The organism is Kitasatospora sp. NPDC101235 (assembly GCF_044767505.1).
In the GTDB taxonomy this organism is placed as follows: Bacteria; Actinomycetota; Actinomycetes; order Streptomycetales; family Streptomycetaceae; genus Kitasatospora.
Map to the genome: position 1 here is coordinate 491,105 of NZ_JBIWNZ010000002.1, position 57,671 is coordinate 548,775.

Annotated in this window: 43 protein-coding genes (2 of these 43 running past the window's edge); 19 read left to right on the forward strand and 24 right to left on the reverse strand. The window is 72.7% G+C overall.

Translation table 11 applies throughout. The annotated features are described in order from the left end of the window. On the reverse strand, window positions 1–25 hold the 5' end (the start) of the coding sequence (locus tag ACIRRH_RS05605; protein ID WP_403062435.1) for an LLM class flavin-dependent oxidoreductase. The gene continues 1,124 nt to the left of window position 1, outside the view; the window shows 25 of its 1,149 coding nt (coding positions 1–25); it begins with the start codon at window positions 23–25; the stop codon falls past the left edge of the window. A gap of 389 nt (window positions 26–414) precedes the next feature. Between ACIRRH_RS05605 and ACIRRH_RS05610 the strand changes: the two genes are divergently transcribed. Beyond that, complete coding sequence (locus ACIRRH_RS05610) at window positions 415–738, forward strand: ATP/GTP-binding protein (RefSeq protein ID WP_363382725.1); 324 nt, start codon at window positions 415–417, stop codon at window positions 736–738. 20 nt (window positions 739–758) lie between these two features. Here ACIRRH_RS05610 and ACIRRH_RS05615 read toward each other — a convergent pair whose 3' ends face one another. Both ACIRRH_RS05615 and ACIRRH_RS05620 read right to left on the reverse strand, forming a co-directional pair. Then, complete coding sequence (locus ACIRRH_RS05615) at window positions 759–1,526, reverse strand: ABC transporter permease subunit (RefSeq protein WP_403062156.1); 768 nt, start codon at window positions 1,524–1,526, stop codon at window positions 759–761. 1 nt (window position 1,527) lies between these two features. Beyond that, on the reverse strand, window positions 1,528–2,535 hold the full coding sequence (locus tag ACIRRH_RS05620; RefSeq protein ID WP_403062159.1) for an ABC transporter ATP-binding protein: 1,008 nt from the start codon (window positions 2,533–2,535) through the stop codon (window positions 1,528–1,530). A gap of 93 nt (window positions 2,536–2,628) precedes the next feature. On the opposite strand from ACIRRH_RS05620, the gene ACIRRH_RS05625 reads away from it, so the two are divergent. Continuing rightward, window positions 2,629–3,426, forward strand: a complete 798-nt coding sequence (locus ACIRRH_RS05625; protein WP_403062162.1) for an alpha/beta fold hydrolase — start codon at window positions 2,629–2,631, stop codon at window positions 3,424–3,426. Beyond that, window positions 3,423–3,743 (forward strand): hypothetical protein, encoded by a 321-nt coding sequence (locus ACIRRH_RS05630; RefSeq protein WP_224283203.1) that lies wholly within the window; start codon window positions 3,423–3,425, stop codon window positions 3,741–3,743. Before ACIRRH_RS05625 ends, ACIRRH_RS05630 begins: the two co-directional genes overlap by 4 nt. 111 nt (window positions 3,744–3,854) lie before the next feature. On the opposite strand, the gene ACIRRH_RS05635 is transcribed toward ACIRRH_RS05630, so the two are convergent. The 3 genes from ACIRRH_RS05635 to mce form a co-directional block, all read right to left on the reverse strand. Beyond that, on the reverse strand, window positions 3,855–4,784 hold the full coding sequence (locus ACIRRH_RS05635) for a cellulose-binding protein (protein ID WP_224283202.1): 930 nt from the start codon (window positions 4,782–4,784) through the stop codon (window positions 3,855–3,857). Window positions 4,785–4,901: 117 nt separating this feature from the next. Continuing rightward, entirely contained in the window at window positions 4,902–9,893 is a 4,992-nt protein-coding gene (locus ACIRRH_RS05640) for a hypothetical protein (protein WP_403062166.1), read from the reverse strand. 509 nt (window positions 9,894–10,402) lie between these two features. Then, window positions 10,403–10,843, reverse strand: a complete 441-nt coding sequence (mce, locus tag ACIRRH_RS05645; RefSeq protein ID WP_224281218.1) for a methylmalonyl-CoA epimerase — start codon at window positions 10,841–10,843, stop codon at window positions 10,403–10,405. A 243-nt stretch (window positions 10,844–11,086) separates the two neighbouring features. Here mce and ACIRRH_RS05650 point away from each other — a divergent pair, with 243 nt between their 5' ends. Together ACIRRH_RS05650 and meaB are read left to right on the forward strand one after the other, a co-directional pair. Then, on the forward strand, window positions 11,087–12,280 hold the full coding sequence (locus ACIRRH_RS05650; RefSeq protein ID WP_403062169.1) for an acetyl-CoA C-acetyltransferase: 1,194 nt from the start codon (window positions 11,087–11,089) through the stop codon (window positions 12,278–12,280). 82 nt (window positions 12,281–12,362) lie between these two features. Next, on the forward strand, window positions 12,363–13,319 hold the full coding sequence (gene meaB / locus ACIRRH_RS05655) for a methylmalonyl Co-A mutase-associated GTPase MeaB (RefSeq protein ID WP_403062172.1): 957 nt from the start codon (window positions 12,363–12,365) through the stop codon (window positions 13,317–13,319). A gap of 91 nt (window positions 13,320–13,410) precedes the next feature. Here the strand turns inward: meaB and ACIRRH_RS05660 are convergent, their stop codons facing one another. The 5 genes from ACIRRH_RS05660 to ACIRRH_RS05680 all read right to left on the reverse strand — a co-directional run bounded on the left by ACIRRH_RS05660 (window position 13,411) and on the right by ACIRRH_RS05680 (window position 17,183). After that, entirely contained in the window at window positions 13,411–13,926 is a 516-nt protein-coding gene (locus ACIRRH_RS05660) for a MarR family winged helix-turn-helix transcriptional regulator (RefSeq protein ID WP_224281210.1), read from the reverse strand. A gap of 41 nt (window positions 13,927–13,967) precedes the next feature. Then, complete coding sequence (locus tag ACIRRH_RS05665; RefSeq protein ID WP_403062439.1) at window positions 13,968–14,780, reverse strand: AIM24 family protein; 813 nt, start codon at window positions 14,778–14,780, stop codon at window positions 13,968–13,970. Window positions 14,781–15,016: 236 nt separating this feature from the next. Beyond that, entirely contained in the window at window positions 15,017–15,667 is a 651-nt protein-coding gene (locus ACIRRH_RS05670; protein WP_403062175.1) for an AIM24 family protein, read from the reverse strand. Beyond that, on the reverse strand, window positions 15,667–16,305 hold the full coding sequence (locus tag ACIRRH_RS05675; RefSeq protein WP_403062178.1) for an AIM24 family protein: 639 nt from the start codon (window positions 16,303–16,305) through the stop codon (window positions 15,667–15,669). The genes ACIRRH_RS05670 and ACIRRH_RS05675 overlap by 1 nt, the downstream gene beginning before the upstream one ends. An 80-nt stretch (window positions 16,306–16,385) precedes the next feature. Further along, entirely contained in the window at window positions 16,386–17,183 is a 798-nt protein-coding gene (locus ACIRRH_RS05680; RefSeq protein ID WP_403062181.1) for a DUF2127 domain-containing protein, read from the reverse strand. Window positions 17,184–17,450: 267 nt separating this feature from the next. Between ACIRRH_RS05680 and ACIRRH_RS05685 the strand changes: the two genes are divergently transcribed. Then, on the forward strand, window positions 17,451–17,762 hold the full coding sequence (locus ACIRRH_RS05685) for a DUF3817 domain-containing protein (RefSeq protein ID WP_403062184.1): 312 nt from the start codon (window positions 17,451–17,453) through the stop codon (window positions 17,760–17,762). Between the two features lie 145 nt (window positions 17,763–17,907). Here ACIRRH_RS05685 and ACIRRH_RS05690 read toward each other — a convergent pair whose 3' ends face one another. Together ACIRRH_RS05690 and ACIRRH_RS05695 are read right to left on the reverse strand one after the other, a co-directional pair. Beyond that, window positions 17,908–19,533: a M4 family metallopeptidase gene (locus tag ACIRRH_RS05690; RefSeq protein WP_403062187.1), complete on the reverse strand. Its 1,626-nt coding sequence runs from the start codon at window positions 19,531–19,533 to the stop codon at window positions 17,908–17,910. A 397-nt stretch (window positions 19,534–19,930) separates the two neighbouring features. Beyond that, window positions 19,931–21,559, reverse strand: coding sequence for a M4 family metallopeptidase (locus ACIRRH_RS05695; protein WP_403062190.1), 1,629 nt, complete (start codon window positions 21,557–21,559; stop codon window positions 19,931–19,933). Window positions 21,560–22,056: 497 nt separating this feature from the next. On the opposite strand from ACIRRH_RS05695, the gene ACIRRH_RS05700 reads away from it, so the two are divergent. The 3 genes from ACIRRH_RS05700 (at window position 22,057) to ACIRRH_RS05710 (ending at window position 24,867) form a co-directional block, all read left to right on the forward strand. Continuing rightward, a complete protein-coding gene (locus ACIRRH_RS05700; protein ID WP_403062193.1) occupies window positions 22,057–22,593 on the forward strand; it encodes a MarR family winged helix-turn-helix transcriptional regulator in 537 nt (178 codons plus the stop codon). A gap of 76 nt (window positions 22,594–22,669) precedes the next feature. Next, window positions 22,670–23,011 carry a DUF3817 domain-containing protein gene (locus ACIRRH_RS05705; RefSeq protein ID WP_403062196.1) on the forward strand — a complete coding sequence of 114 codons (342 nt, stop codon included), beginning with the start codon at window positions 22,670–22,672 and terminating at the stop codon, window positions 23,009–23,011. A gap of 170 nt (window positions 23,012–23,181) precedes the next feature. Continuing rightward, window positions 23,182–24,867 carry a methylmalonyl-CoA mutase gene (locus ACIRRH_RS05710; RefSeq protein ID WP_403062199.1) on the forward strand — a complete coding sequence of 562 codons (1,686 nt, stop codon included), beginning with the start codon at window positions 23,182–23,184 and terminating at the stop codon, window positions 24,865–24,867. Between the two features lie 92 nt (window positions 24,868–24,959). On the opposite strand, the gene ACIRRH_RS05715 is transcribed toward ACIRRH_RS05710, so the two are convergent. Further along, a complete protein-coding gene (locus tag ACIRRH_RS05715; protein WP_403062442.1) occupies window positions 24,960–25,511 on the reverse strand; it encodes a TetR/AcrR family transcriptional regulator in 552 nt (183 codons plus the stop codon). 521 nt (window positions 25,512–26,032) lie between these two features. Between ACIRRH_RS05715 and ACIRRH_RS05720 the strand changes: the two genes are divergently transcribed. The 4 genes from ACIRRH_RS05720 to ACIRRH_RS05735 all read left to right on the forward strand — a co-directional run bounded on the left by ACIRRH_RS05720 (window position 26,033) and on the right by ACIRRH_RS05735 (window position 30,544). Continuing rightward, window positions 26,033–27,025 (forward strand): tetratricopeptide repeat protein, encoded by a 993-nt coding sequence (locus ACIRRH_RS05720; protein ID WP_403062202.1) that lies wholly within the window; start codon window positions 26,033–26,035, stop codon window positions 27,023–27,025. 701 nt (window positions 27,026–27,726) lie between these two features. Then, a complete protein-coding gene (locus tag ACIRRH_RS05725) occupies window positions 27,727–28,395 on the forward strand; it encodes a DUF6230 family protein (RefSeq protein ID WP_403062205.1) in 669 nt (222 codons plus the stop codon). A gap of 131 nt (window positions 28,396–28,526) precedes the next feature. Then, a complete protein-coding gene (locus tag ACIRRH_RS05730) occupies window positions 28,527–29,159 on the forward strand; it encodes a DUF6114 domain-containing protein (RefSeq protein ID WP_403062207.1) in 633 nt (210 codons plus the stop codon). Beyond that, window positions 29,156–30,544 carry a hypothetical protein gene (locus tag ACIRRH_RS05735; RefSeq protein ID WP_403062210.1) on the forward strand — a complete coding sequence of 463 codons (1,389 nt, stop codon included), beginning with the start codon at window positions 29,156–29,158 and terminating at the stop codon, window positions 30,542–30,544. The genes ACIRRH_RS05730 and ACIRRH_RS05735 overlap by 4 nt, the downstream gene beginning before the upstream one ends. A gap of 90 nt (window positions 30,545–30,634) precedes the next feature. Here ACIRRH_RS05735 and pyk read toward each other — a convergent pair whose 3' ends face one another. The 3 genes from pyk to pta form a co-directional block, all read right to left on the reverse strand. Further along, window positions 30,635–32,062 carry a pyruvate kinase gene (gene pyk, locus ACIRRH_RS05740; protein ID WP_403062213.1) on the reverse strand — a complete coding sequence of 476 codons (1,428 nt, stop codon included), beginning with the start codon at window positions 32,060–32,062 and terminating at the stop codon, window positions 30,635–30,637. Window positions 32,063–32,156: 94 nt separating this feature from the next. Beyond that, window positions 32,157–33,380 carry an acetate kinase gene (locus tag ACIRRH_RS05745; protein WP_403062216.1) on the reverse strand — a complete coding sequence of 408 codons (1,224 nt, stop codon included), beginning with the start codon at window positions 33,378–33,380 and terminating at the stop codon, window positions 32,157–32,159. After that, the gene (pta, locus tag ACIRRH_RS05750; RefSeq protein WP_403062219.1) at window positions 33,377–35,515 is read right to left on the reverse strand and encodes a phosphate acetyltransferase; all 2,139 of its coding nucleotides are present in this window, start codon (window positions 35,513–35,515) and stop codon (window positions 33,377–33,379) included. The genes ACIRRH_RS05745 and pta overlap by 4 nt, the downstream gene beginning before the upstream one ends. 179 nt (window positions 35,516–35,694) lie before the next feature. Between pta and ACIRRH_RS05755 the strand changes: the two genes are divergently transcribed. Continuing rightward, the gene (locus ACIRRH_RS05755; RefSeq protein WP_403062222.1) at window positions 35,695–35,976 is read left to right on the forward strand and encodes a type II toxin-antitoxin system Phd/YefM family antitoxin; all 282 of its coding nucleotides are present in this window, start codon (window positions 35,695–35,697) and stop codon (window positions 35,974–35,976) included. Continuing rightward, the gene (locus ACIRRH_RS05760; protein ID WP_403062225.1) at window positions 35,973–36,377 is read left to right on the forward strand and encodes a type II toxin-antitoxin system VapC family toxin; all 405 of its coding nucleotides are present in this window, start codon (window positions 35,973–35,975) and stop codon (window positions 36,375–36,377) included. The genes ACIRRH_RS05755 and ACIRRH_RS05760 overlap by 4 nt, the downstream gene beginning before the upstream one ends. Before the next feature lie 36 nt (window positions 36,378–36,413). Here the strand turns inward: ACIRRH_RS05760 and glgB are convergent, their stop codons facing one another. The 4 genes from glgB to ACIRRH_RS05780 all read right to left on the reverse strand — a co-directional run bounded on the left by glgB (window position 36,414) and on the right by ACIRRH_RS05780 (window position 44,306). Then, window positions 36,414–38,828 (reverse strand): 1,4-alpha-glucan branching enzyme, encoded by a 2,415-nt coding sequence (glgB, locus tag ACIRRH_RS05765; RefSeq protein ID WP_403062227.1) that lies wholly within the window; start codon window positions 38,826–38,828, stop codon window positions 36,414–36,416. 60 nt (window positions 38,829–38,888) lie between these two features. Next, the gene (locus tag ACIRRH_RS05770) at window positions 38,889–40,379 is read right to left on the reverse strand and encodes a phosphotransferase (RefSeq protein WP_403062230.1); all 1,491 of its coding nucleotides are present in this window, start codon (window positions 40,377–40,379) and stop codon (window positions 38,889–38,891) included. 250 nt (window positions 40,380–40,629) lie between these two features. Continuing rightward, on the reverse strand, window positions 40,630–42,354 hold the full coding sequence (treS, locus tag ACIRRH_RS05775; RefSeq protein ID WP_403062233.1) for a maltose alpha-D-glucosyltransferase: 1,725 nt from the start codon (window positions 42,352–42,354) through the stop codon (window positions 40,630–40,632). Next, on the reverse strand, window positions 42,351–44,306 hold the full coding sequence (locus ACIRRH_RS05780; RefSeq protein WP_403062445.1) for an alpha-1,4-glucan--maltose-1-phosphate maltosyltransferase: 1,956 nt from the start codon (window positions 44,304–44,306) through the stop codon (window positions 42,351–42,353). Before ACIRRH_RS05780 ends, treS begins: the two co-directional genes overlap by 4 nt. Window positions 44,307–45,398: 1,092 nt before the next feature. On the opposite strand from ACIRRH_RS05780, the gene glgP reads away from it, so the two are divergent. Further along, window positions 45,399–48,065, forward strand: a complete 2,667-nt coding sequence (gene glgP, locus ACIRRH_RS05785) for an alpha-glucan family phosphorylase (RefSeq protein ID WP_403062236.1) — start codon at window positions 45,399–45,401, stop codon at window positions 48,063–48,065. A 173-nt stretch (window positions 48,066–48,238) separates the two neighbouring features. Here glgP and ACIRRH_RS05790 read toward each other — a convergent pair whose 3' ends face one another. Both ACIRRH_RS05790 and ACIRRH_RS05795 read right to left on the reverse strand, forming a co-directional pair. Continuing rightward, complete coding sequence (locus tag ACIRRH_RS05790; protein ID WP_403062239.1) at window positions 48,239–50,095, reverse strand: ABC transporter ATP-binding protein; 1,857 nt, start codon at window positions 50,093–50,095, stop codon at window positions 48,239–48,241. Beyond that, a complete protein-coding gene (locus ACIRRH_RS05795) occupies window positions 50,092–51,933 on the reverse strand; it encodes an ABC transporter ATP-binding protein (protein ID WP_403062242.1) in 1,842 nt (613 codons plus the stop codon). The genes ACIRRH_RS05790 and ACIRRH_RS05795 overlap by 4 nt, the downstream gene beginning before the upstream one ends. A gap of 234 nt (window positions 51,934–52,167) precedes the next feature. Between ACIRRH_RS05795 and ACIRRH_RS05800 the strand changes: the two genes are divergently transcribed. Further along, the gene (locus ACIRRH_RS05800) at window positions 52,168–53,595 is read left to right on the forward strand and encodes a family 2B encapsulin nanocompartment shell protein (protein ID WP_403062245.1); all 1,428 of its coding nucleotides are present in this window, start codon (window positions 52,168–52,170) and stop codon (window positions 53,593–53,595) included. Here ACIRRH_RS05800 and glgX read toward each other — a convergent pair whose 3' ends face one another. After that, window positions 53,596–55,812, reverse strand: coding sequence for a glycogen debranching protein GlgX (glgX, locus tag ACIRRH_RS05805; protein ID WP_403062248.1), 2,217 nt, complete (start codon window positions 55,810–55,812; stop codon window positions 53,596–53,598). It lies immediately after the preceding gene. 200 nt (window positions 55,813–56,012) lie between these two features. Between glgX and ACIRRH_RS05810 the strand changes: the two genes are divergently transcribed. Both ACIRRH_RS05810 and ACIRRH_RS05815 read left to right on the forward strand, forming a co-directional pair. Next, window positions 56,013–57,278, forward strand: a complete 1,266-nt coding sequence (locus ACIRRH_RS05810; protein WP_403062251.1) for an Ig-like domain-containing protein — start codon at window positions 56,013–56,015, stop codon at window positions 57,276–57,278. 215 nt (window positions 57,279–57,493) lie between these two features. Further along, on the forward strand, window positions 57,494–57,671 hold the start of the coding sequence (locus tag ACIRRH_RS05815; RefSeq protein WP_403062254.1) for an Ig-like domain-containing protein. Its footprint extends 1,070 nt past the window's final position; only the first 178 of its 1,248 coding nucleotides appear in the window; it begins with the start codon at window positions 57,494–57,496; its stop codon lies off the right edge, out of view.

Below are 57,671 nucleotides of genomic sequence, written 5' to 3' on the forward strand. Positions count from 1 at the left end.
ACAGCAGGAACAGGCCGACCCGCACCGGACCGGTGGACGGCGGCAGCGTGCCCGCCCGCTGGGGCGCCGGCAGCGGCTCGCCCGCGACGGCCGTCACCGGGGGGACGGAGGTCAGCGTCGGGCCGGGGACGGGCGGCCGGATCCCGACGGGCCGACCGGTCTCGGCTCGGGCGCTGGTCTTGCTCATCGTTGGTCCTCCTCGGGTGCGCGCAGGGTCTGCGGGCCCCGCCTCTTCCCCCTGTGGGTATCCGATGTCATGTGCCAATGGCACGCTGAACCCTGAATTTCCCCGATGATCGGGTGGATCTGGGCAAAAACCCCGAAGTGCCGGACGGAGCCGTGATAGTGGCCGTGGGGGAGTCCGGCCGGCCGTAGGCTGGAACGACTCAGAGCCCAGCAGGAGAGGGAGTCCGCGTGTCTCCGCGCCGCAATCGGATCAAGATCGCCGCCCCCCGCGAGAGCGCCGAGGCGGCCGCCCCGCTCGGCGGTTCGCTGCGCCGCACCGAGAGCTACCGGGGCGAGGACTGGGTGGTCCAGACGGTCGCCGGGACCGCGGGGCGGTTCTACCGCTGCCCGGGCTGCGACCAGGAGATCCCGCCGGGGGTGGGCCACGTGGTGGCCTGGCCGATGCACGGCGCGGGGGTGGACGACCGGCGGCACTGGCACCGCGCCTGCTGGGGAGCGCGGGAGCGCCGGGCCTCCAACGTCCTGCGAGGCCGCGGCGCTCCGCGGTACTGACGCTCCCGCTGCGGGGCCGGCTACGCGTCGCGCTTCCTGAGCACCAGCGCACCGCCGACCAGCGCCGCCGCCGTCCAGGCGAGGCAGATGAAGAAGCCGGTCCACGGCCCGTACGGCTGGCCGTGCTGCTCGTACACCAGCAGCATCCGCGAGCCCGCGTAGTCGGGGAAGTAGTGGGCCAGGGTCCTGACCTTCGGCACCGCCGAGAGGATCGGCGAGAGCAGGAAGAAGAACGGCACCAGCACGCCGAGCGCGAGCGTCTGGTTGTGCAGCATCGTGGTGACGCCCGCCGAGAACAGGCAGAGCATCGTCAGGTACAGCGCGGCTCCGAACACGGCCCGCAGCACGTTCGGCTCGCCGATCGTGGTGGAGTGCGAGCCGAGCAGCGCCTGGCCGACGAAGAACGTGACGAAGGCCGTCACCAGCGAGACCGCGAGGGCCAGCGCGCCGAGCACCGCCGCCTTGCCGGTGAGCAGGGTGGCGCGCTGGGGGACGGCGGCGAGGGTGGCCCGGATCATGCCGCTGCTGTACTCGTTGCCGATCGCCAGTACGCCGAAGACGATGATCGCCAGCTCGCCGAGCATGATGCCGGAGAAGGACGTCCCGGTGGCGTCGAACGGGGCCTGCCCGTTGCGGCGGAACTCGCTGAAGTTGGTGTTGGTGAGCAGGGACAGCAGTGCGCCGATGCCGACCGTGACGACGAAGGTCAGCGCGAGCGTCCAGACCGTCGAGCGGACGCTGCGGATCTTCGTCCACTCGGAGCGCAGGACCGCCGGGAAGGACGCCATTTCAGTTCTCCTCCTGCAGTGCCGTGGTGGTGGTCTTCCGGGTGCCGTCCGCCTTCCAGCCGGCGCCCCACGCGGTGGGCGCGCCGGCCGCGTCCCGGCCCGGTCCGTCGCCCGCGTGGTACTCCACCGAGTCGGCCGTCATCCGCAGGAAGGCCTCCTCCAGCGAGGCCTGCTGCGGGCTGAGCTCGTGCAGCACCACGCCGTTCCCGGCGAACAGCTCGCCGAGCCGGGCGATGTCCCCGTCGACCACCTCGTAGGAGCCGTCCGGGCCCGGCTCGTGCCGCAGGCCGGCCTCGGCCAGCACGTCGAGCAGCCGCTCGGGTTCCGGGCTGCGCAGCCGTACGGCGGAGCGGGAGTTGCGCCGGATGAACTCCGGCATCGGCAGGTCGGCGAGCAGCCGCCCCCGGCCGATGACCACCAGGTGGTCGGCGGTGACGGCCATCTCGCTCATCAGGTGGGAGGAGACGAGGATCGTCCGGCCCTCGGCGGCGAGGCGCTTCATCAGGTTGCGGATCCAGAGGATGCCCTCCGGGTCCAGGCCGTTGACCGGCTCGTCGAACATGACGATCTCCGGATCGCCGAGCAGGGCGGAGGCGATGCCCAGGCGCTGGCCCATGCCGAGCGAGAAGCCGCGGGCCCGCTTGCGGGCCACCGGAGTGAGGCCGACCAGGGCGAGCACCTCGTCCACCCGGCGCTCGGGGATGCGGTTGCTTTGGGCGAGCCAGAGCAGGTGGTCGCGGGCGGTGCGGCCGGGGTGGACGGCCTTGGCCTCCAGCAGCGCGCCGATGTACTTGAGCGGTTCGCTGAGCTGCCCGTAGTGCTTGCCGTCGATGGTGACCCGGCCGGCGGTCGGGCGGTCGAGGTCGAGGATCATGCGCATGGTGGTGGACTTGCCGGCGCCGTTGGGGCCGAGGAAGCCGGTCACCACCCCCTGGGGGACCCGGAAGCTGAGACGGTCCACCGCAAGCGTCTTGCCGTAACGTTTCGTCAGTTCGTGCAGCTCGATCATTCGCGCTCCCACAGTTCCTTGTCAGGCTAGGACAAAGGGGGCATCGCGGCCCGCTGGGTGGGCCCGCCAGGCGCACCGGAATAGGTTGGAGACATGAGCGAGCTCCCCTCCGCAGTGTCGGTCCGCGAGAGCGGTACCGGAACCCCCCTCGTGCTGTTGCACGCCTTTCCGTTGAACGCCTCGATGTGGTCGTCCCAACTGGACGCGCTGCCCGGCCTGACCGGGGACGAAGCGCGCGTGCTCGCCCCCGACCAGCGGGGGTTCGGCGGCACCGGGCTGGGCGCCGACGAGCCCTCGCTGGACCTGCTCGCGGACGACCTCGCACTGCTGCTGGACGCGGCCGGGATCGAGCGCGCGGTGGTCGGCGGGCTCTCCATGGGCGGCTACGTGGCGCTGGCCTTCGCCCGCCGCCACCCCGGCCGGCTGTCCGGACTGCTGCTGGCCAACACCCGGGCCACCGCCGACACCGACGCGGCACGGGCCAACCGGGAGCGGGTCGCCGCCGCCGTCACCGCCCGGGACAGCGTGCAGTTGCTGCTGGACGAGCGGGTCGCGGCCGGGCAGCTCGGGCCGGACTCGCAGCACCTGGTGGGGCGGGTGCAGGCGATGGTCGCCGCCGCGCCGCCGGCCGCCGTCGCCTGGGCCCAGCGGGCCATGGCGGCCCGCCCGGGCGCCCTGGACGTGCTGGCCGACCTGCGGGTGCCGGTCGCGATCGTGGCGGGCGCCCAGGACGCCCTGGTGGCGCCGGAGGAGGCCGAGCTGATGGTGCGGGCCCGGCCCGACGCCGAGCTGACCGTCCTCCCCGGGGTGGGCCACCTGAGCGCCCTGGAGGCGCCCGAGGCCTTCGACGCCGCCGTGCGCACCCTGCTCGCCCGGGTGGCCGCCGGATGAGCCAGGAGAGCCAGGACGCGGCGGCCTGGGACTTCTCGGCGCTGGAGGTGACCGGCCGGATGCCCGTGACCAACCGGGGCGAGGGGCTGGTCGAGCTGACCCTGGAACCGCTCGGCGAGGACTACTGGATGCGCCCGGGCGAGACCTTCATCGTCACCTCGTACGGCGACTACGGGCCCGGGCACCCCTTCGAGGTGCAGTACTGGCCGGACTCGGTGTCGGTCTGGTGCACCTCCTGGTTCGGCACCGTCTCGGACGACGAGGGCAACCAGCTCAGCAGCGGGTACCAGCGGCCGGACGGCGCCTACCCCCGGTAAGGGGCCGTCCTCGACAGGCCCCGGAAGCGCCCGGGGCCATGACGGCGCGAAAGCCGACAGGCCCTCACCCGGGCGGGTGAGGGCCTGCGGTGCTGCTCGGTCCGGCGTGCGTCAGCGCGACTGCTGGGCGGGCACGCCCATGGTGTCGTCGTTCGGCAGCGAGGCGGCGGCCACGGCCGCGCCGGTCAGCGTCGCCAGCATCTCGCGGACGTTGGTCAGCTGGGCGTTGATGCTGTCGCGGCGGTTGGTGAGCGCCGCCAGCTCGCGCTCGGATTCGCTGCGGATGCGGTCCGCCTTGGCGTTGGCGTCGGCCACGATGTCCTCGGACTGGCGCTGGGCCGTCTCGACGGTCTGGCGGGCGCGGCGCTCGGCGTCGGTGCGCAGCTTCTCGGCCTCCAGGCGCAGCTGCTCGGCCCGGTGCTCGATCTCGGCCAGGCGCTTCTCGGCCTTGGCCTGACGGGCGGCCAGGTCGCGCTCGGACTGCTCGCGGCGCTTGGCCAGGTTGGTCTCGAACTCCAGCGCGGCCTGGGCGGCCTTGGTGCGGGTGTCCTCGAAGAGGGCGTCCGCCTCCTCGCGCTTGTTCTGGGCGTCCTTGTTGGCCTCGGCGCGCAGCTGGGCGGCGTCGCTCTTGGACTTGTCGACGATCCGCAGCCCCTCGTCCTCCGCCTTGGCCTTGCGGTCCTTGGCGTAGTTCTCGGCCTCGGTGCGGACCTGCTGGGCAGCGGCCTCGGCGAGCTCGCGGTGCTGCTCGGCGGCGCGGTGCGCCTCGTCGCGCAGGTCCTTGGCCTCCTCCTCGGCGAGTCGCAGGATCTTCTCGACCCGGGCGCCGAGACCGGCGTAGGAGGGCTCCTGCTCGACGACCGCAGCCTGGGCGGACTGGGTCTCCAGGTGGAGCTCCTCGATGCGCTTCTCCAGCGCGCTGATCCGGGTCAAGGCACTGTCACGGTCGGCCACCAGCTTGGTGATCCGCTCGTCGACCTGGGCGCGCTCGTACCCACGGCGCACCAGGTCGAAGCCGTGAGGGGAGTGACTGTCGCTCATGGGGTTCTGGGCTTCCTGTCGTCAAACCGCTGAGGTGGTTGAGGGAATCCTGACACGGTACCGGAGTGTCGACGGCTATACGTCGTTCTCTCACGGACAATGACCGCCAATGTCCGCTCAATCGGGTGGTGAGCTCTTGGAGCGATTGCCACCCGACCGGGGGGAGCCAACTCCGGCACCGGCCTTGGCACCCCCGTCCTTCTTGCTGCTGCTTCCCCCGTTGGCCTGGGCGACCGGTGACGGCGCCTCGAATGCCTCCAGGGCGGACAGCACGTCCTGGACCCTGGAGATCTCGGTGTTGATGTCCTTGCGGCGGCGCACCAGTTCGTCCAGCTCGCGCCGGCCCTCGTCAGTGGCCCGCTTCGCCTCGGCCTTCGCCTCGGCGAGCAGCCGCTCGGCCTCCGCCTTCGCCAGCTCGATCTGCTCGTCCGCGGCCTCGTCGGCGTCCCGCAGCCGCTTCTCCGCCTCGGCGGAGGCCTGGTCCAGCCGCTCCTCGGCCTCGGTCTCGGCCGACTGCAGCTTGGCCTCGGCCTTGACGATGAGCGCCTCGGCGCGGTTGGTGGAGTCGGCGAGCTTGGTCTCCGCCTCCTTCAGCAGGCCCTCGGCCTTGCGGACGGCGGAGATCCGGACCTTGCTGGCCTCCGCGGAGGCCTCCGAGGTCAGCTCGGCCGCCCGGTCCTCGGCCGCGGCGACCAGGGCCGTTGCGCGGTCCTCGGCCTCGGCGACGGTGGACACCGCCTGCTCCTCGGCCTCGGTCAGCTGCTCCTGGGCAGCCGTCACCAGCGCGTCCACCCGCTCGCCGGCCGACTTCATGGCCGCCGCGTTCTCCTTGCGGGCGCGCTCGTGCAGGGCCTCGACCTCGGCGTCGGTGCGCTCGCGCAGCTCCTCGGCGCGCTCGCGGATCGCGGTCGCGTCCCGGCGGGCCTCGGCGAGCAGGGCGTCCGCGTCGGAGCGGCCCTTCTCGACCTCGGCCTGACCGGCCGCCTCGCCGGCGGCGACCAGCCGGTCGGCCTCCTTGCGGGCGGCGGCGACCATCGCGTCCGCCTGCTCCTCGGCGGCGGCGGTGGTGGCCAGTGCGGTCGTCTGGGCGTCCTCCCCGAGCGCCTCGGCGTCCGCGAAGGCCTTCTCCAGGACGGACTTGGCCTGGTCCCGGGTGGCCTTGTCGAACTGCTCGGCGGCCTCCCGGGTCTGCGCGTCGTAGGCGTCGGCGCGGGAGTGGGTGTCGGAGTCGTACTCGTCGGCCAGGGTGCGGGTGGCGAGGGCGTACTCCTCGGCCTCGGCGCGCAGGCCGGCGGACAGCTCCTCGGCGTCGGCGACGGTGCGGGCGCCCTGGGCCTCGGCCTCGGCCACCGTACGGGCGGCCTGCGCCTCGGCGTCGGCGCGCAGCTGCTCGGCGGCCTCCTGGGCGGCGCGCAACTCGGCCTCGGCGTCCGCACGCAGCTGCTCGTCGTACGCCAGGGCCTCGGCGCGCAGCCGGCCAAGCTCGTTCTCGGCGGCCTCCCGCTCGGCGGCCAGCTCCAGCTCGGTCTGCTCGCGCAGGGCGGTGGTCTCGGCCTCGGTGCGGGCGCGCAGGTCGGCGGTCTCGCGGTCGACGAGCTCGCGCTGTTCGGCGGTCTCGCGCTCGACCAGGGCACGCAGCTCGGCGGCGTACGCGTCGGCGGACTCGCGCTGCTCGGTGGTCTCCCGCTCGGCGAGGGCGCGCAGCTCGGTGGCGTCCTGCTCGGCGGCCTCGCGGACCTCGGTGGCCTCCTGCTCGGCGGTGGCCTTGAGCGCGGCGATCTGCTCGGCGGCGGCCTCGTACATGCCGGCCACCGACTGGCGGACCTCGGCGGCCTCCTCCTCGGCGGTGGCGACCAGCTCGGCGCCCTCGGCCTTGGCGGTGGCGATCAGCTCGGCGCGGTCGGCCTTGGCCTGCTCCAGCTCGGCGGTGGCCTCGGTGCGGATGCCGTCGGCGGTGGCGCGGGCCTCGGACAGCTGGCGGCCGGCCTCGGCCCGGACGGTCCCGGCCTGCTCGTTGGCCAGGGCCAGCTCGGCGGCGGCCTTCTCACGGGTGGCCTTGGCGTCCTTGGCGGCCTCGGCGCGGCGCTGCTCGGCGGTGGCCTCGGCGCGCTCCAACACCTCGTCGGCGGCGGTGCGCTGTTCGGCGGCGTAGGCGTCGGCGGCCTCGCGGACTTCGGTGCTGTGCTGTTCGGCGGCGGTGCGCTGTTCGGCGGCGTAGGCGTCGGCGGCCTCGCGGACCTCGGCGCTGTGCTTGTCGGCCGCCTCGCGGACCTCGGCGCTGTGCTTGTCGGCCGCCTCGCGGACCTCGGCGGTTTCGGCGGCGGTGCGCTTGGTGAGCTCGGTGGCGTGCTGTTCGGCCTCGGTGCGGACGCGGTCGGCGTAGGCCTCGGCGGTCTCGCGCTGCTGGGTGGTCTCGCGCTGGGCCAGGGCGCGCAGCTCGGTGGCGTCCTGCTCGGCCTCCGCCCGGGTCTCCGTCGCGTAGGTGTCGGCGGCGGTGCGCTGTTCGGCGGCGTAGGCGTCGGCGGCCTCGCGGACCTCGGCGCTGTGCTTGTCGGCCGCCTCGCGGACCTCGGCGCTGTGCTTGTCGGCCGCCTCGCGGACCTCGGCGGTCTCGGCGGCGGTGCGCTTGGTGAGCTCGGTGGCGTGCTGTTCGGCCTCGGTGCGGACGCGGTCGGCGTAGGCCTCGGCGGTCTCGCGCTGCTGGGTGGTCTCGCGCTGGGCCAGGGCGCGCAGCTCGGCGGCGTCCTGCTCGGCCTCCGCCCGGGTCTGCGCGGCGGCCTGCTCGGCCTGCTCGCGGGCGGCCTCGGCGGCGTCCAGCTGCTCGGCGGTCTCCTCGCGTTCGCGCCGCAGCCCGGCGGCGGTCTCCTCGCGTTCGCGCCGCAGCCCGGCGGCGGCCTCCTCGCGTTCGCGCCGGCTCTCCTCGCGCAGCGCGTTCGCGGCCGCCTCGGACTCGGCCCGGGTCCGGGCGGCCTCGGTGTCGGCCTCGGTGCGCACCCGTTCGGCGTCGGCCACCGCGGCGTCCCGGACGGCGTTCGCCTCAGCCTGAGCCTCGGTGGTCAGGGCCTCCGCCTCGGCGATCGCCTCGGTGCGCACCCGCTGGTCGAACTCGGTTGCCTCGCGCCGGAGTTCAGCGGTCTCGCGCTCGGCTGCGGACCGGTTCTCGGCGGCCGCGGCCTTGGCGGCGGCGAGCGCGTCCTGGCTCTGCTGCTCGGCGGCCTCGGTGATCTTCCCGGCCTCGGCGCGGGCCCGCGTCAGGGTCTGCTCGGCCCGGCCCTGGGTCTCGGCGGCCTGCTTCTGGGCCTGCTCGCGCAGCCGCTCGATCTCCCCGGCGGCACCCGCACGCAGCTCGTCTGCGTCGGCCTTGGCCTTGGTGAGCAGTTCCTCGGCGTTCTTCGCCGACTCCTCGATCTGGACCACGGCCTGGCGGCGGGCCTCGCCGCGCACCCGGTCGGCCTCGGCGGCGGCCTGGGCGCGCAGCTCCTCGGCCTCGGCCCGCAGCCGGGCCGCCTCGTCCTGCATCCGCTCGATCTGCTCGCGGATCGCGGCGGCGTCGTCCAGGGCGGCGTTCTGGGCCTGCTCGACGGCGGCCTGGGCCTGCTCGCGCAGCCGCTGCGCCTCGGCGGCGGCCTCGGCGCGGATCCGCTCGGCCTCGGCGGCGGCCTCACCACGGGCGGTCTCGGCGTCCTTGTTGGCCTGGCCGAGCACCTCCTCGGCGGTCTTGGCGGCCTTCGCGAGGTGGACGGTGGCGTCCTTGGCGCCGGCCGCCCGGCCCTCCTCCTGGGCCTCGCCGCGCAGCCGCTGGGCGTCGGCCGCGGCCTGCGCGCGCAGCTCGGCGACGTCCCGCTCGGCCAGGGCGCGCAGTTCGGCGATCGCCGCTTCGGCCTCGGCCTTCAGTTCGGCGGCCACCGATTCGGCGGTGGCCCGCAGCCGCTCGCCCTCCTCGGCCGCGGCGGCCTTGGCGGCGTCGGCCTGGGCCTGCTTGGTGGCGGCTTCGGCGCGGACGGCCTCGGCCTCGGCGCGGATCGCCGAGGCCTCCTTGGTGGCCTGGGCGACCATCCGGGCCACCTCGGCCCGGGCGGTCTGCGAGCGCTGCTCGTTGGCGGCCTCGCCGTCGGCGACCTTGCGCTCGGCGGCGGCCTCGGCGTCGGCCTGGAGCTGCTCGGCGGCCTGTTCGGCCTGGGCACGCAGTGCTGCGGCCTCGTGACGGGTGCGCTCCGCCTCGGCGATCGCCTCGGCGCGCAGCCGGTCTATCTCGGCCTTGGCCGCGGCGAGCTGCTGCTCGGCCCGGGCCTGCTCGGCGGCGGCCTGCGCCTTGAGCCGGCCGATCTCGGCCTGGGCGGCGGCCAGCTGGCCTTCGGCGGCGGCGTGCGCGGCGGCCAGCTGCTGCTGGGCCTCGCCGCGGGCGGCGTCCACATCGGCGGCGGCCTGGGCGCCGGCCTGCTGGGCCTGCTCGGAGGCGGCGCGCAGCAGGCGCTCGGCGTCGCTCTGGGCCCGCTGCAGGGCGGCCTCGGCGGCGGCCTGGGCCTCGCCGCGGGCGGCGTCCACGTCGGCGGCGGTTTGGGCGCGGGCCTGGTCGGAGAGGGCGACGGCCTCCGCGCGGGCGGCGGCGACCATCCGCTCGGACTCGGCGCGGGCGTCCTGGAGCAGGCGCTGGGCCTCCTGCTCGGAGCCGGCCCGGGTCTGCTCGGCCCAGCCGTTGACGTGCTGCTCGGCGGAGCGGCGCAGTTCGGCGAGCTCGTCCTCCAGCTGGCGGCGGCGGGCGGCGAGCTCGGCCTCCAGCCGGGCGGTGCGCTCGGCGGCCTCGGCCATGATCCGCTGGGTGGCGGCCTGGGAGTCGCGCAGCTGGCGCTCGGCGTCGGCGCGCAGCTGCTGGGCCTGCATCTCGGCGGTGCGGAGCATCTGCTCGGCCTGGCCGGAGACGGCGTCGAAGGCGCGCGGCTGGGCGAGCATGCGACGGGACTCGTGCAGCTTCGCCCGGAGCACCTCCACCTGGTAGGCGAGGTCCTCGGCATGCTCGACTGCCTTGTCCCGCTCCTTCCGAGTCCGACCCATCTCGGCCTCGAACTGGGAGAGGTGATCGTCAGCCTCGTAGCGGTCGTTGCCCCGCACTCCGCGGTCCCATCCATCTCCTGGTCGCGTCCTCGACCCGGCCGGTTCCGGGCTCCCGATTCCCGGGGGCCGGTCCGACTGGTCCTTGCATCCGCAGCCGGTGGACGGCTCCCCGCCATGCCGGGGCCGCCCGTTGCGGTCGTCGGAGTCCGGGGCGTGGGAGCGCGGGAATGCCGCGTTCCCCCGTCCGGGTGGACTCCTGGGCGAACTCTTGCCTTGTGGAGAATGGTGACAGATCCGTCTTGCGACTGTTCAGCCGTGCCCGCGTAATGGACTCCCCTTGCGACGGGCCGACCGCCGGAGGGCGGTCGGGCCTGTCTTCGGCCGTGCCCGTCGCCTCCGTCCCCCGGAGCCTTCGCGCACCTGGGCATTGTAGTGGGAGCACACTGTGGGGGAATGGCCGCAGGGGGGTTTTCCGGCTCTTCCCGCCAGGTTACTGATGGGTCATGACCGACGGACCGTCGGCTGCCGCCGGGGCGCCGACCGCCCCGGGGCGGGCCGGGAGGGGATCAGTGCTCGTCCTGGCCCTGCTGCGCGGAGGTGACCAGTTCGGTCAGCACGCCGCCGCAGTCCTTGGGGTGCAGGAAGGTGATCCGCGACCCCATCGAGCCGATCCGGGGCTCGTCGTAGAGGACCCGGACGCCCTTGCCGCGGATGGCCTCGGCGTCGCCGTCCACGTCCGCGGTGCCGAAGGCGATGTGGTGCACGCCCTCGCCGTTCTTCTCCAGCCACTTGGCCACGGTGGAGTCGGGCCGGGTGGGCTCCAGCAGCTGGAGGTAGGAGGCGCCGCCGTCGTCGGTGCCGTTGATCCGCAGCATGGCCTCGCGGACGCCCTGCTCCTCGTTGACCTCGGAGTGGAAGACCTCGAAGCCGTAGGTGGCGCGGTAGAACTCGACCGTCTTGTCGAGGTCTCGGCAGGCGATGCCGATGTGGTCGATTCGGGTCAGCACGGCGACCTCCGGGTAGTCGGGGGGAAGGTGCACCAAGTGCAGCGCATGGCCGGCGACGGGCGCCAGTACCGGGGGTGCGAGCCTGCTCACACGGCGGGCGGTTCACCCGGAGCGGGTCGGCACGGTGTTGACTGGATCGTGCCAGTGCGCTCGATCACACCGTCGCTCCGGTGACGGGCGGGTAACAGGTCAGTACATTGAGCGCATCCTCACCTGGCCACGACGTGCGAAGGGGCCCGTCCCATGACCAACACCACCTCTGTGATCGTTGCCGGTGCGCGGACCCCGATGGGCCGCCTGCTGGGCTCCCTCAAGGGCTTCTCCGGTGCCGACCTCGGCGGCGTCGCGATCAAGGCGGCCCTGGAGCGGGCCGGGATCACCGGCGAGCAGGTCCAGTACGTGATCATGGGCCAGGTGCTCCAGGCCGGCGCCGGCCAGATCCCCGCCCGCCAGGCCGCCGTCAAGGCCGGCATCCCGATGAACGTCCCCGCACTGACCATCAACAAGGTCTGCCTCTCCGGCCTCGACGCCATCGCGCTGGCCGACCAGCTGATCCGCGCCGGCGAGTTCGACATCGTGGTGGCCGGCGGCCAGGAGTCGATGACCAACGCCCCGCACCTGCTGCCGAAGTCCCGCGAGGGCTTCAAGTACGGCGCGATCGCGATGCTCGACGCGATGGCGCACGACGGCCTCACCGACGCCTACGAGAACATCCCGATGGGCGAGTCCACCGAGAAGCACAACACCCGCCTGGGCATCCCGCGCGAGGTGCAGGACGAGATCGCCGCCGCCTCCCACCAGCGGGCCGCCAAGGCGCAGGCCGACGGGGTCTTCGACGCCGAGATCGTCCCGGTCGCCATCCCGCAGCGCAAGGGCGAGCCGGTGCTGTTCAGCCAGGACGAGGGCATCCGCGCGGACACCACCGTCGAGGGCCTGGCCAAGCTGCGCCCCGCCTTCGCCAAGGACGGCACGATCACCGCCGGCACCTCCTCGCAGATCTCCGACGGCGCCGCCGCCGTGGTCGTGATGAGCAAGGCCAAGGCCGAGGAGCTGGGCCTGAGCTGGATCGCCGAGATCGGCGCGCACGGCAACGTGGCCGGCCCGGACAACTCGCTCCAGTCGCAGCCGTCCAACGCGATCAAGCACGCGCTGGTCAAGGAGGGCCTGGAGGTCGCCGACCTCGACCTGATCGAGATCAACGAGGCGTTCGCGGCCGTCGCCCACCAGTCCATGAAGGACCTGGGCGTCTCCTCCGACATCGTCAACGTCAACGGCGGCGCCATCGCGCTCGGCCACCCGATCGGGATGTCCGGCGCCCGCGTGGTGCTGACCCTGGCGCTGGAGCTGCAGCGCCGTGGCGGCGGGGTCGGCGCGGCCGCGCTGTGCGGCGGCGGCGGCCAGGGCGACGCGCTGATCGTGCGTGTCCCGAAGGCCTGACCGGCCGATCTGGTCTCCAGGGCTGCGGACCGCCACGAGCGGTCCGCAGCCTCGGCATCTGCGCCTGCGCTAGGAGCTCCTGATGATCGATGTCGCCACGCTGGTCGAGCAGGCCCGGGAGGGCCGGCCGCGGGCGGTCGCCCGGCTGATCACGCTGGTCGAGAACGCCGCGCCGCAGCTGCGGGAGGCGATGGCCGCGCTCGCGCCGTACACCGGGCGGGCGTACACGGTGGGCCTGACCGGTTCGCCCGGGGTCGGCAAGTCCACCTCCACCTCGGCGCTGGTCTCCGCCTACCGGCGGCTCGGCAAGCGGGTCGGGGTGCTGGCCGTCGACCCGTCCTCGCCGTTCTCCGGCGGCGCGCTGCTGGGTGACCGGGTGCGGATGCAGGACCACGCCACCGACCCGGAGGTGTTCATCCGCTCGATGGCCACCCGCGGCCACCTCGGCGGGCTCTCCTGGGCGGCGCCGCAGGCGCTGCGGGTGATGGACGCGGCCGGCTGCGAGGTGATCCTGGTGGAGACCGTCGGGGTGGGTCAGTCCGAGGTCGAGGTCGCCGCCCAGGCCGACACCACCGTGGTGCTGCTGGCCCCCGGGATGGGCGACGGCATCCAGGCGGCCAAGGCCGGGATCCTGGAGATCGGCGACGTCTTCGTGGTCAACAAGGCCGACCGGGACGGCGCCGACGCCACCGCGCGGGAGCTCAACCACATGCTGGGCCTCGGCGAGGCCCGGGAGCCGGGGGACTGGCGCCCGCCGATCGTCAAGACCGTCGCGGCCCGCGGCGAGGGCGTGGACGAGGTGGTCGAGGCGCTGGAGAAGCACCGCGCCTGGCTGGAGGAGCACGGCGAGCTCGCCGTGCGGCGCCGCCGCCGGGCCGCGGAGGAGGTCGAGGCGATCGCGCTGGCCGAGCTGCGCGCCCGGATCGGCGACCTGCACGGGGACCGGCGCCTGGCCGTACTGGCCGAACGGGTGGCCGAGGGTGCCCTGGACCCGTACGGCGCGGCCGACGAACTGGTCGCCGGCCTGACGCAGAGCTGAGTTCGCGAACGGGCGGTCGCTGTGACCCCACCCTCGCCCTCTGTCGTCCCTCGGCCTTCCGGGTGGGAGGCCGAGGGACGGAGCGGCGCCCCTACGGCTTGCCGCGCAGGCCGCGGAGGTGTTCGGCGACGGGGGAGAGCGCCTGGTACATGTCGTCGAGCTGTTCCGGGGTGAAGCGGTCGATGAAGTGGGCCCGGACGCTGCGCACGTGGTCCGGGGCGACCCGCTGCATGGTCTCCCAGCCGTGCTCGGTGAGGTGGGCGTAGAGGCCGCGGCGGTCGCCAGGGCACTCCTGGCGGAGCACCAGGCCGGCGTTCTCCATCCGGGTGATCTGGTGGGAGAGGCGGCTCTTCGACTGGAGGGTGGCGGTCGCGAGGTCGGTCATCCGCATCCGGCGGTCCGGGGCCTCGGAGAGCACGACCAGGATCTCGTAGTCGTTGATCGCCAGGTTGTGCGGCTGGAGTTCGCGGCTGAGCTGGTACTCCAGCAGCTTGGCGACCTCCAGATGGGCGCGCCACATCCGCTGCTCCCTGGCGGTCAGCCAGGGAGTCTCCTCTTCGGGCTGCGACGGAGGGGTGTCAGCGGCGTCGATCGTGTGCGTATCCATGGCATCCAGCATAGCCGAATTTAGTTCAATCTTGTACCAGTTTACAGACCGAAACGTCGACCGAGGTCGCCCAGGTTACCGAGGCCCGGCAGGTTCGGGTTCCCGCCGCCGTGCCCGCCCGGCTGGGTCGGCACCCCGCCGACCGGCACCCCCGCCTCCGCCCCGACCTGTCCGACCGACCGCTCCGCCATCAGCTTTTCACTCGATTGCAGCAGCACCTGGCCGGCGCCGATGAACTCGAACTGGTGCTCCTCGCCGGAGGCGCCGCCGAAGCCGGTCAGCCGGCGCAGGCCGCCGATCAGCCCGTGCATGTAGTCGTGGTCGTAGTGGTGGCACGGCGCAGGGCAGTCCGCCCAGCCGACCAGCGCCTGCGGGTCCACCCGGATCGGCGGCTCGACGAAGTGCACCGGCCCGTTGGAGGCGGCGACGAAGCGGCCGGTGCCGATCAGGGTCAGGAAGCCCGGGATGATCGACTGCTTGAGCCGCAGCGTCGGGTCGAACGCCAGCAGGTTGCCGGAGCGGACGGTCAGGTTGCCCTCGTCCAGGTCGTACGAGTTGAGGTCGAACGCCCGGTCGGCCAGCAGCAGCTTGCCGCGGCCCTCGGCGACCACCCAGTCCGCCGCGTGCATCGGCGAGTTGAAGTGCTGCCCGAGCATCCGGTCGATCGCCCCGGCGCCGACGCCCTTGAAGGTGATGTCGCCGTAGTAGGCGACCATCTTGCCCTTCTGGAGGAAGTACGAGCCGTTCAGGTCGACCGAGAAGGCGTACGGGTTGACGTTGTCGCCGGCCGGCAGGCTGTGGACGTCCCACACCGCGGGCCCGGTGTCGCCGTGGCCGGTCGGAAGCGGGGCCACCGGGCCGCCGAACTGCTCCTGGGCGTAGGGCTGTTGCTGGCCGTACGGCTGCTGCGGGGGCGGCGGAGGCTGGTGGGCCGGCGGGGGCGGCGGGTAGCCGCCCTGCTGCGGGTGGCCGCCGGGAGGCGGGTAGCCGTGCGGCGGGCCGTAGTTCGGCGGGGGCGGCGGGACGGCGAAGCCGGGCTGGGTCGGCTGGTTGTGCGGCGAGCCGTACGGGGGCTGCGGCGGGTAGGACATCAGAGCTTCTCCTCGCTCGCCTGGACGTACACCGCGCCCTGCCCGGACAGTTCCAGCTGGAACGCCTCGCCCGAGCCGCGGCCGATCATGTCGCGCCAACCCAGCGCCGTGGACAGCTTGTTGCGGACGTCACCGCGGTGCGCCACGTACGCCTGCGGGTCGACGTGCACCGACTGGCCGGGGACGATCGGCAGCTCGAAGACGCCGCCGTGGGCCATCACCGCGACCGAGCCCTGGCCCTCCAGCTTGGTGGTGAACAGGCCCTGCCCGGTGACCTGGCCGCGGACCATGCCCATCACCCCGCCCTGCGAGCCCATGAACATGGTGGACTGCCGCAGCGTGCCCTCGAAGGCGAGCAACCGGTCCGCCTCGACGTACAGGGTGTCGCCGAACAGGTCGATCACGTGGACGTGGTGGCCGCCGTGGCCGAACATCACCCGGCCCTGGCCCTCGACGGTCATCAGCGGGGTGTCCTCGTTGGCCACCCGGCGGCCGATCATCGACATCACGCCGCCCTGCCCGCCGGTGATGTTCGGTGTGAAGCGCACCTCGCCGCTGTACGCGAGCATCGCGCCGCGCTGGCTGAACAGCCGCTGCCCGGGCACCACCTGGGCCTCGACCATCTTGCCGTTGATCTTCGTGAAGCCCATCAGACGTCACCCCCGATGGTGACCTTCTCGGAGGGCTGGACGTACACCAGGCCGTCGCCGGTGAACTCGATCTGGACGGCCTCGCCGCCGCCCTCGCCGATCACCGTGGTCCAGCCCGCGCCCGACTTCAGGCTGCGCTGAAGGGTGCCGGTGTGCGCCACGTACGCGCCCGGGTCCACCCGCAGCGGCATGCTCTTGTCCACCCGGAGGATGACGGCCGGACCGTTGGAGGTGACGGCCGCCCAGCCGTGGCCCTCCACCTTGGTGGTGAACAGGCCGTTGCCGGAGGACATGCCGTTCAGCCCGGTGAAGCTGGTGCCGGTGTGCAGGGCGGACTCGGTGCAGAGCAGGTTGTCCGACTCGACGTACAGCGTCTCGCCGTTCAGCCGGACCAGACTGATCTCGGTGGCCTTGTCGGCGAAGTAGCAGGTGCCCTGCCCCTTCACCTCCATGACCGTCATCTTCTCGCCGGTCAGCCGGCGGGTGACCATGCCGCGCAGGCCGTCCCCGCCGCCGGTCAACTTCTTGAAGGCCATTTGCCCGGTGTAGGCGACCATCGAACCGTGTCGCGCCTTGACGGCGTCCCCGCCCAACTCGACGGCGAGCACGCGCGATCCCTGGAGTCTGAACTGTGCCACGGCCGCAATCTAGCGGCTGCGGCCGCGGCCCGGCGAGGGTGCGCGGGCCAACTGGTACCAGCCTGCGACAAACGCGCCGGTCAGGCCCGGGCGTGCGCCCCCTGTTCGGGGTGCGGAACGGTGCCGGCCGCCTGTTCGACCTCCAGCAGCGAGGCCGAGTGGCGCTCCGCCTCGAAGGCCACCACACCGCCGCGCAGCCCGAACAGGCGCTTGGAGAGCATGATCCAGAGCACCGCCGCGATGTTCAGCACCAGGGTGCAGATCTTCACCGCGCTGACGTGGTGGCTCAGCTCGTAGCCCTCCAGCGGCAGGAAGGCCGCGGTGGCGACCACGGTCAGGTACTCGGCCCAGCGCTTGTTCAGCCACAGCCCGACCGCTTCGACGATCTCGATCACCGCGTAGGCGACCAGCGCGCCCGCGACGATCAGCAGGGTGCTCTTCTTGAAGTCGAAGGTCTTGCGGATCGTCTCGACGATCGGGGCGTGTTCGAGGTCCCAGTGGAAGTGGTCGGTGACCGGCTTGAAGACCGTGAGGTTCTCGTCGAAGATCCGGTGCACCGCGTCCTGGCTGTTGGAGAACTTCCACACGGCCCAGGCGAACACGATGATCAGCAGCCCGCGCAGCACCCGCTCGATGGCCAGGAAGCGCAGGATGAACAGGTCCCGCAGCGCCTTGCCGCGCGGCACCAGCGGCGCCTCCTCGGCCGGGCCGGAGCCGTGCGGGGCGCCCAGGGCGAAGTCACCGCAGCGCAGGCAGCGCCAGGCGTCGCCGAGGGCGGTCGAGGCGTGCAGCCGGGAGGACAGTTCGGGCTCCGTCGGCGCGTAGGTGATGTGCCCGCGCTTGGCACAGGTCCTGCGGTCCCAGTCGCGCTTGAACATGTGGTGAGTACCCCCCGTGTGCGATGCGTCGGCGCCCGGCTCGGTGGGCGCGCGGGCAGCAGGATAGGGGTTCCCGGTGACGGCCGGTCGCGTTCGGCGGCGTTCCGGCACACAGCTGTGACAGGGCGGGCGGGGCTGTGAGATCGGGCACGGTGGCCACCCCCGGCCAAGGGCCCGGACGTGGGCTCGGTGATAATGGGCCGGAAGGCTTGTGAGTCGCTTCACAAGTGCGTCCGCGCCGCCGACCCCCGTATTGAGGTATCCATCGTGAACAGCAGCGCCGTCCACCGCCTGCGCCTGGTCTCCGGCCCCGAAGGGGTCTCCTTCATCCTGCTGCTGATCTGCTCGGTGCTGAAGCGGACCACCTCGTTCGACGCCGTCCCGGTGATGGGCATGGTCCACGGCATCCTGTTCATCCTGTACGTGGTCTTCTGGATCCAGGCCTGGCAGGCGCAGAAGTGGGACGCCAAGCGCGGCATCCTGCTGTTCGTGCTCGCGGTGGTGCCCACCGGCGGCTTCTTCGCCGAGCGGATGCTCGCCCGCGAGGAGCGGGGCGAGCTGAAGCCCGCCACCGCCTGAGCCCCGGCTTCATCGTGGACGGTCGACAGGCTGCCACGGCCTCCTCTCCCAAAGGGCCGCGGCAGCCTGTCGCCGTTTCTTACCGGGGGTGGCTCGGGCCGGTCCCGCCGGCGGCTCGCGCCGGGGACGGCCGGTGGGCGTTGCGCTAGTTGACGTTCACCGCGCTCCAGGCCGCCGCGACCGTCTTGTACTCGGTGCTGGTCGCGCCGTACAGGTCGGTGGCCGCCTTCAGGGTCGCGGTGCGGGCGGCCTTGTAGTTGGTGGTGGAGGTCATGTAGACGGTCAGCGCGCGGTACCAGATCGCGGCCGCCTTGGTCCGGCCGATGCCGGTCACCGTCGAGCCGTTGGAGGTCGGGCTGTTGTAGCTGACCCCGTTGATGACCTTCGACCCGCTGCCCTCGGCGAGCAGGAAGAAGAAGTGGTTGGCCACGCCCGAGGAGTAGTGGACGTCCTTGTTGCCGACGGTGGAGGACCAGTAGTCGGCCGAGGCGCCGTCCTTGGAGGGCTTGTCCATGTAGCGCAGCGGGGTGCCGTTGCCGTTGATGTTGAGCTTCTCGCCGATCAGGTAGTCCGGCGGGTCGGCCGGCAGGTTGGCGGACCACTCGACCATGGTGCCGAAGATGTCCGAGGTGGCCTCGTTGAGGCCGCCGGACTCGCCGGAGTAGATCAGGCCGGCGGTGGCGGAGGTGACGCCGTGGCTCATCTCGTGGCCGGAGACGTCGATGGCGGTCAGCGGGTGGGTGTTGCCGGAGCCGTCGCCGTACGTCATGCAGAAGCAGGAGTCGTCCCAGAACGCGTTGACGTAGTTGGTGCTGTAGTGCACCCGGCTCGCGGCGCCGACGCCGTTGTTCTTGATGCCGTTGCGGCCGAAGGTGTTCTTGTAGTAGTCCCAGGTGGCCGCCGCGCCGAACTGGGCGTCCACGGCGGCGGACTCGCGGTTGGAGGGCGAGCCGTTGCCCCAGGAGTTGGTGGTGTTGCTGAACAGCGTGCCGCTGCCCGAGGTGCCGCCCTTGAGGTCGGTGGTGGACTGGTTGCCCCGGGAGGCGTCCTTCAGCTGGTAGGAGCTGCCGCTCTGGGTGGTGGTCAGCGTGACGGTGCCGACGTTGACGCCCTTGCCGGTGCCGGTCGCGGTCTGCACCTTCTCGTCGGTGGCGAGCACCTGGCCGGTGGCGGCGTCGGTGATCACCTCCTGGCGGCTCGGGGTGCCGTCCGTGCGCTGGCCCTCGACCACCGTGCGGTGGGCCAGCCGCGGGGTGCCGTCGGCGGCCCAGACGACCAGCTCGGGCGCGCCGGCGCCGTCGACCCGGCCGAGCGCCGCCTCGTCCTTGTCGGCGGCGATGCCCACGGTCGTTCGGACCGCGGCGGTGGCCGCCTCGGCGGCCTGGGGCGCGGCGAGACCCGGGGTCAGGCTGGGAACCGACAGCCGGCCGGCGAAGGCCTGGTCGACGGACTTCACCGAGCCGTCGGCCTTCTGGTGGACGACCAGGTCGCCGCCGATCACCGGAAGGCCCGCGTAGGTCCGGTCGTACCGAAGGTGGCGGGTGCCGTCCTTGTCCGCCACCACGTCCTTGGGCACCAGCTTCTCCTGGCCGCCGAGGGCGAGGGCCTGGGCGACCGGGGCGCTCTGCCCGGAGGCCAGCGCGAGCAGCGCGGACTGCTGCTGCGCCGGCGAGGGGGCGGCGGCCTGGGCGGGGACGGCGGCGATCTGGATGACGCCGGCCAGCAGGGCGGTGGCGGAGAGTACGGCTCCGACAGTCAGCTTTCGCTTCACGTACGGGGGTTCCTTCCACGAGACCCGCGGGTGCGTGCGGGTGCGCCGCGTACCGGGGCGCCGGGGTTGGCGCCGTTGGGGCGGTAGGGCGCGGACGTGCCGGTCCCGCGCGGTACCTGACGTTCCGCCGGAAGTGGGTGGGGCGGCGGAGGTCGGACGGGACGTGGTCAGAAGCATGACAATCGTTGGCAGGGATGGACAGGGCGCCTCCGGGGATTGGCCAGGAACCGCCAGTCCCGGTACGGATGGTTCGGGTGCCGCCCGCTGCCCGGTTTCGGCGGTTCGTCCCCCTGGCGGGACTCCGCCAGCCGGACGGACTTGACAGCCGTCCCGAACGGCCGGACGCCCGGGACCTCCCGCCGGAGGTCCCGGGCGTCCGATGCGCCTGTGGGGTGCGTCAGTTGACGTTGACGGCGGCCCAGGTCGCGGCGACGGCGCTGTACTCGGCGCTGGTCGCGCCGTACAGGTCGGCGGCGGCCTTCAGGGTGCCGGTGCGGGCCGCGGCGTAGTTGGTGGTGGAGGTGAAGTAGGTGGTCAGCGCGCGGTACCAGACCGCGGCCGCCTTGTCCCGGCCGATGCCGGCCAGGGTCGAGTTGTCGTAGGTCGGGCTGTTGTAGCTGACGCCGTTGACGGTCTTGGCGCCGCTGCCCTCGGCCAGCAGGTAGAAGAAGTGGTTGGCCACGCCGGAGGAGTAGTGGACGTCCAGGTTGCCGACCGAGGACGACCAGTAGTCGGCCGAGCGCCCGTCCTTGGACGGCTGGTCCATGTAGCGCAGCGGGGTGCCGTTGCCGTTGATGTTGATCTGCTCGCCGATCAGGTAGTCCGGCTTGTCGGCGGGCAGGTTGGCGTACCACTCGACCATGGTGCCGAAGATGTCCGAGGTGGCCTCGTTCAGGCCGCCGGACTCACCGGAGTAGTTGAGGCCGGCGGTGGCGGAGGTGACGCCGTGGGTCATCTCGTGGCCGGCCACGTCCAGCGCGGTCAGCGGGTGGGTGTTGCTGGCGCCGTCGCCGTACGTCATGCAGAAGCAGCTGTCGCTCCAGAAGGCGTTGACGTAGTTGGAGCCGTAGTGGACCCGGCTGGTGGCGCCGACGCCGTCGTTCTTGATGCCGTTGCGGCCGAAGGTGTTCTTGTAGAAGTCCCAGGTGGCCGCCGCGCCGTACTGGGCGTCCACGGCGGCGGACTCGGCGTTGGTGGCGAGGCCGTTGCCGAAGCTGTTGGTGGTGTTGGCGACCAGCGTGCCGGAGCCGGAGGTCTTGTTCTTCAGGGTGTAGGTCGACTGCCCGCCGCGGGTCGCGTCCTTCAGCTGGTAGGAGCTGCCGCTCTGGGTGGTGGTCAGCGGGACGGTGCCCACGAAGACGCCCTTGCCGCTGCCGGTGGCGGTCTGCACCTGCTCGTGGCTGGAGAGCACCTGGCCGCTCGCCGCGTCGGTGACCAGCAGCTGGCTGCTCGGGGTGCCGTCGGCGCGCACGCCCTCGACGGTGGTGCGGTACGCCAGGCGCGGGTTGCCGTCGGCGGCCCACACGACCAGTTCGGCCTTGCCGGTCTGGTGCACGGCGGTCAGCGGGGACTCGTCCTCGTCGGCGGCGATGCCCACGGTGGACTGCACGGCGCCGGTCGCCTGGGCGGCGGCCTTGTCGGCGGGGATCTGCGGGGTGAGGCTCGGCAGGGCGATGGTCGCGCGGGTGGCCTTGTCCACGGAGGTGGTCGAGCCGTCGGCCTTCTGGTGCACCACCAGGTCGCCGCCCAGGACCGGGAGGCCGGCGAAGGTGCGCTCGTAGCGCAGGTGGCGGGTGCCGTCGGCGTCCACCACGGCGTCCTTGGCCACCAGCTGCTCCTGGCCGCTCAGGGCCAGGCTGTGGGCCACCTTGCCGGCCTGGCCGTTGGCCAGGGCGATCAGGTCGGCGCGCTGTGCGGCCCGGGAGTGCGGGGCGGGGTCCGCCATGGCCACGGTGCTCACCTGGACGACACCGGTGAGCAGGGCGGTGGCGGAGAGTACGGCGACTGCGGCGAGCTTTCGCTTCACGAACGAGTCCTTCCGGGAAACCGCGGTGGGCGCGGTCGCGCCGCGTTCCGGGGGCCGGGGGCCGGCACCTGAGGGGCGGAACGGGCGCTGACGTGCAGGCCCCGTGCAGCCGGAGCGGCTTCGCCACCGGTGGGTGGGGGTGGTGGCTACCGAACGGGGTTGGCCGAAAGCATGACAATCGAGCAAATCAAATGACAGGTCTTGCTCATGAATTGGCCAAGTCCCGCCAGGGCGAAGGATTGTGAACGGACGGACAAAAGGGATGAATCGACCGCGCTCGCAGGGGGTTCCCGTCCGAACCGAGGCCTGGTGGCGCGGCGCCGGGCCGATCCGGGGTCAACCCCGGTGCGCCAGAAGTCCGTTGCCGCGCGTTCATGCCGGTGCAATGTCCTGGTATGGACCTGGCCGTCCGATTGGCGGGTTCCCGCCACGTCTCGCGCTTGTCCACCATCAGGACGCCTGGTAGCACACGTCCCGTCCGCCGGTACGGTAAGGAGGTGGCCAAGCCCCTCGCTCTCGACTTCGACCCGATCGCCCGTGCCGACGAGCTGTGGACCCGCCGTTGGGGCGGAGTCCCCTCGATGGCGGCGATCACCTCGATCATGCGCGCCCACCAGATCCTGCTCTCCCGGGTGGACGCGGTGCTCAAGCCGTACGGGCTGACCTTCGCCCGCTACGAGGCGCTGGTGCTGCTGACCTTCAGCCGGACCGGCGAGCTCTCGCTCTCCAAGATCGGCGAGCGGCTCATGGTCCACCCGACCAGCGTGACCAACACCGTCGACCGCCTGGAGCGGGCCGGTCTGGTCGCCCGCCGGCCCAACCCGCTGGACGGCCGCGGCGTGCTGGCGGCGATCACCGGGCGCGGCCGCGAGGTGGTCGAGGAGGCGACCCGGGAGCTGATGGCGATGGAGTTCGGGCTGGAGGAGTACGACGCCGAGCAGTGCCGCCAGGTGTTCGATCTGCTCAGGCCGCTGCGGATCGCGGCCGGCGACTTCACCGAGGGCACCGAGGGGGCTGCGAAGGAGAGGGTGTGAGGGCGGCTACCCTCGTGTGAGCGGTGCGCGGATCCGGGCGTACCGGCCGATACTGCCGAGCGAGGCGAGGAAGAGTATGAAGGCGACCCCCCTGCTGGGTTGGTACCGGGGCCTGGCCATTGCGACCGGTGTGGCACTGCTGGTGTTCTGCGGCTTCATGATCGCGAAGTACGGCTTCGGCGCCGCCGAGGACGTGACCACGTACGTCGCGATGCTGCACGGCTACCTCTACATCGGGTACTTCGTGGTGACCTTCATGCTCGGGCAGAAGCTGAAGTGGCCGATGGGCCGGCTGGTGCTCACCCTGGCGGCGGGCTGCATCCCCTTCCTCTCCTTCGTCTTCGAGCGCAAGGTGGCCCGCGAGGCCGCCGAGAAGCTCCCCGCGGGCACCGGCGACCGCCAGCCGGCCGGGGTCTGAGCCCCGAAGCCCCGCGAGAGCGCCCCTTCCCGATCGGGGGGAGGGGCGCTCTCGGCATTCGTGCGGGTCGTCCGTCGACAAGTACTAGGACGTCCGAGTAAATTGTTAGGACGTCCTACTAGCTGTGCCGCCCGTCGCCGTGGCGGCCGTACGGAGCGGAGTGCGGGTTCATGGACGCCGAGGAGATCGAGCGCGGCCGGCAGCGCTGGCAGCAGCGGTACGACAAGGCCCGCAAGCGCGACGCGGACTTCACCACCCTCTCCGGTGACGAGGTCGAGCCGGTCTACGGCCCGCCCGCCGGGCAGGCCGTGGAGGGCTTCGAGCGGATCGGCTGGCCGGGCGAGTACCCGTACACCCGCGGCCTGCACCCGACCGGCTACCGGGGCCGCACCTGGACCATCCGCCAGTTCGCCGGCTTCGGCAACGCCCAGCAGACCAACGAGCGCTACCGGATGATCCTGGACGCGGGCGGCGGCGGCCTCTCGGTCGCCTTCGACATGCCCACCCTGATGGGCTACGACTCGGACGACCCGAAGTCGCTCGGCGAGGTCGGCCACTGCGGCGTGGCCATCGACTCGGCCGCCGACATGGAGGTGCTGTTCAAGGGCATCCCACTCGGCGAGGTCACCACCTCGATGACGATCAGCGGCCCGGCCGTGCCGATCTTCTGCATGTACCTGGTCGCCGCCGAGCGCCAGGGCGTGGACCCGGCGGTGCTCAACGGCACCCTGCAGACGGACATCTTCAAGGAGTACATCGCGCAGAAGGAGTGGCTCTTCGCTCCCGAGCCGCACCTGCGCCTGATCGGCGACCTGATGGCCCACTGCGCCCAGGGCATCCCCGCGTACAAGCCGCTGTCGGTCTCCGGCTACCACATCCGCGAGGCCGGGGCGACGGCCGCGCAGGAGCTGGCGTACACCCTCGCGGACGGCTTCGCCTACGTCGAGCTGGGCCTGTCCCGCGGCCTGGACGTGGACGTCTTCGCGCCCGGCCTGTCCTTCTTCTTCGACGCGCACCTGGACTTCTTCGAGGAGATCGCCAAGTTCCGCGCCGCGCGCCGGATCTGGGCCCGCTGGATGCGCGACCGCTTCGGCGCCAAGACCGACAAGGCGCAGTGGCTGCGCTTCCACACCCAGACCGCCGGCGTCTCGCTCACCGCGCAGCAGCCGTACAACAACGTGGTGCGCACCGCCGTCGAGGCGCTGGCCGCGGTGCTCGGCGGCACCAACTCGCTGCACACCAACGCCCTGGACGAGACCCTGGCGCTGCCCTCCGAGCAGGCCGCCGAGATCGCCCTGCGCACCCAGCAGGTGCTGATGGAGGAGACCGGCGTCGCCAACGTGGCCGACCCGCTGGGCGGCTCCTGGTACGTCGAGGCGCTGACCGACCGGATCGAGCAGCAGGCCGAGGCGATCTTCCAGCGGATCCTGGACAAGGGCCGCGAGGACCACGAGATCGGCCCGATCACCTCCGGCATCCTGCGCGGCATCGAGGAGGGCTGGTTCACCGGGGAGATCGCCGAGGCGGCCTTCCAGTACCAGCAGTCGGTGGAGAAGGGCGACAAGCGCGTGGTCGGCGTCAACTGCCACCCGCGCAGCGTCACCCCGGAGCTGGAGATCCTGCGGGTCAGCCACGAGGTCGAGCGCGAGCAGGTCCGGGTGCTGCGGGAGCGCAAGGCGGCCCGGGACGAGGCGGCCGTCCGGGCCGGGCTGGACGCCATGCTGGCGGCGGCGCGCTCGGGCGAGTCGATGATCCCGCCGATGCTGGACGCGGTGCGCGCGGAGGCGACGCTGGGCGAGATCTGCAACGCGCTGCGCCAGGAGTGGGGGACGTACCAGGAGAACGCGGCGTTCTGACCCGCTGACCCGAGCAGGCCGCCCGTACGGGATTTCCGTACGGGCGGCCTCGCCGTGTCCTCGGCCGGGGCCGGGTTCCCGGCCGGTGGCGGTCAGCCGGCGAAGAGCGGTCCGAGCAGCAGGTCGGTGAAGCGGCGGGTCCACTCGGGGGTGATCGGCTCGCCGCTCACCAGGACGCGGTGCTCGACGGTGCCCGCGATGGTGTCGAAGATGATGTCGACCTCCTCGCGGGCCGACGCGGCGTCGGTGTCCGCCTCCAGCTCGCCGCGCGCCTGGGCGGCCGCCCGGCCCTGGCGGACCAGCCGCTTCTGCGGGTCCACGATGGACTCGCGGATCCGGCGCCGCAGCTGCCGGTCGCGGGTGCCCTCGGCGAACAGCGCGAGCAGTGCGGCCTGGGTCTCCGGGCGGGCCAGCAGGTCGGCGAGCTGGGTCACCACGGCCTCGATGTCGGCCCGCAGGCTGCCGAGGTCGGGCATCACCAGCTCGTCGAAGAGGCTGGCGACGGCGTCCACGACGAGCTCGTTCTTGGACGGCCAGCGGCGGTAGAGGGTGGTCTTGGCGACCCCGGCGCGGCTCGCCACGTGGCCCATGGTCAGCCCGCCCCAGCCGAGTTCGGCCAGCGCCTCGCGGGTGGCGTCGAGGATCGCGAGGTCGGCGGCGGCGCTGCGCGGGCGGCCCTTGGCCCGGGCGGCGCCTGCGGGCTCCGGGGCCGTGCCGGTGGGCGCCGGGGCCGTGCCGGCCGGGTCGGGGCACGCCGGGTCCGTGCGTTCCGGGCTCGCTGGGGGCTGGGCGGCCGGCACCGGGCCTCCTTGCGCTGTACTGGTAAGTAACTTGGGTGGAGCTGGTAACGGTAGCGACTGTTCGCCCGTTCGGGGAGCGGGGCGGTCCGGGAAAGTGGGGCAGGTCACGTCGCCGAACCGCCGGTTGGGCTTGCGGGCGGGGCACCGGCTCCAGTTACGCTACGACTCGTAGCGAAAGCAGTGACAACCAGGCGCCGCATCCCGTGGGACGGGAGCGGCGCGGGCGCGGGTGGGGATCCGCGCCGAACGGTCCAGGCTACCGGGGGAGGGGCGCGGCGCCCGGGAACCCGCGCCGCGCGGTCCGCGCGGGGCGACTTTCCGGAGGTTGGTGCCCGCGAGCAGCGCGGACGGGGGAGGATGGTGCCATGCAGCCACGGAATTCGCGTCTCAACAGCTCCGCCCTGCGCGGTGCGGTCGACCTCGCCGCAGTGAAGGCGGCCGGCGAAGCCGCCCAGAAGGCCGAGCAGGCCCGGGCCGAGCGGGCCCGTCAGGCGGCCACCGCCGAGTCGGCCGGAGCCGCCCCCGCCCAGTCCGCCTACCAGCTCGTCATCGACGTCACCGAGGACACCTTCGAGACCGAGGTCGTCCAGCGCTCCACCGAGGTGCCGGTCGTCATCGACTTCTGGGCCGAGTGGTGCGGGCCCTGCAAGCAGCTGAGCCCGGTCCTGGAGGGCCTGGTCGAGGAGTACGCCGGCCGCTTCGTGCTCGCCAAGATCGATGTGGACGCCAACCCGCTGCTCTCCCAGCAGTTCGGCATCCAGGGCATCCCGGCCGTGATGGCCGTGGTGGCCGGCCAGCTGGTGCCGCTGTTCCAGGGCGCGGAGAGCGCCGCCAACATCCGCAAGATCCTGGACCAGCTGATCCTGGTCGCCGAGCAGCGCTTCGGCGTGGCCGGCGGGGCGGTCGCCCCGGGCGAGGCCACGGCCGCCGCCCCGCAGCGCCCCGAGGACCCGGCGCTGTCCGCCGCGCACGACGCGCTGGACGCCGGTGACCTGGGCGGCGCCATCCAGGCGTACCGGAACGTGCTGGTCGAGCAGCCGGGCAACACCGAGGCCAAGCTGGGTCTGGCCCAGGCCGAGCTGCTGAAGCGGATCGAGGGCCTGGACCTCCAGGCCGTCCGGGCGGCGGCCGCCGCCGACCCGAAGGACGTCGGGGCCCAGCTCCAGGCGGCCGACCTGGACCTGGTTGGCGGTCACGTCGAGGACGCCTTCGGGCGCCTGGTGACCACCGTCGGGCGGACGGCCGGCGAGGACCGGGACACCGCCCGGCTGCGCCTGCTGGAGCTGTTCGAGGTGATCGGCCCGGAGGACCCGCGGGTCGTCGCGGCCCGTACGGCGCTGGCGCGCGTGCTGTTCTGAGCCCGGCTCAGGTTCGCTGCCTGGCACGGCGGATGACCTGCGGTGTCGCTGGGTGATTTGGCGACAATCCGGTCAACCGGACAGAGGTTTACCAAATCTTGATTTCACCCGTGGGTGGTCACATTGTGTGATCACCCACGGGTGTTTCGTTGGTGTTTCCGGCGGATTTCGCCGTCACGTTTCCTTCAAGGCGTCACGCACGGTGCAACTCGGGTCGATTCCATGATCAACGTCACCGGAAGTTGCATTACCCGTCAGTAAGGCACCCCTTGTGCTTCGCCCGGGATTCAAGCACGATCGGCCACGCCCGGTCCCAGACTCCACACCCGCCGACCCCGGTCGGCCACGCGGAGCGCGGGATCCCCACCGGGCGATCCGCCGGCTCCGGCCGGCGGGAGGGAGGGCAGGGGGGTATCCGCGGTCCCACGGCGGTTCCTGTCCTTTTACCGGCCGCGCGGCCCTGCGCGGTCGCTGGTTGTCGCTCGGGGGTGATCGCCGATGTCGTCGGTCCTGCCCGCCGCCCCGCAAGGACGGCCGGTGCTTGGACGGGAGGCCCGCTGCACGCAGGCCGTTCCCGCGTCCGACGACGCCCAAGGCGCTCTCCGCTACCGAGGACGTAGCTCTCTCCCATCCCAGGCCCCCACCGGTGCGGGACGCACCGCCGGGGAGCCGGAGATGTACGTCCTAGAAGGAGGACTCGCATGTCCAAGACCTACGGCAAGACCCGCTGGAAGCGCTTCGCACTGGTGATGGTGCCGAGTGTCGCCGCCACCGCGATGGTCGGCGTCTCGATCGCCAACAGCGCGCTCGCCGCTTCGTTCAGCATTTCCGGCCAGCAGTTCAAGGTGAAGGCCACGCACATCGAGGGCAGCCACTTCGCCCAGTTCGGCACCGTCGACCTCGAAGCCAGCGGCATGCCGCACCCGGTCGCCGTCTCGGCTTTCGACAAGGCCGACATCACCAACATGTGCCAGTCCGTGGTGACCGACCTGACCAAGTTCGGCCTGGGCAAGATCACCCTCCAGCTGAACGCCGGCGGCAAGGGCACGCCGGTGCACGCCGACGACCTGCTGATCGACATGGAGGAGCTGAAGGCCGACGCGACCTTCGAGAAGATCAACATCGGTCAGGACGCCTCCACGCTCGCCGGCACGGCGACCCAGGGCTGGACGCCGCACCCGGGCGTCTCCGCCGCGGGCGGCGGCAAGGGTCTGCCCACCGGTGCCACCGGCTTCGCCCAGGCAGCCGAGAAGGCCTCGCTGGACAACGTCGAGCAGACCGCCCGCGCCACCTCGGCCGGGAAGTTCGTCCTCAACGGTCTGAGCCTGTCGCTCAAGAGCGGCGACGGCCCGGGCAAGGAGTGCTACTGAGCCCTGCCTGACGGCGTGCCGACAGGCACGCCCGTCAGACGGGTCTTTCGCGGGCCGGGGGCGGCGGGTTCCGCCGTTCCCGGCCCCGCACCAGTCGTTTTCCCCTCGTAGCGATGCCGAGGAGCTGCACCATGTCCAGCGCAACGGTCGAAACCCGGACCGGCCGCCAGAATCCGCTCGGATCGGTCTGGCGGGGCTTCCGCACGTTCCGTCGCACCAGGCCCTTCTGGGGCGGCCTGCTGGCCATGATCGCCGGCGTCCCGATCCTCTACTTCCCGTACGCGCACCTGGCGCTCGGCAGCGTGACCATCGCGATGTCGACCACGGCGGGTGCCGGCTCGCTGCTCATCGGCGTCCTGCTGATCGCCCTCGGCATCGCCGGGTGGTTCCAGCAGGCCGTCCGGGTCTTCGCGGGCATCGCGACCATCCTGCTGACGCTGGTCTCGATCCCGATGTCCAACCTGGCCGGCTTCGGCCTGGCCCTGCTGCCCGGTCTGATCGGCGGAGGGCTGCTGGTGTCCTGGGCGCCGCTGCCGGAGCCGCAGGCCGAGTCGGCGGCCGCGCCGACGGCCAAGGGCGGGCGCCGACGCCGGGCCGACGCCGGCGAGGACGCCGGGGACGCCACGGCCACCGTGGCCCGGAGCGTCGCCACCGACGTCACCGCCGAACTGCCCGCCCAGGGCGCGCCGCAGGCCGCCGGACCCGTCGCCAAAGCCGCCGTCCCGAAGCAGGCCGGCGCCATGGACCAGGAGGAGGCGCGGTGACCGGGCCGGCCGAGCAAGCCGACGGCACGACCGTTCCCGTGCAGCGCTCCGGCCGGCACGCGGCCCCGCGCACGCCCGTACGGGTCCGGCTGAGAGGCCGGGCGCTGGCGATGGCGGCGGTGCCGACCGCGCTGCTGATGGCCGCCGCCTACACGCCCAACCCCGCGGTCGCCGAGTCCGCGGCGGGCAAGCCCTGCGGCAACGCGCCGGCCGTCGTGCCGGACGTCGCGCCGATCGAGACGCCGGTGCCCAAGAGCGAGCTGCCCGAGCCGCCGCCGGGCCCGTCCACCGTGCCGAGCTCGGCCCCGACCACGGCGCCCTCGGCCGGCCCGTCGACCGACCCGGGTTCGGTGCCGACCCAGGTGCCCAGCGCGCCCGCCCAGCAGCCCACCGCGCCGGTCAAGCCGTCGGCCGCCGGGACGGCCACCCAGCCCGCCGCCCAGCAGTCCGCCGCCGGTGGCACCGGTACGGCGGCCCCGGGCGGGCTGGTCGACGACCTCGTCGGCGGCGTCAACCGGCTGTTGAACCCGAACGGTTCGCCGAGCCCGAGCCCGACCGGCGCCCCGACCACCACTCCCTCGGCACCCGGCAGCCCGGCCGCCCCCGCCCCGCACACGGACGCTCCGGCGCAGCCCCCCCAGCCGCAGGCCCCGGCCGCCGCCGCCCGGCAGGCCGCGCCGCCCGCGACCCAGCCCGCCGCCGACGAACCGTCGCCCACCGCCACACCCACCGCCACGTCGGGCGGCAAGGCGAGCGCGAAGCCGACGCCCTCCGCGGGCGCCTCGGCGACGCCCTCCGCGGGCGCCTCCGGCACCCCGTCCGCGACGCCCACCGAGAACCCCAACTGCGATGTGGACGCCCGGAGCCTGACCGCCGGCGCGCCCGCCCCCGGGCACGTCGTCCCGGAGCAGAACTGGACCCTGAAGACCAGCCGGCTCGCCCTGCACGGCGCGGCCTTCCACGGCGTCTACGACGTGAAGACCCCGACCGGCAGCAAGCGCGTCCTGAAGTTCGTGGTCGACAGCGTGGACATCGACAACCTCGACATGTCCACCCTGGAGGGCAACGGCGTGACCTTCCACGTCCAGGGCGCCCCGGGTTCCACCTCGACCATGCGCCAGGGCCCGGTCACCATGTACGTGGAGCGGCTGTCGGGTCACCTCTCCAAGGTGCTCGGCCTGCCGATCCTGATCGACCTGGGCGAGATCACCCTCACCCCGGACACCCTGCCGCGCTGGCTGTACGACCTGATCGGCGCCATCCCGATCCCGCTGGACCTGGAGCTGACCGGCGTCACCGCCAAGCAGGCCGGTCAGTTCGGCGGCACCCTGCACATCCCCGGGATGCACCTGTTCAACGACAACGCCCCCTACAGCGACAAGTAGGAGCGGCGACAAGTAGCCGGCGCCGTCACGCCTGTGGGGCGGCCCTCCCGGAGGAGGACCGCCCCACGGGCGTTCGGACGTGCCGGGTGCTCACGCGCCCGGGGTGCCCAGGTGGTGCACCTGCACCATGTTGGTGGTGCCGGGGACGCCGACCGGGACACCGGCGGTGACGATGACGGTGTCGCCCTCGCCGAGCCGGCCCAGCTTCAGCAGCTCCCGGTCGACCTGCGCGACCATCGCGTCCGTGGTGGCCACCTGCTCGGTCACGTACGCCTCGACGCCCCAGCTCAGCGAGAGCTGGTTGCGGGTGGCGGTGTCCGGGGTGAAGGCGATCACCGGGATCGGCGAGCGGTAGCGGGACAGCCGACGGGCGGTGTCACCCGACTTGGTGAAGGCGACCAGCGCCTTGCCGTCCAGGAAGTCGCCCAGCTCGCACGCGGCGCGGGCGACCGAGCCGCCCTGGGTGCGCGGCTTGCGGCCCGGGTTGAGCGGCTGCAGGCCCTGCGAGACCAGCTCCTCCTCGGCCTTCTCGCAGATCCGGCTCATGGTGCGGACGGTCTCGACCGGGTACTTGCCGACGCTGGACTCGGCGGACAGCATGACCGCGTCGGCGCCGTCCAGGATGGCGTTGGCGACGTCGGAGACCTCGGCGCGGGTCGGGCGCGAGGCGTGGATCATCGACTCCATCATCTGGGTGGCGACGATGACCGGCTTGGCGTTGCGGCGGGCCAGCGTGATCAGCTGCTTCTGGACCAGCGGGACCCGCTCCAGGGGGTACTCCACGGCGAGGTCGCCGCGGGCGACCATGATGGCGTCGAAGGCGAGGACGATCTCCTCCATGGCCTCGACGGCCTGCGGCTTCTCGATCTTGGCGATGACCGGCACCCGGATGCCGACCTCGTCCATGACCTCGTGGACGTCCTTGATGTCGTCCGCGTTGCGGACGAAGGACAGGGCGATCATGTCGACGCCCAGGCGCAGCGCGAAGCGCAGGTCGTCCTTGTCCTTCTCGGACAGGGCGGGCACGTTCACGGCCGCGCCGGGCAGGTTGATGCCCTTGTTGTTCGAGAGCACGCCGCCCTCGATCACCACGGTCTTCACCCGCGGGCCGTCGACGCTGACGACCTCCAGGGCGATGACGCCGTCGTTGATCAGGATCGGGTCGCCGGGCTTCACGTCGCCGGGCAGGCCCTTGTAGGTGGTGCCGCAGATGTGCTGGTCACCGGGGACGTCCTCGGTGGTGATGGTGAACTCGTCGCCGTTGTCGACGGTCACCGGGCCGTTGGCGAAGGTCGCCAGACGGATCTTCGGACCCTGGAGGTCGGCAAGGACGCCGATGGCCTTGCCGGTGTCCTCCGAGACCTGGCGGACCTTGCGGTACCGCTCCTCGTGGTCCGCGTGGTTGCCGTGGCTCATGTTCAGTCGGGCGACGTTCATGCCCGCCTCGACGATGGCCTTCAGCTGTTCGTAGGAGTCCGTCGCCGGACCCAGGGTGCAGACAATTTTCGCTCGGCGCATATGGATCAGTCTATCCGTTCGTGTTATAGGTGCATTCGGTATGCACCGGGAGGAATCGCCGACGAATGCTTCCGAGGAGTGAGACGGTTCCGTGTCAGTCCTCGGACTCCCGGCGTTCCCGGTGCACCAGTGCGAAGGCCTGTCGGGCGATCTCCAGCTCCTCGTCGGTGGGCACCACGGCGACCGCCACCCGGGCGTACGCGGGGGAGATGATCCGGGCCTCGCCCGACCGCACCGAGTTCAGCTCCGGGTCGACGGCGATGCCCAGTTCCTCCAGCCCCGCGGTGGCCGCCGCGCGCACCGGCGCCGCGTTCTCCCCGACGCCCGCGGTGAACGCGATCGCGTCCACCCGGCCCAGCACCGCGTAGTAGCCGCCGATGTACTTGCGCAGCCGGTGGACGTACGAGTCGAACGCCAGCTTCGCGTCCGCGTCCCCCTCGTCCGCCCGGTGCATGATCTCGCGCATGTCGTTCTCGCCGCACAGCCCGCGCAGGCCGCTGCGGCGGTTGAGCAGGTCGTCGATCTCGTCCACGGACAGCCCGCCGACCCGGTGCAGGTGGAACACCACGCCGGCGTCGATGTCGCCCGAACGGGTGCCCATGACCAGGCCCTCCAGCGGGGTGAGGCCCATCGAGGTGTCCACGCAGCGGCCGCCGGCGACCGCCGAGGCGGAGGCGCCGTTGCCCAGGTGCAGCACGATCACGTTGACCTCGGCCGGGTCCTTGCCGAGCAGCCGGGCGGCGGCCCGCGAGACGTACTGGTGCGAGGTGCCGTGGAAGCCGTAGCGGCGCACCCGGTGCTGGTCGGCGACGGCCTTGTCGATGGCGTACCGGGCCGAGTACTCGGGCATCGAGGCGTGGAAGGCGGTGTCGAAGACGGCCACCTGGGGGAGGTCGGGGCGCAGCGCGCGGGCCACCTCGATGCCGGTGATGTTCGCCGGGTTGTGCAGCGGGGCGACCGGGATCAGCCGGCGGATCTCCTTGAGCACGTCGTCGGTGATCACCGTCGGCTCGGTGAACCGCAGGCCGCCGTGCACCACCCGGTGGCCGATCGCGGCCAGCTCGGGGGAGTCCAGCCCGAGGCCGTCGGCGGACAGCTCCTCGGCGACGGCCTTGAGCGCGGCGGCGTGGTCCGGGAAGACCTGGACGGTCTCGCGCGGCTCGCCGGTGCGCGGGGTGTGCACCAGGCGGCCGCCGGCCTCGCCGATCCGCTCGACCAGCCCGGAGGCCAGCCTGGCTCCGTCCAGCATGTCGATCAGCCGGTACTTGACCGACGAGGAGCCGGCGTTCAGGACGAGAACGCGCGTGCCTTCACTCATGCTTGCGGCTCCTTGTGGTCCTGGGAGTGGTCCTGGGACTGGATGGCGGTGATCGCCACGGTGTTGACGATGTCCTGCACCAGCGCCCCCCGGGAGAGGTCGTTGACGGGCTTGCGCAGCCCCTGGAGCACCGGGCCGACCGCGACCGCGCCGGCCGAGCGCTGGACCGCCTTGTAGGTGTTGTTGCCGGTGTTGAGGTCCGGGAAGATCAGCACGGTGGCCCGCCCGGCGACCGGGGAGCCCGGCAGCTTGGTGGCCGCGACGTGGGCGTCCACCGCCGCGTCGTACTGGATCGGGCCCTCGACCAGGATGTCCGGCCGCAGCGCGCGGACCAGCTCGGTGGCCTTGCGGACCTTGTCGACGTCCGCGCCGGAGCCGGAGGTGCCGGTCGAGTACGAGAGCATCGCGACCCGCGGCTCCACCCCGAACTGGGCGGCGGTGGCGGCCGACTGGATGGCGATGTCGGCCAGCTGCTGGGCGTCCGGGTCGGGGTTGACCGCGCAGTCGCCGTACACCAGCACCTTGTCGGCCAGGCACATGAAGAAGACCGAGGAGACGATCGAGGCGCCCGGCGAGGTCTTGATCACCTCGAAGGCGGGCCGGATGGTGGCGGCGGTGGAGTGCACCGCGCCGGAGACCATGCCGTCGGCGATGCCCTCCTGGACCATCAGGGTGCCGAAGTACGAGACGTCGGTGACCACGTCCAGGGCCAGCTCGACGGTCATGCCCTTGTGGGCGCGCAGCGTGGCGTACAGCTCGGCGAACTGGCGGCGCAGCGGGCTGGTGGCCGGGTCGACGATCCGCACCTGGGCGCGGTCGGCGGCCGGGTCCACGTCGGGGAGGGCGATGCTCAGGCTCGCGGCCTTGCGGCGGACGGCGTCCACGTCGCCGAGCAGGGTGAGGTCGCAGATGTTGCGGCGCAGCAGGATCTCGGCGGCGCGCAGCACCCGCTCCTCGGTGCCCTCCGGCAGTACGACGTGCCGGCGGGCGCCCCGGGCGCGCTCCAGCAGCTCGTGCTCGAACATCATCGGGGTGACCCGCTCGGACCGGCCGACCTCGATCCGGTTGGTCAACTCGGCGGTGTCGACGTGCAGTTCGAACAGGCCGAGGGCGATCTCGGCCTTCCGGGGGCTGGCCGCGGTGAGCTTGCCCTCCAGGTGGGTCAGATGGGCGGCGGTCGGCCAGCTGCCCTCGGGGACGACCGCGACAGGGGTGCCGGGGGCGAGGCGGGCGGCCAGCGCCATCACGTTGGGGCCGGGGTGCTGGCCGAGCGTCAGCAGCACGCCGGCGATCGGCGGGGCGCCGGCGGCGTGCGCGGCCAGCGAGCCGATCACCAGGTCGGCCCGGTCCCCGGGGGTGACCACCAGGGCGCCCTCGGTCAGCGCGTCCAGGAAGGTGGGCAGCATGGCGCCGCCGAAGACGTAGCCGCGCACGTCCCGGGCGAGGCCGGTGGCGTCCCCGAGCAGCACCTCGGCGTCGGTCGCCTCGACCAGCTGCGCGACGGTGGGTGCGGCCAGCGCCGGCTCCTCCGGGATGACGTAGGCGGGGATCGGCAGCTTCTCGGTGAGGGCGCGCTGGATCCGCTGCTCGGCGCCCGGGGCGACCCGGTTGGCGACCATCGCCAGGGTCTCGCAGCCGAGGTCGGTGTACGCCCGGTGGGCATTGCGTACCTCGGCGATCACCGTGTCGGCGTCCGCGCCGTGCCCGCCGACCACCGGCAGCACGGCGGCGCCGAACTCGTTGGCCAAGCGGGCGTTGAAGGCCAGCTCGTCCGGGATGCTGGTGTCGGCGAAGTCGGTGCCGAGCACCAGCACCGCCTGGCAGCGCCGCTCCAGCGCGTGGAAGCGGTCGACCAGGACGGAGACCAGCTCGTCCTGCCCCTGGGCGGCCTGGAGCGCGGCGGCCTCCTCGTAGGTGAGGCCGTACAGTTCGGTGCCCGGCAGGTCGATCCGGTAGCGGCCGCGCAGCAGCTCGACCACGTGGTCCGAGCCCGGCTGCCCGGGCGCGGAGTGCACCAGCGGGCGGAACACCCCGACCCGGTCCACCTGGCGGGTGAGCAGTTCCATGACCCCGAGTTCGACCGCCTGCCGGCCGTCCCCCCGGTCGATGCCGGTCACGTACACGCTGCGCGCCACGTGGGTGTCTCCGTCCCGTCGTCTCGGAAGGTGGTCATATCGACCATACCTTCGCACCCCGAACGACCGTCCGCGAGCAGAACCGGACAAGGGCGGCAAGGGGTCCAAGGGCCTGGACCCGGGATTTGCGCCGCCACTCGACCTTGATGTACCTACATGATGTAGTTACATTGGCTGGTATGGAGACCATGGGGCTGCGTGAACTGAACCAGAACCCGTCGAAGGCGGTCGCGCGGGTCCGGGCCGGTGCGACGATCGTCGTGACCGACCGCGGGCGACCCGTGCTGAGACTGGTGCCGGAAACGGCCCCGGAGACGACCCTCGAACGCATGGTCGCGGCCGGTGAGGTCACCCCGCCCGCCGAGCGGGGCATGCCCGAACTCGCCCTTGACCTACTGCCGGACGTCGGCAGCCTGTCGGACCTTCTCGTCGAGGACCGGGACCGGGAGCGCAACCGTTGATCTATCTCGATTCCTGTGCGCTGCTCAAGTTCATCAAGCCGGAGCCCGAGACGGCCGCGCTGCGAGCCTGGCGCGAGGCGCTCCCCGCCGGCACCGAGCTGATCACCGGCGAACTGGCCCGGCTGGAGATCACCCGCACGCTGCTCCGCGCGGGTCTTTCGCACCAGTTGGTCCCGTACCACGTCGATCAGGCGCTTCGGGGCGCCTACCAGGTGGATCTCAGCAGCGCGGTGCTCGCCAGGGCTCTCGCCTACCGCACTGCGCGGTTGGGATCGTTGGACGCGCTCCATCTGGCCAGCGCGGAGCCGTTCCGCGCCGAGCTCACCGACTTCGTCACCTACGACCGCGAGCTCGGCAGGGCCGCCGAGGAACTCGGGTTCCCGGTCACGGCTCCCAGGTGAGCGCCCGCCCGGGGCCGGGCGGGCGCTCCGGGGCCTTCAGCGCGCCGGGCGGAACCAGACGGTGGCGAGCGGGGGGAGGACCAGTTCGGCGGAGCGGGGCTGGCCGTCCCACTCCACCGGCTCGGCCTTGACCGGGCGGGAGTTGCCGACGCCGCTGCCGCCGTACTCCTCGGCGTCGGTGTTCAGCACCTCCTCCCACAGCTGCTCGCGGCCGGCCAGCCGCGGCAGGCCGACCCGGTGGCCGTGCCGGACGACCGGCGAGAAGTTGCAGACCGCGACCAGCGGCGAGCCGTCGGCCGCGTACCGGACGAAGGAGAGCAGGTTGTCCTCGGCGGCGCCGCCGTCGAGCCAGCGGAAGCCCTCCGGGACGGTGTCCAGCTCCCACAGGGCCGGGGTGTCGAGGTAGCGCCGGTTGAGGTCGCGGACCAGCCGGCGCACCCCGAGGTGCTCCAGGTGGGCCGGCCACTGCTCGTCGAGCAGCCACCACTGCGGGCCCTGCTCGTGGTGCCACTCCGCGCCCTGGGCGAACTCCTGCCCCATGAACAGCAGCTGCTTGCCCGGGTGGGACCACATGAAGCCGAGGTAGGCGCGGTGGTTGGCGCGCTGCTGCCACCAGTCGCCGGGCATCTTGGAGACCAGCGACTGCTTGCCGTGCACCACCTCGTCGTGCGAGATCGGCAGCACGTAGTTCTCGGAGTAGGCGTACACCATCGAGAAGGTGATCTCGTTGTGGTGGTACTTGCGGTGCACCGGCTCCTTGGACATGTAGACCAGCGAGTCGTGCATCCAGCCCATGTTCCACTTCAGCCCGAAGCCGAGGCCGCCCGCGTGGGTGGGGCGGGTGACCCCGTCCCAGGCGGTGGACTCCTCGGCGACGGTCACCACGCCCGGGCAGCGCCGGTAGACGGTGGCGTTCATCTCCTGGAGGAAGGAGGCCGCGTCCAGGTTCTCCCGGCCGCCGAACCGGTTGGGCGTCCAGTCGCCGCTGTCGCGGGAGTAGTCGAGGTAGAGCATCGAGGCGACGGCGTCCACCCGCAGGCCGTCGACGTGGAACTCCTCGCACCAGTACACCGCGTTGGCGACCAGGAAGTTGCGCACCTCCTTGCGGCCGTAGTCGAACTCCAGCGTCCCCCAGTCCGGGTGCTCGGCGCGCAGTGGGTCGGCCGGCTCGTACAGCGGCTCGCCGTCGAAGCGGGCGAGCGCGAAGTCGTCCTTGGGGAAGTGCGCGGGCACCCAGTCGACGATCACGCCGATGCCGTGCCGGTGAAGGGCGTCCACCAGGTACCGGAAGTCGTCGGGGCCGCCGAGCCGGGCGGTGGGGGCGTAGTAGCCGGACACCTGGTAGCCCCAGGAGCCACCGAAGGGGTGCTCCATCACCGGCATGAACTCCACGTGGGTGAAGTTCAACTCCTTGAGGTAGAGCGGCAGTTCCTCGGCGATGGCGCGGTAGGTGGTGAGCTCGGGGCGCCAGGACGGCAGGTGCAGCTCGTACACCGACATCGGCGCCCGGTGGTGCGCGGCGCGGGCCCGGCGGGCCATCCACTCGCCGTCCTGCCACGCGTAGTCGGAGGAGGTGACCACCGAGGCGGTGCCGGGCGGGCACTGGGCGGCCCGGGCCAGCGGGTCGGCCTTGTCCAGCACCCAGCCCTGCCGGGTGTGCACCTCGTACTTGTAGGTGGCGCCCTCGGCCAGGCCGGGGACGAACAGCTCCCAGATCCCGGAGGAGCCGAGCGAGCGCATCGGGTGCCCGGTGCCGTCCCAGTGGTTGAAGTCGCCGATCAGCCGCACCCCGACGGCGTTCGGGGCCCAGACCGCGAAGGCGGTGCCGGCCACGCCGCCGACGGTGCGCACGTGCGAGCCGAGCGCCCGCCACAGCTGCTCGTGCCGGCCCTCGGAGATCAGGTGCAGGTCGAGCTCGCCGAGGGTGGGCGGGGTGCGGTAGCCGTCCTGCTGGCGCAGCGGCCCGCCGCCGGGGTAGGTCACCAGCAGGGTGTACTCCGGCGGTTCGCCGCCGGCCACCAGGCCGGTGAACAACCCGCCCTGCTGGTGGGTGAGTTCGGCCGGGCCCTGGGCGGTCTCGACGACCACGCGCTCGGCGAACGGGCGCAGCACCCGGATCGCGGTGCCGCCGTGCACCGGGTGCGCGCCGAGCAGTGCGTGCGGGTCGTGGTGCTGTCCGTGGACCAGCCGGTCGACCTCGGCGGGCGGCAGCGGCGCCTCGGGCAGCCGCAGTGCCCCGGTGGGGGCCGGACGTTCGGCTCCCCGGGGGCTCCCGGCTGTGGGCGGGGTGGTCGCCGGGGGCTCCGGGCCGGTGCCGGCGCCCCCCTCCTCCTCGGTCGCCCGGCGCGCCTTGGGCTCGTGGCCGGCGCGTCCTTCGGCTGGGAGCGGTCCGGCCAGGAAGGTGGCCGGTACGGGGCGGGTGGGGCGGCCGGCCGGGTCGATCGGCGTCACGGCGGGGTCCTCCTGCGACGGGGGTGGGCGAACTCCTGCGGGCGGAACAGGGAGCGGGGGTCAGACGGACAGGGCCAGCCGGTTGATCGCGGCCAGCGGGATCGGCAGCCAGCTCGGCCGGTGCCGGGCCTCGTACACCACCTCGTACACCGCCTTGTCGATCTCCAGAGCCCGCATCAGCTCCGGCGAGGCGGCCGGGTCGGCGCCGCCGCCGGCGGTGTAGCCGGCGCAGTAGGCGGTGCGGTTGCGCTGGGCCCAGGCGGCGGCCAGGTGGGCCAGTTCCGGGTCGACGGGGCCGCCGGCCAGCAGGTGGGCGGCCGCGTAGTCGAAGGAGCGCAGCATCGCGGCGACGTCGCGCAGGGCCGGTTGCGGCTCGCGGCGCTCGTTGACCGACTTGGCCGGCTCGCCCTCGAAGTCCAGCAGCACCCAGCCGTGCGGGGTGCGCATCGCCTGTCCGAGGTGCAGGTCGCCGTGGATGCGCTGGACCGGCAGGCCGTCCGGGTGGGCGTCGGCGAGCTGCTGGAAGGCGGCGCGCAGCGCGGCCCGGAAGCGCAGCAGCCCGGGGACGGCGGCGACGGCGCTGTCCAGCCGGTCGGCCATCGCGCCGGCCAGCCGTCCGGTCTGGGTGCGGTCGAGCCGGGCGACCGGCATCGAGCGGGCCAGTACCCGGTGCACCTCGGCGGTGGCCCGGCCGAGCCGGTGCGCCTCGATGGCGAAGTTGCCGGGGGAGCGGTCGCCCTTGAGCCGGCCGACCTGGTCGAGGGCGAGTTCCCAGCCGTCCTCGGCGTCCGGCAGGTAGCGCTGCAGCAGTCCGAGGGTGGCGGGCTCGGCGCGTTCCATCCGGCTCTCGAACCAGGCGGCGACCCGGGGGATGCGGGTGGAGCCGGCCCGGGAGAGCGCGAGCGAGAGTTCGAGGTCGGGGTTGGTGCCGGGGTGGATGCGGCGGAACAGCTTGAGGATGTACGAGGTGCCGTAGATGACCGAGCTGTTGGACTGCTCGGCGGTGGAGGCGCGGCCGCGGAGGTTGGTGGGCAGCCCGGAGCCGGGGGTGCGGCGGAAGGACAGTGCGCCGAAGCGGTCGCCGGTGGCCAGGTGTTCCAGCAGCCGCCCGGTGAGCTCCGGGTCGTGCACCGCGTCGTAGAGCGTCGCGCCGTCGTACGGGCCCTGGGTGAGCCGGCCGAGCACGGCGCCGGGCCCGATGTCCCCGAGCCCGCCGGAGCGGATGCCGAGCAGCAGCTGGTAGATGTCGCCGTGCGGGGCGCCGGCCGTGGTGGCGTGCTCGACCCGCAGCAGCAGGTGCAGCAGGGCCGGGTCGCCGACCTGCAGCGGAGTGCCGACCACCGGGGTGAGGCCGGTGATGGGCCGCCCCTTGCCGGCGTACCAGCGCTGGGTGGGCAGCCACGCGGCGATCAGCGGCACGGCCGCCTGGACGAGTTCGCTGACGCCCAGGGCGGTTCTCCGGACTCCGGTGCCCCGGGTGCCCGCCGCAGGGGCGGAACCGGCGCGGGCGTCGTCCTGGAGGTGGGCTTGAGAACGGGAGGTTTCGGACATGGCTCCCTTTCCCCGGAAGCACGCGGACTGCCCGACGGGTCGTGGCCGGGTCCGTCAGTCTTCCGGATTGCGGCGGCGCGGCGGTCGCGGCACGCGAGCACGGCTCGGGTGTCACGCCTTCGTGTGGGTGGCCGTTGGGCTGTTCTCCGTACGCGGTGGTGCAGAGAACTCCGGGGGCGCGGGGGTCAACTCGCGCCCCCGGAGGGTCTGGTGGTGCTGTTCACGCTGGTGTGCGGCGTGCGGCGGATCGTTACTTCGATCGCCTGGTCCCGCTCAGGCGCGGGGGCTGCCGGAGCTGGAACCAGTAGAAGCCGTGCCCGGCCAGGGTGAGCAGGTAGGGCCACTCGCCGATCGACGGGAAGCGCACGCCGCCGATCAGCTCGACCGGGTACCGCCCGCCGTACTGCCGCAGGTCCAGCTCGGTCGGCTGCGCGAACCGCGAGAAGTTGTTCACGCACATGACCAGGTCCCCCTCGTACTCGCGCACGAAGGCCAGTACGGCGGGGTTGCTGGAGGGCAGTTCGGCGTAGCTGCCGAGGCCGAACGCGGGATTGAGCTTGCGGATCTCGATCATGCGACGTGTCCAGTGCAGCAGCGAGCTCGAACTGCTCTGCTGCGCCTCGACGTTGGTCACCTGGTAGCCGTACACCGGGTCCATGATGGGCGGCAGACTGAGCCTGCCCGGGTCGGCGGAGGAGAAACCCGCGTTGCGGTCCGGGGTCCACTGCATCGGGGTGCGCACGCCGTCCCGGTCACCGAGCCAGATGTTGTCGCCCATGCCGATCTCGTCCCCGTAGTAGAGCACCGGCGAGCCCGGCAGGGAGAGCAGCAGGGCGGTGAACAGCTCGATCTGGTTGCGGTCGTTCTCCAGCAGCGGGGCGAGCCGGCGGCGGATGCCCACGTTGGCGCGCATCCGCGGGTCCTTCGCGTACTCCGCGTACATGTAGTCGCGCTCCTCGTCGGTGACCATCTCCAGGGTCAGCTCGTCGTGGTTGCGCAGGAAGATGCCCCACTGGCAGCCGCCAGGGATCTGCGGGGTCTTGGCGAGGACCTCCGACACCGGGTAGCGGGACTCCCGGCGCACCGCCATGAAGATCCGCGGCATCACCGGGAAGTGGAACGCCATGTGGCACTCGTCGCCGCCCGAGGCGAAGTCACCGAAGTAGTCGACGACGTCCTCCGGCCACTGGTTGGCTTCGGCGAGCAGCACGGTGTCGGGGTAGTTGGCGTCGATCTCCTTGCGGACCCGCTTGAGGAACTCGTGGGTCTCCGGCAGGTTCTCGCAGTTGGTGCCCTCACGGGCGAACAGGTACGGCACCGCGTCCAGCCGGAAGCCGTCGATGCCGAGGTCGAGCCAGAACCTCAGCCCGGCGATCATCTCGGCCTGGACCCGGGGGTTGTCGTAGTTGAGGTCCGGCTGGTGGGAGAAGAAGCGGTGCCAGTAGTACTGCTTGCGGACCGGGTCGTAGGTCCAGTTGGAGGTCTCGGTGTCGACGAAGATGATCCGGGCGTCCGGGTACTGCTTGTCGTCGTCGGCCCACATGTAGAAGTCGCCGTACGGCCCGTCCGGGTCCGCCCGGGAGGCCTGGAACCACGGGTGCTGGTCGCTGGTGTGGTTCATGACGAAGTCGATGATGATGCGCATGCCGCGGGCGTGCGCGGCGTCGACGAACTCCATGAAGTCGGCGAGGTCGCCGAACTCCGGCAGGACCGAGGTGTAGTCGGACACGTCGTACCCGCCGTCGCGCAGCGGCGAGGCGAAGAACGGGGGGAGCCAGAGGCAGTCGATCCCGAGCCACTGGAGGTAGTCGAGCTTGGCCGTGAGCCCCTTGAGGTCCCCGACCCCGTCGCCGTTGCTGTCCTGGAAGGACCGCACCAGCACCTCGTAGAAGACCGCACGCTTGAACCACTCGGGGTCGAGCTTCTTCTTCGAGGTCTCGGGGAAGGTGTCGGGGACGGGCTCGTTCACTGTCACGCTGGGTTCCTCCGAACCGTGAGGAGGTGAGCCGGCTCGGCTGAGGGATCGAGCCGGACGTAGTTGTGCCGGCCCCAGGTGTAGACGGCGCCGGTGAGCTCGTCGTGCACCGCGTACGGGCCGTCGCCGTCCAGCGTGACGGTGGCCTCCTGGACGTGGTGCGGGTCGAGGTTCACCACGGTGATGACCTGGTCGGTGAGCCCCTCGGGGGTGGTCGCGGTCTTGGAGTAGGCGAGCACCTGGTCGTTGTCGGTGGGGTGGAAGCGCAGGTTGCGCAGCTGCTGGAGAGCGGGGTGGCGGCGGCGCAGCCGGTTCAGCACGGTCAGCAGCGGGGCCAGGGTGTCGGTGCGGCTCCAGTCGCGCGGGCGCAGTTCGTACTTCTCCGAGTGCAGGTACTCCTCGGAGCCCGGGTGGGCCGGCTCGTTCTCGTACAGCTCGTAGCCGGCGTAGACGCCGTAGCTGGGGGAGAGGGTGGCGGCGAGCACCGCACGGACCGCGAAGGCGGCCGGGCCGCCGTTCTGGAGGTACGCGTGCAGGATGTCCGGGGTGTTGGCGAAGAAGTTGGGCCGCATGTAGGCCGCGGCGTCACCGCTGAGTTCGGTGAGGTACTCGGTGAGTTCCGGTTTGGTGGTGCGCCAGGTGAAGTACGTGTACGACTGGTGGAAACCGATCTTCGCCAGGGCGTGCATCATCGCCGGGCGGGTGAAGGCCTCCGCCAGGAACACGACATCGGGGTCGGTCCGGGCGATGTCGGCGAGCACCTTCTCCCAGAACACCACCGGCTTGGTGTGCGGGTTGTCCACCCGGAAGATCCGGACGCCGTGGGACATCCAGAACCGGAGGATCCGGATGGTTTCCTTGACGATTCCATCCATGTCCTGGTCGAAGTTGATCGGATAGATGTCCTGGTACTTCTTCGGCGGATTCTCGGCGTACGCGATGGTGCCGTCCGCGCGGTGACTGAACCATTCCGGATGCTTGTTCACCCAGGGGTGGTCGGGGGAGCACTGGAGGGCGAAGTCCAGCGCCACCTCCAGGTGCAGCGCCTGCGCCTCGGCGACGAAGTGGTCGAAGTCCTCGATGGTGCCGAGGTCCGGGTGGACCGCGTCGTGGCCGCCCTCGGGGGAGCCGATCGCCCAGGGCGAGCCGACGTCGTGCGGACCGGCCGTCAGGGTGTTGTCCGGGCCCTTGCGGAAGGCTCGGCCGATCGGGTGGACCGGCGGCAGGTAGACCACGTCGAAGCCCATCGCGGCGACGGCCGGCAGCCGCTCGGCGGCGGTGCGCAGGGTGCCCGGGCACGGCGGCTCGACGCCGGCCGGGTCCACCACGGCGCCCTCCGAACGGGGGAAGAACTCGTACCAGGAGCCGAACAGCGCGCGCTCGCGGTCCACCTGGAGCGGCAGCGGCCGGGAGGCGCTGATCAGTTCGCGCAGCGGGTGGCGGGCCAGTACGTCGAGCACCTCGGGGGCGAGCGCGGCGGCCAGCCGGGACAGCGGCGGCAGGACCTGGTCGCGCAGCGCCTCGGCGGCCGCCAGCACGTCGGCGCGGCCCTCCTTCTTGGGCACCCCGGCCGCGGCCTGCTCCAGCAGCCGGGCGCCCTCCTCCAGGACCAGCGCGGTGTCGATCCCGGCGGGCAGCTTCACCGAGGCGGTCCTGCGCCAGGTGGCGATCGGGTCGCTCCACGCCTCCACCAGGTACGACCAGCGGCCGGGCGCGGTCGGGGTGACGTGCGCGCCCCAGCGGTCGCTGCCCTCGGCCAGCTCGCGCATCGGCGTCCACGGGCCGCTGCGGCCGCGCGGGTCGCGCAGCACCACGTTGGCGTTGACGGCGTCGTGGCCCTCGCGGAAGACGGTCGCGGTGACCGGGAAGGTCTCGCCGACGACGGCCTTGGCCGGGCGGCGGCCGGCGTCGACGAGGGGACTGACGTCCAGGACGGGGATGCGGCCGATCACGGTGTCGCTCTCTGTCGTCTTGCGGGCGGCGGGCTTGGTGGCGGCCTTGCGGGCGGTCTTCCCGGCGGGCTCGGCGGCGGCCTTGCGGGCGGCCGCCGGTTCGGCGGGCGCCTTGGCGGCGGACGTCCGGCGCGGCGCCGGATCGGCCCCGGCGCCGGCCTTCGGGGTGGCGGCCGACGCGGAGGCGGTGGTGCGGCGCGTGGTGGTGCGCCTGCGGGGTGCCGCGGTCCGGTCCTCCTCGGTCCCGGGGTGCCGGGCCGGTGCGGAGGGCGGTGCCGCGGAGGGCTGGGCTTCGGAGGATCCGCCACGGACCGCCCCGGAAGCCCTCGGCGCCGGCATCGCCGGATCTGTCCGAGTGTCAGAATCCATCCGTGCGGCGGATTCCGCGACCGCTGCGTCGAGGCTTTCGGCCACCGGTGTGGACTGGTCCCGCGTGTCGCCGTGCATGCCAAACTCCTGCCCGAGATCGGCGGCAGCTCCCCGCGGGCCGGGGTCGGGCCGGGGGAGTGCCGGAGGACTGCTGGGTGGGGAGGACGCGCGACCGGAGCCTGCCCGCGCCGCTGTTCCCGGCAACCTGTCCGGCGCCCGCCGAACCGGTGGTGGGGCGCCCCTGAGCCCGTGTGCGTCCCGGCGCACGCCTCCGTGGGGCGTGTCCCCGGGCGACCCGGTCCACCCGTGAACGAGTGGGCCGGGCGCGAGGACACGCGTCCGTGCGCGGCGAGCGCCGAATGGGCTAAGAAGGACGGGAACGGCCAACACGAAAAGGATTCGGACGTGCTGCTTCGCGGGGGACGCCACCCGTCGTCGCACTCCCCACAGCATCAACGACCTTCGGTCATCCTCGCACCGGCGACAAGGTTTTTGCAGCGGTACGACAGTAGTTTCGGGCCGTCTCCCGAGTGGATGAGCCATCGGAAATGGACCCGTACCGAAGAGTTCACGTATTGGTGGCGCGGGCCCTCGAAATGTGCGCCTCGCGCGCCCCCCGTGCAGACCAATGCGCCGAATGCGATCTCATCAATAGCCCGAACGGATGCCCAATAGCCCGCTTGACGCGCTGTCCGGCCGACCGCCGAGGCTACGCTTCACGCCGTGAAGGCAATCCGCAGATTCACCGTCCGCACCGTCCTGCCCGAACAACTCCAGCCGTTGCACGAGCTGGCCCTCAACCTGCGCTGGTCCTGGCACCCCGAGACCAGGGACCTCTTCAGGTCCGTGGACCCGGAGGTCTGGGCCGCGACCGGCGAGGACCCGGTCCGGCTGCTCGGGGACGTCCCGGCCGCCCGGCTGGCCGCGCTCGCCACCGACCGGCGCTTCCTGCGCAGACTCGGCGACCTCGCCGACGACCTGCGCGAGTACCTCACCGGCCCGCGCTGGTACCAGACCAGGCCGCAGTCCGACGCCGCCGCGCTGCCCGTCGCGATCGCCTACTTCTCGCCCGAGTACGGCATCGCCGCCGCGCTTCCCCAGTACTCCGGCGGGCTCGGCATCCTGGCCGGCGACCACCTCAAGGCCGCCAGCGACCTCGGCGTGCCGATCATCGGCGTCGGCCTGTTCTACCGGCACGGCTACTTCCGCCAGTCCCTCAGCCGGGACGGCTGGCAGCAGGAGCGCTACCCACTGCTCGATCCGGACGAACTCGCGGTCAGCATGCTGCGGGAGGCCGACGGCACCCCCAGCCGGGTCGACCTCGTCCTGCCCGGCGGCCGCACCCTGGCCGCCCACATCTGGAAGGCCCAGGTCGGGCGGGTCCCACTGCTGCTGCTCGACTCCGACATCGAGGCCAACTCGCCCACCGAGCGGGACGTCACCGACCGGCTGTACGGCGGCGGCAGCGAGCACCGGCTGCTCCAGGAGATGCTGCTCGGCATCGGCGGCGTCCGGGCGGTGCGTTCCTACTGCCGGCTCACCGGCCACCCCGCCCCCGACGTCTTCCACACCAACGAGGGCCACGCCGGCTTCCTCGGGGTGGAACGCATCCGCGAACTGGTCGCCGAGGACCGCACCGGGCTCGACTTCGCCGCCGCCCTGGAGGCCGTCCGGGCCGGCACCCTCTTCACCACCCACACGCCCGTCCCGGCCGGCATCGACCGCTTCGACCGCGAGCTGGTCGCCCGCCACTTCGGCGGCGACGCCGCGCTGCCGGGCGTGCCGGTCGACCAGGTGCTCGCGCTCGGCGCCGAGAGCTGGCGCGACGGGGACCCGAAGCTGTTCAACATGGCCGCCATGGGCCTGCGGCTGGCCCAGCGCGCCAACGGGGTCTCCACCCTGCACGGCGAGGTGAGCCGCTCGATGTTCAACGGGCTGTGGCCCGGCTTCGACCCCGCCGAGGTGCCGATCACCTCGGTCACCAACGGCGTGCACGCCGCCACCTGGATCGACCCGGCGGTGGTCCGGCTCGGCGCGGCCGAGCTCGGCGCCGAGCGCGCCGAGGAGGCCATGACCACCGGCGAGACCCGGCGCTGGACAGGCCTGGAGAGGATCGGCAACACCGAGGTCTGGGAGCTGCGGCGCACCCTGCGGGCCCAGCTGGTGGAGGAGGCCCGCCGCCGGCTGCACGCCTCCTGGCGCCGGCGCGGGGCCGGCGAGGCCGAGCTCGGCTGGGTCTCCTCGGTGCTCGACCCCGACGTGCTCACCATCGGCTTCGCCCGCCGGGTGCCCTCGTACAAGCGGCTCACCCTGATGCTGCGCGACCCGGAGCGGCTGCGCGCCCTGCTGCTCCACCCCACCCGGCCGGTGCAGATCGTGGTCGCCGGCAAGGCCCACCCGGCCGACGACGGCGGCAAGCGGCTGATCCAGCAGCTGGTCGCCTTCGCCGACGACCCTGCGGTGCGGCACCGGATCGTCTTCCTGCCGGACTACGACATGGCGATGGCCCAGCGCCTCTACCCGGGCTGCGACGTCTGGCTGAACAACCCGCTGCGCCCGCTGGAGGCCTGCGGCACCTCCGGGATGAAGGCCGCGCTCAACGGCTGCCTCAACCTGTCCGTCCTGGACGGCTGGTGGGACGAGTGGTACGACGGCCGCAACGGCTGGGCGATCCCCACCGTCGACGAGAGCGGCGGGGTGCTCGACCCGGACAGCGGCGAGGCCGAGCGGCGCGACGACATCGAGGCGGCCGCGCTCTACGACCTGATCGAGAGCCAGGTCGCCGCCCGGTTCTACGACCGGGACGCGGACGGGCTGCCACAGAAGTGGATCGCCATGGTCCGGCACACCCTGGTCACTCTCGGGCCCAAGGTGCTGGCCGGGCGGATGGTCCGGGAGTACGTCGAACGGCTGTACGCCCCGGCGGCGCAGGCCCAGCGGGAGCTGGCGGGGCAACAGGGCCGCGGCGCGCGCGAGCTGGCGCTCTGGAAGGCGAAGGTCCGGGACGCGTGGCCGGCCGTCCGGGTCGAGCACGTCGAGGCGGACTGCCCGGCCGAGGCGCAGGAGCTGGGCAGCTCGCTGGCGTTGCGGGTGCAGGTCGCGCTCGGGACGCTGGCACCGGGCGACGTCGAGGTGCAGGCGGTCTCCGGCCGGGTGGACGAGCGGGACCGGATCTCGGACGCCTGCCTGCTCGCCCTCAAGCCGGTCGGCGGGCCCGACCTGGACGGCCGCACCCGCTACGAGGGCTCGCTGGAGCTGTGCCGGACCGGCCCGTTCGGCTACACCGTCCGGGTGCTGCCCGCGCACCCGCGGCTGGCCTCGTCGGCCGAGCTGGGGCTGGTCGCCCTGCCGGCCGAGTCGGCCGGGATGGACGCCGGGCTGCTGCGCTGACCTCGCGGGCGGCTGCCGTCCGCTCCGGAAGGACGGCAGCCGCCCGAGGACGTCACGGCCGTGAACCGTGCGCGCGGCCGCCCCCGTTCCTCATGCCGGGAAGTGGGGTGGCCCGTCCGGGTGCGTGACGGCGCACCCGGACGGGCGCATGCACGGGGCCCAGGAGGCAGGTCCTAGACCAGGCTGTCCCGCCAGGCCCGGTGGAGGGCGGCGAAACGGCCGGAGCCGTCGATCAGCTCCTGCGGGGAGCCGTCCTCCACGATCCGGCCCTGATCCATCACCAGGACACGGTCGGCGATCTCCACGGTGGACAGCCGGTGGGCGATGATCACGGCCGTCCGGCCGGCCAGCACGGTGCGCATCGCCCGCTGCACGGCCTGCTCCCCGGGGACGTCCAGTGAGCTGGTCGCCTCGTCCAGGATCAGCACCGCCGGGTCGGCCAGCAGCGCGCGGGCGAAGGCCACCAGCTGGCGCTGGCCGGCCGAGATCCGGCCGCCGCGCTTGCGCACGTCGGTGTCGAAGCCGTCCGGCAGGGCGGCGACGAACTCGTACGCGCCGATGTCGCGGGCGGCCTGCTCGACCTCCTCGCGGGTGGCGCCGGGGCGGCCGATCGCGATGTTCTCGGCGACGGTGCCGGAGAACAGGAAGGACTCCTGGGTCACCATCACCACCCCGCGCCGCAGCTCGGGGGTGGCCAGGTCGCGCAGGTCCACGCCGTCCAGCCGGATGCGGCCGTCGGTCGGGTCGTAGAAGCGGGCCAGCAGCTTGGCGACCGTCGACTTGCCCGCGCCGGTCGCGCCGACCACCGCGACCGTCTGACCGGCCGGGATCAGCAGGTCGAAGGGCGGCAGCACCTCCTTGCCCGTCCGGTAGGCGAAGCGGGTCGCCTCGAAGGAGACCTCACGGCCCTTGCGGGCCTCTCCGCCGGCCTCCGGCAGCTCGACGGGCTCGGCCGGCTCGGCGACGGTCGGCTCGTGGGCGAGCAGGCCGGCGATCTTCTCCAGGGCGGCGGCGGCCGACTGGTAGCTGTTCAGGAACATCGCCAGCTGGTCGATCGGGTCGAAGAGCCGGCGCAGGTAGAGCGCGAAGGCGGTGAGCACGCCCAGCTCCAGCGCGTCGTCCACGACCAGGTAGGCGCCGAGCAGCACCACGCCGGTGGTCCACACGTTGGCGGTGGCGCGGGAGAGGCCGACGTAGCGGGCGATCTCCAGCAGGCCGTCCGCGGTCGCGGTGGCGGACTGCCCGTTGACCACGGCGAAGGCGGCGTCGTTGGCCTTCTCCCGGCGGAAGGCCTGCACCGGGCGGATGCCGTTCATGGTCTCGGTGAAGCGGACGATCAGCGAGGCGGCCGACGTGCGCGAGCGCCGGTAGACCCGGCGGGAGCGAAGGCGGAAGGAGCGGGCGATCAGGGCCAGCGGCAGGAAGGCCGCCAGCGAGACCAGGCCGAGCTGCCAGTCCAGCGCCAGCAGCAGCACCGCGATGTAGCAGACCGACAGGAAGACCGTCAGCAGCTCCTGCAGGCCCTCGGAGAGCAGCTCGCGCAGCGCGTCGATGTCGCTGGTGGCGCGGGAGATGATCCGGCCCGAGGTGTAGCGCTCGTGGAAGTCCAGGCTGAGCCGCTGGGCGTGCCGGAAGATCCGGCCGCGCAGCTCCAGCACGATGTCCTGGTTGATCCGGGCGCTGATCTTGATGAACACCCACTGCAGCACCGGGCTGAGCAGCGCGCAGAACAGGTAGGCCGCGACCACCGCGATCAGCGGGCCGGAGTCGTGCTCGCGCAGCGCCGGGATGCCGCGGTCCATCGCCACCGCGACCAGCAGCGGCCCGGACTGGAGCGCGGCCTGCTGGACCAGGATCACCACCATCGCGATGGTGATCCTGGCCCGGTGGGGGCCGAGCAGCGAGCGCAGCAGCGCCCGGGGCGCGCCGGGCGGGACGGGGATGTCCTCCTCGTCGGCGGGCGGCGCGGGCAGCTCCGCCTCGGCCGGCGCGGCGGGCTCGGCCTTCGTGGGTTCGGCGGTGGTGGTCATGCACTGCTCTCCTCGGGCACCAGGGCGGCCTCGCCCGACATGAGTTCTCGGTAGTGCGCGCAGTCGCGCAGCAGTTCCTGGTGGGTGCCGACGGCCTCGATCCGGCCGTCCGCCAGCACCGCGACCCGGTCGGCGAGCAGCACGGTGCTGGGGCGGTGGGCGACCACCAGGGCGGTGGTGGTGCCGAGGACCTCGCGCAGCGCCCGCTCGACGAGGGCCTCGGTGTGCACGTCCAGGGCGGAGAGCGGGTCGTCCAGCACCAGGAAGGCCGGGTCGCCGACCACGGCGCGGGCCAGCGCGAGGCGCTGGCGCTGGCCGCCGGACAGGCTCAGGCCCTGTTCGCCGACCTCGGTGTCCGGGCCCTGCGGGAGCTTCTCGACGAAGCCGGCCTGGGCGGTGGCGAGGGCGGTGCGCAGCTGCTCCTCGCCGGCGCCCGGGGCGCCCATCAGGACGTTCTCCCGGACGGTGGCGGAGAACAGGGTGGGCTCCTCGAAGGCGACCGCGACGAGTTCGCGCAGCCGCTGCCGGGGCAGTTCGCGGATGTCCCGCCCGTCCAGCGTGATGGTGCCGGCGGTGGCCTCGTACAGCCGGGGGAGCAGTGCGGTGAGCGTGGTCTTGCCGCTGCCGGTGGCGCCGACCAGGGCCATCGTCTCGCCGCTGCGGATGTGCAGGTCGATGCCGGCCAGCAGGTCGGGGCTGTCCTCGGGGGCGTCGGGGTAGCGGAAGCGGACGCCGGTGAGGCGGATGCCGTCCGGGGCGGCGAGCCCGGCGGCGGTGCCCGGGTCGGGGGTGTCCGGCTCGTCCAGCACCTCGAAGAAGCGGTCGGTGGCGGTGGCCGCCTCGTTGGCGTAGGCGAGCAGCCAGCCGAGCGACTCGACCGGCCAGCGCAGCGCGAGCGCCGTGGAGAGGAAGGCGACCAGGGTGCCGGCGCTCAGCTCGTCGTGGGCCACCAGGTAGGCGCCGACGGCGAGGGCGCAGGCGAGCGCGATCTCCGGCAGGCCGACGATGACCGCCCAGAGGTTGGCGAGCAGGTGCGCCTTGCGCAGCTCGGTGCGGCGCAGCTCCTGGGACTGGGCGCGGAAGCGCTCGGCCATCGAGCGGTGGCGGCCGAAGGCCTTGAGGATGCGGATGCCGAGGACGGACTCCTCGACCACGGTGGCGATGTCCCCGTTCTGGTCCTGGGCGAGCCGGGCGGCGCCGGAGTAGCCGGACTCGAAGCGCCGGGTGAGCACGAACAGCGGGACGACCGGTGCCAGGGCGATCAGCGCGAGCCGCCAGTCCTGGGTGAACATCACCGCGGTGCCGACCAGGAACATCACCGAGTTGACGATCAGGAAGACCAGCGGGAAGGCCAGGAACAGCCGCATGGTGTACATGTCGGCGGTGGCCCGGGAGAGCAGCTGGCCGGAGCCCCAGCGGTCGTGGAAGGAGACCGGCAGCCGCTGGAGCTTGGCGAAGAGGTCCCCGCGCATCGCCGTCTCCAGCCCTGCCAGCGGGCGGGCCAGCACCACCCGGCGGGTGTAGAACAGCGCGGACTCGACCAGGCCGAGGACCAGCAGCAGGCCGACCAGCGGCCAGAGGCCGGCCAGGTCGTGCTCGGCGAGCGGGCCGTCCACGATCAGGCCGAGGACCACCGGGACGGCGAGGGTGCTCAGCATGCCGAGCGTGGCGGCCGTCACCGAGACGGCCAGCCGGCCGCGGACGGCGCGGGCGTACGGCCACAGGCGCAGCAGGGACCGGACCGCGGAGTGCCGCGGTCCGGGCCCGGCCGGGCCGGCTCCGTCGGTTCGGGGGCTTTCCGGGGTCGGGCTCTCGGGGTCTTGTCTGTTCTCGGCCATCGCGGTGAGAGTAGGCAGAGACCCCGTCACTTCTCATCCGGTTTTTCGCCCCTGACAGCGGCGTCCGGCGAGAACCGGCCACCCGAACGGGCGGGGCGGGCGTGAAACGCGGGGGCGCGCGCGGCCGTTCGTGCGGAGAGGAGTGCGCCGTGCGCCTCTTGCGGGCGCCCGCCGATCGGCCGATGACATCTCCTGACGGATGTTCAGTGACACGCGAGTGGCAGGAGTGCGCAGATGACGGTCGAAACCGAACCCACCCCCGGATCCGGCTCCGCAAACGTGCAGGTGCGGGCCCAGCTCAGCCTCAGCACGACCGCGGCGCGGAACCTGGCGACGACGACCAAGTCGAAGCCGCAGATGCAGGCGATCACCTCCCGCTGGCTGCTGAAGATGCTGCCGTGGGTGCAGGTCAGCGCAGGTACCTACCGGGTCAACCGCCGGCTGAGCTACGCCCCCGGGGGAGGCCGGGCCGCCTTCACCAAGTCCGGTTCCACGGTGACCGTGGTCGCCCCCTCGCTGGGCGAGCTGCCGGTGCTGCGCGGCTTCGAGGACGGGGAGACGCTGAAGGAGCTGGCCCGCCGGTTCGTGCAGCGGGACTTCGCGCCGGGCGACGTCCTGGTGCGCGAGGGGGCGCCGATCGAGGAGGTGTTCCTGATCGCGCACGGCAAGGTCGACCGGATCGGCACCGGCAAGTACGGCGAGGAGGCGGCCATCGGCACCCTCGCCGACGGCGACCCCCTCGGCGACGAGGCCTTCACCAACGGCGGTGGCAACTGGCCGTACACCGCGAAGGCGGCGACGGCCGGGGTCCTGATGGCACTGAACTGGTCGGTGTTCCAGGAGCTGGTCGACCGATCCCCCGCGCTGCGTGAGCAGTTGCTGGGCGTCGCGGCCGACGCCGCGCAGGCGCAGAACGCGCACGGCGAGGCGCGCATCGACCTCTCGGCCGGCCACAAGGGCGAGTACGGGCTGCCCGACGCCTTCGTGGACTACGAGCTGGAGCCGCGCGAGTACGAGTTGAGCGTCGCACAGACCATCCTCAAGGTGCACACCCGGGTCGCGGACCTCTACAACCAGCCGATGAACCAGACCGAGGAGCAGCTGCGGCTGACGATCGAGGCGCTGCGGGAGCGGCAGGAGCACGAGCTCATCAACAACCGGGAGTTCGGCCTGCTCAGCAACACCGACTTCGACCAGCGGATCCAGACCCGCGCGGGCGCGCCCACCCCGGACGACCTGGACGAGCTGCTCAGCATGCGCCGTGACACCGACTACCTGTTCGCCCACCCGCGCGCGATCGCGGCCTTCGAGCGGGAGTGCAACAGCCGCGGCGTCTACCCCGGCACGGTCGACGTCCTCGGCAGGCACCGGCCGACCTGGCGCGGGGTGCCGATCTTCCCGTGCAACAAGATCCCGGTGACCGGGAACCAGACCACCTCCTTCATCGCGATGCGGGTCGGCGAGGACAACCAGGGCGTGGTCGGCCTCACCCAGATCAACATCCCGGACGAGGTCGAGCCCGGGCTGAACGTCCGCTTCATGGGCATCGACGAGAAGGCGATCACCTCCTACCTGGTCAGCACCTACTACTCGGCGGCGGTCCTGGTGCCGGACGCGATCGGCATCCTGGAGAACGTCGAGGTCGGGCACGCCTTCAGTTGATCACTCCGGGCGGGCGGGCACGCGCAGCAGTCGCAGTGACCGCCCGCCCAGCACCACCGCGCCCCGCGGGTACGGCTCGTCCGTGCCCGCGGTGTCGACCACCGTCTCCCACCCGGCCGCCGGCGCCGCCCAGGGCTCGCCGGGCAGGGTGAACACCACCGGTTCGTGGCCCGCGTTGAGCAGCAGCAGGAAGCCGTCGTCGCTGAGCGGCAGCCCGGACTCGTCCCGTTCGGACATCGCGGTGCCGGAGAGCAGCATGCCGAGACAGGCGGTCGGCGTGAACCAGTCGGCCTCGGTCATCTCCCCGCCCCGCGGGGTGAACCAGGTGAGGTCCGGCCGGCCGCCGGGGGTGACGGCCCGGCCGGAGAAGAACGCCCGCCGGCGCAGCACCGGGTGGGCCCGGCGCAACCGGACCAGCCGGGCGGTGAGTTCGCACAGCTCCTGCCAGGCGGGCTGCTCCAGCAGCGACCAGTCCAGCCAGCCGACCTCGTTGTCCTGGCAGTAGGCGTTGTTGTTGCCGCCCTGGGTGCGGCCGAGCTCGTCCCCGGCGGTGAGCATCGGGACGCCGGCGGAGAGCAGCAGGGTGGCCGTCAGGTTGCGCAGCTGGCGCAGCCGCAGCGAGTTGACCGCCGGGTCGGTGGTCTCGCCCTCGGTGCCGTGGTTCCAGGAGCGGTTGTCGTCGCTGCCGTCCCGGTTGTCCTCGCCGTTGGCCTCGTTGTGCTTGCGGTCGTAGGAGACCAGGTCGCGGAGGGTGAAACCGTCGTGCGCCGTCACGTAGTTGACCGAGGCGTACGGGCGGCGGCCGGCCCGCTGGTAGAGGTCGGAGGAGCCGGAGAGGCGGTAGCCGAGGTCGCGCACGTCCGGGAGGGCGCCGCGCCAGAAGTCCCGTACGGTGTCGCGGTACTTGTCGTTCCACTCGGCCCACAGCGGGGGGAAGCCGCCGACCTGGTAGCCGCCCTGGCCGACGTCCCAGGGCTCGGCGATCAGCTTCACCCGGCTGAGCAGGGGGTCCTGGGCGACGGCGGCGAGGAAGGGGTGGTCCATGTCGACGGCGTCGCCTCCGTTCGGGCCGCCGCGGGCGAGGGCGGCCGCCAGGTCGAAGCGGAAGCCGTCCACGCCCATCTCGGCGACCCAGTAGCGCAGCGAGTCGGTGATCAGCCGGATCACCTGCGGGCGGCGGGTGTCCAGGGTGTTGCCGCAGCCGGTGTAGTCGGCGTAGCCGCGCGGGTGGTTCGGCGGGAGGCGGTAGTAGGTGGCGTTGTCGATGCCGCGCAGCGAGAGCGCCGGGCCGAGTGCGCCGCCCTCGGCGGTGTGGTTGAACACCACGTCCAGGATCACCTCGATCCCGGCGGCGTGCAGGGCCCGGACCATCCGCTTGAACTCGCCGACCTGGCCGCCGCGGGAGCCGGAGGCGGAGTAGCCGGCGTGCGGGGCGAAGTAGCCGATCGTGTTGTAGCCCCAGTAGTTGACCAGCCCGCGGGCCTGCAGGTGGTCCTCGTTGGCGTGCTGGTGCACCGGCAGCAGCTCGACGGCGGTCACCCCGAGGCGGGTGAGGTGGGCGACGGCGGCCGGGTGGGCCAGACCGGCGTAGGTGCCGCGCAGCTCCGGCGGGACGCCGGGGTGGCGCATGGTGAATCCGCGCACGTGCAGCTCGTAGAGCACCGTCTCGGCCCACGGGGTCTTCGGGCGGTGGTCGTCGTACCAGTCGTCGTCATCGTGGACGACCACGGATCTGGGCACGTACGGCGCGGAGTCGCGGTTGTCCCGGACGGTGTCGGCGACGTCCGCCTCGGGCCAGTTGCGGACGGCGGAGCAGGCGGCGTCGTGCGAGGTGTAACAGCCGTCGACGGCGCGGGCGTACGGGTCGAGCAGCAGCTTGGCCGGGTTCCAGCGGGCGCCGGTCCACGGGTCCCAGCGGCCGTGCACGCGGAAGCCGTAGCGGGTGCCGGGGTGCACGCCGGGGAGGAAGCCGTGCCAGACCTGGAAGTCCTGCTCGGTGAGGCGGTGCCGGCTCTCCCGGCCGTCCTCGTCGAACAGGCACAGCTCGACGGCCTCGGCGCCGGCCGCCCAGAGCGCGAAGTTGGTGCCCCGGTGGCCGAGCCGGTCGGTGCGGTAGCGGGCGCCGAGCGGCTGCCAGCTGCCGGGCCACGGTGGCTCGGCGGGGTGCGGGTGGCCGTGTGGCCGTGTCCCGGCTTCCAGCTCCTGCCCTGACGCCATGGCCGTACCCTCCCTGGGCGGGGTGTTCCGGACTCGGTTCACCTTCTCCTTCCCGGATTGTGCGGACCGGAAGCCGTTGAACGAGGGCTTACCGGCGGATGGCGGCCAGGGGGTCGGGGCGGCTCCGGGGGCGGCGTGTCTTCGCCGGGAGGCTTCTCGTTGTTCCGGGCGTCGGACGTGAACAGTGGGAGGGCCCCGGGATGCGGCGCCGAGGACGGGTGTGGGCGCGGGGCGTGGCGGCGGTGGCCTGCTGCCTGGCCGTCCTGACGGGCTGCGGCGGCGGGTCCGCGGTGGTGCCGGACGGGGACGCGGCCACGGGTGGTGCGCACGCTGCGCCGTCGTCGTCCCGGGCGGTGCTCACCGTGCAGCCGGCCGACGGTGCGCAGGACGTGCAGTCGGAGGGTGCGGTCCGGGTGCACGTCGCGCAGGGGCGGCTGGTCTCCGTCCGGCTGGCCGACGCCAGGGGCACCGAGGTGCCCGGCACGATCGGCCCGGACGGCAGCGGCTGGACGCCGGACGGTCCGTTGCCGCTCGGCACCGCGTTCACCCTGGACTCCGTCGCCGAGGACGACCAGGGCCAGAAGGCGGCCCAGCACACGGCGTTCACGACCGCCGCCCGGGCGCACACCTTCGTGGCCTTCTTCACCCCGGAGGACGGCTCCACGGTCGGTGTCGGCATGCCGGTCTCGCTGCGCTTCAGCCGTCCGATCACCGACCGGGTGGCGGTGGAGAAGGCCGTCCAGGTCTCCGCCGACCCGCCGGTGCCGGTGGCCGCGCACTGGTTCGGCGGCCAGCGGCTGGACTTCCGCCCGCAGCGGTACTGGGCGGCCGGCACCAGGGTCACGGTGGCGCTGCGGCTCAAGGACGTGCAGGGCGCGCCGGGGGAGTTCGGCAGCCAGAGCCGGGACGTGCACTTCACCGTCGGCCGGGCGCAGGTCTCCACCGTCGACCTGGACGCCCACACCCTGACCGTCCGGGCCGGCCAGGGCGGCAAGGTGGTCCGGGTGCTCAAGGTCTCCGGCGGCAGCCCCGAGCACTCCACCTACCGGGGGGTGATGGTGGTGTCGGAGAAGTACAAGGTGACCCGGATGAACTCGCAGACCGTCGGCATGGGCGACGAGTACGACATCCAGGACGTCCCGCACGCGATGCGGCTCACCACCTCGGGCACCTTCGTGCACGGCAACTACTGGGCGGACCCGAGGGTGTTCGGCACCGCCAACACCAGCCACGGCTGCATCGGGCTGGTCGACGCCAAGGGCGGGGCGAGCAAGGACTCCCCGGCGGGCTGGCTGTTCGAGCACACCATCCCGGGGGACGTGCTGGAGGTGAAGGCCTCCTCCGGGGAGGTCGTGCCGCCGCAGAACGGGCTCAACGGCTGGAACGTGCCGTGGGAGCAGTGGGTGGCCGGGAGCGCGCTGCGCCGGGTGCCGTCCGCCGGGGCGGTCGGGTCGGCCGCGCGGTAAGGGCTCTTCCGTGCCGTGAGGGCGCTTCCGCCCGTTCCGTCCGGCTTTACGACTGCTTCACCTGTCGTCAACCCGACTCCTCTCAGGTTTCACTCGGGAGGCTTAGTTATCCTGCTCCGGCGCGTCCGGGGTCCGGCCGGAAAGATCGGCCGGACGGTGCAACTCATGGGGGCACTCAACGCGTCAAGTGAGTGGATACCGGGAGGGGAGAAACCGTGAAGACGGGTAAGACGGCCGGCGCAGCGATACGCACCACCAACCGCTACGGGCGCAGGAGTGCGATGGCGCTGGTCATGGGTGGGGTGCTGCTGCTCACCGCCGCCTGCAACGACGACAAGGGCAGCGGTTCCGGCGGTTCGGGGGGCGGAAGTGCGGCTTCCGCGCCGGCGGCGG

Coding starts and splice junctions, on each gene's coding strand:
- ACIRRH_RS05615 (WP_403062156.1), bottom strand. CDS start 1,526: ATGGCGTCCTTCCCGGCGGTCCTGCGCTCCGAGTGGACGAAGATCCGC.
- ACIRRH_RS05620 (WP_403062159.1), bottom strand. CDS start 2,535: ATGATCGAGCTGCACGAACTGACGAAACGTTACGGCAAGACGCTTGCG.
- ACIRRH_RS05625 (WP_403062162.1), top strand. CDS start 2,629: ATGAGCGAGCTCCCCTCCGCAGTGTCGGTCCGCGAGAGCGGTACCGGA.
- ACIRRH_RS05630 (WP_224283203.1), top strand. CDS start 3,423: ATGAGCCAGGAGAGCCAGGACGCGGCGGCCTGGGACTTCTCGGCGCTG.
- ACIRRH_RS05635 (WP_224283202.1), bottom strand. CDS start 4,784: ATGAGCGACAGTCACTCCCCTCACGGCTTCGACCTGGTGCGCCGTGGG.
- ACIRRH_RS05650 (WP_403062169.1), top strand. CDS start 11,087: ATGACCAACACCACCTCTGTGATCGTTGCCGGTGCGCGGACCCCGATG.
- meaB (WP_403062172.1), top strand. CDS start 12,363: ATGATCGATGTCGCCACGCTGGTCGAGCAGGCCCGGGAGGGCCGGCCG.
- ACIRRH_RS05660 (WP_224281210.1), bottom strand. CDS start 13,926: ATGGATACGCACACGATCGACGCCGCTGACACCCCTCCGTCGCAGCCC.
- ACIRRH_RS05670 (WP_403062175.1), bottom strand. CDS start 15,667: ATGGGCTTCACGAAGATCAACGGCAAGATGGTCGAGGCCCAGGTGGTG.
- ACIRRH_RS05680 (WP_403062181.1), bottom strand. CDS start 17,183: ATGTTCAAGCGCGACTGGGACCGCAGGACCTGTGCCAAGCGCGGGCAC.
- ACIRRH_RS05705 (WP_403062196.1), top strand. CDS start 22,670: ATGAAGGCGACCCCCCTGCTGGGTTGGTACCGGGGCCTGGCCATTGCG.
- ACIRRH_RS05710 (WP_403062199.1), top strand. CDS start 23,182: ATGGACGCCGAGGAGATCGAGCGCGGCCGGCAGCGCTGGCAGCAGCGG.
- ACIRRH_RS05720 (WP_403062202.1), top strand. CDS start 26,033: ATGCAGCCACGGAATTCGCGTCTCAACAGCTCCGCCCTGCGCGGTGCG.
- ACIRRH_RS05725 (WP_403062205.1), top strand. CDS start 27,727: ATGTCCAAGACCTACGGCAAGACCCGCTGGAAGCGCTTCGCACTGGTG.
- ACIRRH_RS05730 (WP_403062207.1), top strand. CDS start 28,527: ATGTCCAGCGCAACGGTCGAAACCCGGACCGGCCGCCAGAATCCGCTC.
- pyk (WP_403062213.1), bottom strand. CDS start 32,062: ATGCGCCGAGCGAAAATTGTCTGCACCCTGGGTCCGGCGACGGACTCC.
- ACIRRH_RS05745 (WP_403062216.1), bottom strand. CDS start 33,380: ATGAGTGAAGGCACGCGCGTTCTCGTCCTGAACGCCGGCTCCTCGTCG.
- ACIRRH_RS05755 (WP_403062222.1), top strand. CDS start 35,695: ATGGAGACCATGGGGCTGCGTGAACTGAACCAGAACCCGTCGAAGGCG.
- ACIRRH_RS05770 (WP_403062230.1), bottom strand. CDS start 40,379: ATGTCCGAAACCTCCCGTTCTCAAGCCCACCTCCAGGACGACGCCCGC.
- ACIRRH_RS05790 (WP_403062239.1), bottom strand. CDS start 50,095: ATGACCACCACCGCCGAACCCACGAAGGCCGAGCCCGCCGCGCCGGCC.
- ACIRRH_RS05795 (WP_403062242.1), bottom strand. CDS start 51,933: ATGGCCGAGAACAGACAAGACCCCGAGAGCCCGACCCCGGAAAGCCCC.
- ACIRRH_RS05800 (WP_403062245.1), top strand. CDS start 52,168: ATGACGGTCGAAACCGAACCCACCCCCGGATCCGGCTCCGCAAACGTG.
- glgX (WP_403062248.1), bottom strand. CDS start 55,812: ATGGCGTCAGGGCAGGAGCTGGAAGCCGGGACACGGCCACACGGCCAC.
- ACIRRH_RS05810 (WP_403062251.1), top strand. CDS start 56,013: ATGCGGCGCCGAGGACGGGTGTGGGCGCGGGGCGTGGCGGCGGTGGCC.